Annotated in this window: 53 protein-coding genes (2 of these 53 only partly in view); 20 read left to right on the forward strand and 33 right to left on the reverse strand. The window is 69.7% G+C overall.

The genetic code is table 11. From position 1 onward, the window contains the following. The 4 genes from AB0E90_RS39750 to AB0E90_RS39765 form a co-directional block, all read right to left on the reverse strand. On the reverse strand, window positions 1-397 hold the 5' portion of the coding sequence (locus tag AB0E90_RS39750; protein ID WP_360417390.1) for a hypothetical protein. It extends 59 nt beyond the left edge of the window; 397 of the gene's 456 nt are visible here — the first part of the coding sequence; its start codon is at window positions 395-397; its stop codon lies beyond the left edge, outside the window. A gap of 26 nt (window positions 398-423) precedes the next feature. Continuing rightward, window positions 424-1,116: a hypothetical protein gene (locus tag AB0E90_RS39755; protein ID WP_360417392.1), complete on the reverse strand. Its 693-nt coding sequence runs from the start codon at window positions 1,114-1,116 to the stop codon at window positions 424-426. Between the two features lie 169 nt (window positions 1,117-1,285). Next, window positions 1,286-1,966, reverse strand: a complete 681-nt coding sequence (locus AB0E90_RS39760; RefSeq protein WP_360417394.1) for a hypothetical protein — start codon at window positions 1,964-1,966, stop codon at window positions 1,286-1,288. Between the two features lie 35 nt (window positions 1,967-2,001). Beyond that, entirely contained in the window at window positions 2,002-3,672 is a 1,671-nt protein-coding gene (locus tag AB0E90_RS39765; RefSeq protein ID WP_360417396.1) for a serine/threonine-protein kinase, read from the reverse strand. Window positions 3,673-3,863: 191 nt separating this feature from the next. Between AB0E90_RS39765 and AB0E90_RS39770 the strand changes: the two genes are divergently transcribed. Together AB0E90_RS39770 and AB0E90_RS39775 are read left to right on the forward strand one after the other, a co-directional pair. Beyond that, on the forward strand, window positions 3,864-4,241 hold the full coding sequence (locus AB0E90_RS39770; protein ID WP_360417398.1) for a nitroreductase family deazaflavin-dependent oxidoreductase: 378 nt from the start codon (window positions 3,864-3,866) through the stop codon (window positions 4,239-4,241). Between the two features lie 312 nt (window positions 4,242-4,553). After that, window positions 4,554-5,243, forward strand: a complete 690-nt coding sequence (locus tag AB0E90_RS39775; protein ID WP_360417400.1) for an RICIN domain-containing protein — start codon at window positions 4,554-4,556, stop codon at window positions 5,241-5,243. Between the two features lie 90 nt (window positions 5,244-5,333). Here AB0E90_RS39775 and AB0E90_RS39780 read toward each other — a convergent pair whose 3' ends face one another. From AB0E90_RS39780 to AB0E90_RS39790, 3 genes are all read right to left on the reverse strand, one after another. Next, window positions 5,334-6,461 (reverse strand): hypothetical protein, encoded by a 1,128-nt coding sequence (locus tag AB0E90_RS39780; RefSeq protein WP_360417401.1) that lies wholly within the window; start codon window positions 6,459-6,461, stop codon window positions 5,334-5,336. 135 nt (window positions 6,462-6,596) lie between these two features. Next, complete coding sequence (locus AB0E90_RS39785; protein ID WP_360417403.1) at window positions 6,597-9,071, reverse strand: tetratricopeptide repeat protein; 2,475 nt, start codon at window positions 9,069-9,071, stop codon at window positions 6,597-6,599. A gap of 9 nt (window positions 9,072-9,080) precedes the next feature. Next, the gene (locus AB0E90_RS39790) at window positions 9,081-10,604 is read right to left on the reverse strand and encodes a phospholipase D-like domain-containing protein (protein ID WP_360417405.1); all 1,524 of its coding nucleotides are present in this window, start codon (window positions 10,602-10,604) and stop codon (window positions 9,081-9,083) included. Between the two features lie 137 nt (window positions 10,605-10,741). On the opposite strand from AB0E90_RS39790, the gene AB0E90_RS39795 reads away from it, so the two are divergent. Further along, window positions 10,742-11,704 (forward strand): LuxR C-terminal-related transcriptional regulator, encoded by a 963-nt coding sequence (locus AB0E90_RS39795; protein WP_360417407.1) that lies wholly within the window; start codon window positions 10,742-10,744, stop codon window positions 11,702-11,704. After that, window positions 11,701-12,216, forward strand: coding sequence for a hypothetical protein (locus tag AB0E90_RS39800; protein ID WP_360417409.1), 516 nt, complete (start codon window positions 11,701-11,703; stop codon window positions 12,214-12,216). The genes AB0E90_RS39795 and AB0E90_RS39800 overlap by 4 nt, the downstream gene beginning before the upstream one ends. Here AB0E90_RS39800 and AB0E90_RS39805 read toward each other — a convergent pair. The 6 genes from AB0E90_RS39805 to AB0E90_RS39830 form a co-directional block, all read right to left on the reverse strand. Beyond that, window positions 12,183-14,735 (reverse strand): tetratricopeptide repeat protein, encoded by a 2,553-nt coding sequence (locus AB0E90_RS39805; RefSeq protein WP_360417411.1) that lies wholly within the window; start codon window positions 14,733-14,735, stop codon window positions 12,183-12,185. The two genes, AB0E90_RS39800 and AB0E90_RS39805, sit on opposite strands and share 34 nt — an antisense overlap. A 9-nt stretch (window positions 14,736-14,744) precedes the next feature. Continuing rightward, window positions 14,745-15,752 carry an oligopeptide/dipeptide ABC transporter ATP-binding protein gene (locus AB0E90_RS39810; RefSeq protein WP_360417413.1) on the reverse strand — a complete coding sequence of 336 codons (1,008 nt, stop codon included), beginning with the start codon at window positions 15,750-15,752 and terminating at the stop codon, window positions 14,745-14,747. Continuing rightward, on the reverse strand, window positions 15,749-16,780 hold the full coding sequence (locus AB0E90_RS39815) for an ABC transporter ATP-binding protein (protein WP_360417415.1): 1,032 nt from the start codon (window positions 16,778-16,780) through the stop codon (window positions 15,749-15,751). Before AB0E90_RS39815 ends, AB0E90_RS39810 begins: the two co-directional genes overlap by 4 nt. Further along, complete coding sequence (locus AB0E90_RS39820; RefSeq protein ID WP_360417417.1) at window positions 16,777-17,679, reverse strand: ABC transporter permease; 903 nt, start codon at window positions 17,677-17,679, stop codon at window positions 16,777-16,779. Before AB0E90_RS39820 ends, AB0E90_RS39815 begins: the two co-directional genes overlap by 4 nt. Further along, a complete protein-coding gene (locus AB0E90_RS39825; RefSeq protein ID WP_360417419.1) occupies window positions 17,672-18,655 on the reverse strand; it encodes an ABC transporter permease in 984 nt (327 codons plus the stop codon). The genes AB0E90_RS39820 and AB0E90_RS39825 overlap by 8 nt, the downstream gene beginning before the upstream one ends. Window positions 18,656-18,718: 63 nt before the next feature. Further along, window positions 18,719-20,458: an ABC transporter family substrate-binding protein gene (locus AB0E90_RS39830; RefSeq protein ID WP_360417421.1), complete on the reverse strand. Its 1,740-nt coding sequence runs from the start codon at window positions 20,456-20,458 to the stop codon at window positions 18,719-18,721. A 251-nt stretch (window positions 20,459-20,709) separates the two neighbouring features. Here AB0E90_RS39830 and AB0E90_RS39835 point away from each other — a divergent pair, with 251 nt between their 5' ends. Next, a complete protein-coding gene (locus AB0E90_RS39835) occupies window positions 20,710-22,212 on the forward strand; it encodes a serine/threonine-protein kinase (protein WP_360417423.1) in 1,503 nt (500 codons plus the stop codon). Here the strand turns inward: AB0E90_RS39835 and AB0E90_RS39840 are convergent. Continuing rightward, window positions 22,209-23,225, reverse strand: coding sequence for a hypothetical protein (locus AB0E90_RS39840; protein WP_360417425.1), 1,017 nt, complete (start codon window positions 23,223-23,225; stop codon window positions 22,209-22,211). The genes AB0E90_RS39835 and AB0E90_RS39840 overlap by 4 nt on opposite strands. Before the next feature lie 63 nt (window positions 23,226-23,288). Here AB0E90_RS39840 and AB0E90_RS39845 point away from each other — a divergent pair, with 63 nt between their 5' ends. Then, window positions 23,289-23,864, forward strand: a complete 576-nt coding sequence (locus AB0E90_RS39845) for a helix-turn-helix domain-containing protein (protein ID WP_360417427.1) — start codon at window positions 23,289-23,291, stop codon at window positions 23,862-23,864. A gap of 62 nt (window positions 23,865-23,926) precedes the next feature. Here the strand turns inward: AB0E90_RS39845 and AB0E90_RS39850 are convergent, their stop codons facing one another. Genes AB0E90_RS39850 through AB0E90_RS39860 form a run of 3 tightly spaced genes read right to left on the reverse strand, consistent with a single transcriptional unit; the run spans window position 23,927 to window position 26,144 of the window. Next, window positions 23,927-24,673: an alpha/beta hydrolase gene (locus AB0E90_RS39850; protein ID WP_360417429.1), complete on the reverse strand. Its 747-nt coding sequence runs from the start codon at window positions 24,671-24,673 to the stop codon at window positions 23,927-23,929. Window positions 24,674-24,707: 34 nt separating this feature from the next. Further along, a complete protein-coding gene (locus AB0E90_RS39855) occupies window positions 24,708-25,112 on the reverse strand; it encodes a cupin domain-containing protein (protein ID WP_360417431.1) in 405 nt (134 codons plus the stop codon). Between the two features lie 9 nt (window positions 25,113-25,121). Then, complete coding sequence (locus AB0E90_RS39860; protein WP_360417433.1) at window positions 25,122-26,144, reverse strand: zinc-dependent alcohol dehydrogenase family protein; 1,023 nt, start codon at window positions 26,142-26,144, stop codon at window positions 25,122-25,124. Between the two features lie 128 nt (window positions 26,145-26,272). Between AB0E90_RS39860 and AB0E90_RS39865 the strand changes: the two genes are divergently transcribed. Continuing rightward, entirely contained in the window at window positions 26,273-27,268 is a 996-nt protein-coding gene (locus AB0E90_RS39865; RefSeq protein WP_360417435.1) for an aldo/keto reductase, read from the forward strand. A gap of 55 nt (window positions 27,269-27,323) precedes the next feature. Here the strand turns inward: AB0E90_RS39865 and AB0E90_RS39870 are convergent, their stop codons facing one another. Then, on the reverse strand, window positions 27,324-28,346 hold the full coding sequence (locus AB0E90_RS39870; RefSeq protein WP_360417437.1) for an aldo/keto reductase: 1,023 nt from the start codon (window positions 28,344-28,346) through the stop codon (window positions 27,324-27,326). A 105-nt stretch (window positions 28,347-28,451) separates the two neighbouring features. Here AB0E90_RS39870 and AB0E90_RS39875 point away from each other — a divergent pair, with 105 nt between their 5' ends. After that, on the forward strand, window positions 28,452-29,207 hold the full coding sequence (locus tag AB0E90_RS39875; protein WP_360417439.1) for a carboxymuconolactone decarboxylase family protein: 756 nt from the start codon (window positions 28,452-28,454) through the stop codon (window positions 29,205-29,207). Window positions 29,208-29,481: 274 nt separating this feature from the next. Here the strand turns inward: AB0E90_RS39875 and AB0E90_RS39880 are convergent, their stop codons facing one another. The 4 genes from AB0E90_RS39880 to AB0E90_RS39895 form a co-directional block, all read right to left on the reverse strand. Further along, window positions 29,482-29,838 (reverse strand): rhodanese-like domain-containing protein, encoded by a 357-nt coding sequence (locus tag AB0E90_RS39880; RefSeq protein WP_360417540.1) that lies wholly within the window; start codon window positions 29,836-29,838, stop codon window positions 29,482-29,484. 106 nt (window positions 29,839-29,944) lie between these two features. Then, a complete protein-coding gene (locus AB0E90_RS39885; protein ID WP_360417441.1) occupies window positions 29,945-31,981 on the reverse strand; it encodes a glycosyl hydrolase in 2,037 nt (678 codons plus the stop codon). After that, window positions 31,978-32,607 carry an HlyD family secretion protein gene (locus AB0E90_RS39890; protein ID WP_360417443.1) on the reverse strand — a complete coding sequence of 210 codons (630 nt, stop codon included), beginning with the start codon at window positions 32,605-32,607 and terminating at the stop codon, window positions 31,978-31,980. The genes AB0E90_RS39885 and AB0E90_RS39890 overlap by 4 nt, the downstream gene beginning before the upstream one ends. A 263-nt stretch (window positions 32,608-32,870) precedes the next feature. Continuing rightward, window positions 32,871-34,463, reverse strand: a complete 1,593-nt coding sequence (locus AB0E90_RS39895; RefSeq protein ID WP_360417445.1) for a glycosyltransferase family 2 protein — start codon at window positions 34,461-34,463, stop codon at window positions 32,871-32,873. 63 nt (window positions 34,464-34,526) lie between these two features. Here AB0E90_RS39895 and AB0E90_RS39900 point away from each other — a divergent pair, with 63 nt between their 5' ends. Continuing rightward, window positions 34,527-34,700: a hypothetical protein gene (locus AB0E90_RS39900; RefSeq protein WP_360417447.1), complete on the forward strand. Its 174-nt coding sequence runs from the start codon at window positions 34,527-34,529 to the stop codon at window positions 34,698-34,700. A 45-nt stretch (window positions 34,701-34,745) separates the two neighbouring features. Here AB0E90_RS39900 and AB0E90_RS39905 read toward each other — a convergent pair whose 3' ends face one another. Genes AB0E90_RS39905 through AB0E90_RS39920 form a run of 4 tightly spaced genes read right to left on the reverse strand, consistent with a single transcriptional unit; the run spans window position 34,746 to window position 40,080 of the window. Then, window positions 34,746-36,878 (reverse strand): alpha-galactosidase, encoded by a 2,133-nt coding sequence (locus AB0E90_RS39905; RefSeq protein ID WP_360417449.1) that lies wholly within the window; start codon window positions 36,876-36,878, stop codon window positions 34,746-34,748. Further along, window positions 36,875-38,236, reverse strand: a complete 1,362-nt coding sequence (locus AB0E90_RS39910) for a sugar ABC transporter substrate-binding protein (protein WP_360417451.1) — start codon at window positions 38,234-38,236, stop codon at window positions 36,875-36,877. Before AB0E90_RS39910 ends, AB0E90_RS39905 begins: the two co-directional genes overlap by 4 nt. Beyond that, window positions 38,233-39,174, reverse strand: a complete 942-nt coding sequence (locus AB0E90_RS39915) for a carbohydrate ABC transporter permease (RefSeq protein ID WP_360417453.1) — start codon at window positions 39,172-39,174, stop codon at window positions 38,233-38,235. The genes AB0E90_RS39910 and AB0E90_RS39915 overlap by 4 nt, the downstream gene beginning before the upstream one ends. Window positions 39,175-39,186: 12 nt before the next feature. Then, complete coding sequence (locus tag AB0E90_RS39920) at window positions 39,187-40,080, reverse strand: sugar ABC transporter permease (protein ID WP_360417455.1); 894 nt, start codon at window positions 40,078-40,080, stop codon at window positions 39,187-39,189. Window positions 40,081-40,182: 102 nt separating this feature from the next. Here AB0E90_RS39920 and AB0E90_RS39925 point away from each other — a divergent pair, with 102 nt between their 5' ends. Both AB0E90_RS39925 and AB0E90_RS39930 read left to right on the forward strand, forming a co-directional pair. Beyond that, complete coding sequence (locus AB0E90_RS39925) at window positions 40,183-41,322, forward strand: ROK family protein (RefSeq protein ID WP_360417457.1); 1,140 nt, start codon at window positions 40,183-40,185, stop codon at window positions 41,320-41,322. Window positions 41,323-41,449: 127 nt separating this feature from the next. Next, entirely contained in the window at window positions 41,450-42,283 is an 834-nt protein-coding gene (locus AB0E90_RS39930) for an SAM-dependent methyltransferase (RefSeq protein WP_360417459.1), read from the forward strand. On the opposite strand, the gene AB0E90_RS39935 is transcribed toward AB0E90_RS39930, so the two are convergent. Continuing rightward, complete coding sequence (locus AB0E90_RS39935; RefSeq protein ID WP_360417461.1) at window positions 42,256-43,254, reverse strand: LysR substrate-binding domain-containing protein; 999 nt, start codon at window positions 43,252-43,254, stop codon at window positions 42,256-42,258. The genes AB0E90_RS39930 and AB0E90_RS39935 overlap by 28 nt on opposite strands. A 59-nt stretch (window positions 43,255-43,313) precedes the next feature. Here AB0E90_RS39935 and AB0E90_RS39940 point away from each other — a divergent pair, with 59 nt between their 5' ends. Continuing rightward, a complete protein-coding gene (locus tag AB0E90_RS39940) occupies window positions 43,314-43,769 on the forward strand; it encodes an ester cyclase (RefSeq protein WP_360417462.1) in 456 nt (151 codons plus the stop codon). Between the two features lie 10 nt (window positions 43,770-43,779). On the opposite strand, the gene AB0E90_RS39945 is transcribed toward AB0E90_RS39940, so the two are convergent. Next, window positions 43,780-44,160 carry a helix-turn-helix domain-containing protein gene (locus AB0E90_RS39945; RefSeq protein WP_360417464.1) on the reverse strand — a complete coding sequence of 127 codons (381 nt, stop codon included), beginning with the start codon at window positions 44,158-44,160 and terminating at the stop codon, window positions 43,780-43,782. Window positions 44,161-44,245: 85 nt separating this feature from the next. On the opposite strand from AB0E90_RS39945, the gene AB0E90_RS39950 reads away from it, so the two are divergent. Then, window positions 44,246-44,887, forward strand: coding sequence for an NAD(P)-binding domain-containing protein (locus tag AB0E90_RS39950; RefSeq protein ID WP_360417466.1), 642 nt, complete (start codon window positions 44,246-44,248; stop codon window positions 44,885-44,887). A 41-nt stretch (window positions 44,888-44,928) separates the two neighbouring features. Here the strand turns inward: AB0E90_RS39950 and AB0E90_RS39955 are convergent, their stop codons facing one another. Then, a complete protein-coding gene (locus AB0E90_RS39955) occupies window positions 44,929-45,525 on the reverse strand; it encodes a TetR family transcriptional regulator (protein ID WP_360417468.1) in 597 nt (198 codons plus the stop codon). Between the two features lie 85 nt (window positions 45,526-45,610). On the opposite strand from AB0E90_RS39955, the gene AB0E90_RS39960 reads away from it, so the two are divergent. Both AB0E90_RS39960 and AB0E90_RS39965 read left to right on the forward strand, forming a co-directional pair. Next, window positions 45,611-46,465, forward strand: a complete 855-nt coding sequence (locus AB0E90_RS39960; RefSeq protein ID WP_360417470.1) for an SDR family NAD(P)-dependent oxidoreductase — start codon at window positions 45,611-45,613, stop codon at window positions 46,463-46,465. A 125-nt stretch (window positions 46,466-46,590) separates the two neighbouring features. Then, entirely contained in the window at window positions 46,591-47,673 is a 1,083-nt protein-coding gene (locus AB0E90_RS39965) for a type III polyketide synthase (RefSeq protein WP_360417472.1), read from the forward strand. 145 nt (window positions 47,674-47,818) lie between these two features. Here AB0E90_RS39965 and AB0E90_RS39970 read toward each other — a convergent pair whose 3' ends face one another. Beyond that, the gene (locus tag AB0E90_RS39970; RefSeq protein ID WP_360417474.1) at window positions 47,819-48,040 is read right to left on the reverse strand and encodes a hypothetical protein; all 222 of its coding nucleotides are present in this window, start codon (window positions 48,038-48,040) and stop codon (window positions 47,819-47,821) included. Beyond that, window positions 48,037-48,282, reverse strand: a complete 246-nt coding sequence (locus tag AB0E90_RS39975) for a hypothetical protein (RefSeq protein WP_360417476.1) — start codon at window positions 48,280-48,282, stop codon at window positions 48,037-48,039. Before AB0E90_RS39975 ends, AB0E90_RS39970 begins: the two co-directional genes overlap by 4 nt. 181 nt (window positions 48,283-48,463) lie before the next feature. Here AB0E90_RS39975 and AB0E90_RS39980 point away from each other — a divergent pair, with 181 nt between their 5' ends. Together AB0E90_RS39980 and AB0E90_RS39985 are read left to right on the forward strand one after the other, a co-directional pair. Further along, window positions 48,464-48,832 carry a hypothetical protein gene (locus AB0E90_RS39980; RefSeq protein WP_360417477.1) on the forward strand — a complete coding sequence of 123 codons (369 nt, stop codon included), beginning with the start codon at window positions 48,464-48,466 and terminating at the stop codon, window positions 48,830-48,832. Between the two features lie 194 nt (window positions 48,833-49,026). After that, a complete protein-coding gene (locus AB0E90_RS39985; RefSeq protein WP_360417479.1) occupies window positions 49,027-50,388 on the forward strand; it encodes a DUF2786 domain-containing protein in 1,362 nt (453 codons plus the stop codon). Between the two features lie 109 nt (window positions 50,389-50,497). Here the strand turns inward: AB0E90_RS39985 and AB0E90_RS39990 are convergent, their stop codons facing one another. Next, entirely contained in the window at window positions 50,498-51,787 is a 1,290-nt protein-coding gene (locus AB0E90_RS39990) for a plasmid pRiA4b ORF-3 family protein (RefSeq protein WP_360417481.1), read from the reverse strand. A 164-nt stretch (window positions 51,788-51,951) separates the two neighbouring features. Here AB0E90_RS39990 and AB0E90_RS39995 point away from each other — a divergent pair, with 164 nt between their 5' ends. Further along, window positions 51,952-53,433 carry a hypothetical protein gene (locus AB0E90_RS39995; RefSeq protein WP_360417483.1) on the forward strand — a complete coding sequence of 494 codons (1,482 nt, stop codon included), beginning with the start codon at window positions 51,952-51,954 and terminating at the stop codon, window positions 53,431-53,433. On the opposite strand, the gene AB0E90_RS40000 is transcribed toward AB0E90_RS39995, so the two are convergent. Then, on the reverse strand, window positions 53,409-53,903 hold the full coding sequence (locus AB0E90_RS40000; protein ID WP_360417485.1) for a hypothetical protein: 495 nt from the start codon (window positions 53,901-53,903) through the stop codon (window positions 53,409-53,411). The two genes, AB0E90_RS39995 and AB0E90_RS40000, sit on opposite strands and share 25 nt — an antisense overlap. A 693-nt stretch (window positions 53,904-54,596) precedes the next feature. On the opposite strand from AB0E90_RS40000, the gene AB0E90_RS40005 reads away from it, so the two are divergent. Continuing rightward, window positions 54,597-54,866, forward strand: coding sequence for a type II toxin-antitoxin system Phd/YefM family antitoxin (locus tag AB0E90_RS40005; RefSeq protein ID WP_203728151.1), 270 nt, complete (start codon window positions 54,597-54,599; stop codon window positions 54,864-54,866). Beyond that, window positions 54,863-55,024, forward strand: the 5' portion of a protein-coding gene (locus tag AB0E90_RS40010) for a Txe/YoeB family addiction module toxin (RefSeq protein ID WP_360417487.1). 105 nt of this gene lie beyond the right edge of the window; only the first 162 of its 267 coding nucleotides appear in the window; the start codon lies at window positions 54,863-54,865; its stop codon lies beyond the right edge, outside the window. The genes AB0E90_RS40005 and AB0E90_RS40010 overlap by 4 nt, the downstream gene beginning before the upstream one ends.

Consider the following 55,024-nt stretch of genomic DNA (forward strand, 5'->3'; position numbering starts at 1 on the left):
GCATCTCGCCCGTGCCGACCATCCGCGAGCCGTCCTCGTCGATCACCAGCGTGCTGCGCTGCGCGAAACCGGCCTCGTCGCGGGCCCACGCCAGCCGGTTGCCGGTCAGCGTGACGGCGTAACTCCGGGACACGCCGCGCTCGTCGAAGTAGACCATGGTGAACGTCCCGGCGGCGTCGTCACTGCCGATGACCGCCACTCCGCTCGGGATCTCGCTCTGCTCCATCTCGGATCGCATGAGAAGGAACGCGCCGCCCTCGTGCCAGGCGACCGAGGTGCGCCCGCGGAACGTCGTGCCGGGCATCAACGGGTGCGTGCCGGTCGTGCGCCATTCACCGACCACCACCCCGAACGACCGGAGTGCGGGGTTGGGCATCTGAGCTGCGCTGCCGATCACACCCGAGATGCTATCCGGCCGGTCGCTCATGGCTCCGCGGTCTCGGACCAGATGACGACCTTGATCATGAAGGCGTTGTCCTGCTGGCTGACCACCTGGAACCAGCCGGGGTGGTTGTCGGAGCTGGTGAAGCAGTACTGCGCGGCCGGGTAGATGAGGGCGGTCGGCGTCGTCTTCCCGCCGGAAAGACGGTAGGTGCGGCACCGGTCGTACGCGCCGCTCTCGTCGCCGGCGCTGGTGTCCGAGAACATGGCGCTGTGCCGGGCGCTCGACGTCATCGAGTACGACGTCACCGACATGTCCGTGTCGGCGTCCGGCTTGTACTGCTTGCGCGCCGTCCCGCTGTCGAGGTCGTAGCCGGTGCCGAAGTCGGCGGTGACCACGTCGCTGAACACCGCCCCGGCCGCCGCCACCACCGGGGTTGTCCCGCCCGGCTGGCGGGTGACGGTCCTGGTCGGCGCCGGGGCGGCATCCGACTTGTCGTCCGCCGGGGTGTCCGGGTCCTTGAGCGCCACCCAGAACGCGGCCACCGTGAAGACGGTTCCGACCACGGTGGCGATGCCGACGATGGCCTTTCCGTGCCGCTCCCACCGCCCGGGGCGCGCCGGGGCCGCCGGGTCGTTGCGCCCACCCACCCCGTTGCTGTCGCCCACGATGAACGTGGCGTGGTCCCCGAACACCGGACCGTGGTGCGTGTTCCCGTTCTTCTGCGCCGTCACCGAGTCTCCCTCCAGGCGGTCCCGGCGAGTATGCGGTGACGCCCCCGGCCCCGGACGGGTGACGAACCGGAAAACCGCAGCTCAGAGCGGCTGGCCGGGCGGGCGGCGCGGGGGCCGGCGGAAAACCCGGCGTCAGGTTCACCCCGGTGGATTAGGTCGGACGGGCAGCTCAGCCGCGCCGGCAGCGGTAGGCGACCTTGGTGCCGGCCTGCAGCGGCGCCGGTTCGGTGATGTTGAGGGTGGCGGTCTCGGTGGTCGTGCCGACGCCGCTGAACGTCCATTTGAGGGTCAGGGTGGCGGTGCGCTGGCCGCGGCCGACCTGCTCGGTGAGCACGGCGCCCGGCGCCGCGTCCGAGCGGAACCACTGGTAGCGGAGCTCGCCGCTGCGGCCGTTGGTGCGCACCGTCGCGACCACGTCGACGGTGACGTCGCAGCGGTTCCCGGCCGGCCGGGGCACCGCCACGGTGGCGCTCTCCACCACGAGCGGACTGAGCCGCTGCCACACGTAGAGCCCGGCCACCACCAGCAGCGCGAGGGTCAGCAGGCTGGAGAGCACCGACACCAGCCGGCGCCAGACCGGGCGCCTGGCCGGGGCGGCGGCGGGCCAGCCGGGCGCGGCCACCGGGGTGGCCGGCACGCCGGGCCCGAAGCGCATCTCGTCGACGGCGCGCACGGTCGGCGCGGCGAACGGCGGAACGGGTGCGGCCGGGCTCCGGCCGGACGGGGCGGCGCGGACGGTCGTGTCCGGATCACCGAGGTAAACGGTGGGGACGGGACGGTCGATCGTCGCCCACGGATCGACCGCCGGCGGCATCGCCCGGTCGTCGAAGGGCTCCGGCGGGCGGCTCACGAGGCGTGGCTGTTCGCGGTAGGCACGGCGTACTCCTAGCCGGGGGTGCAGGTGTTGGCGAGAGTCACGTAGGTCGGTTTCGAGGACTGGCCCGCATTGCCGGCCGCGTCGACGGCGACGACCAGGACCGGGATGCGGGTGGCCGAGTTCTGCATCGGCAGCGGGCCGAGCGTCCCCTGGAAGACGCCCCGGCCCACCGACTTCATCGTGCCGGTCGAGGTGGTGCCGCCCAGGGCGTACCGGAAGGTGACCGTGAGCGCGGTCGCGGCGGTCCGGTCGTCGGTGGCGCCGGCCGCGATGGTGCTGGTGCGGGTGCCGTACCGGCAGCCCTCCGCCTCCAGCGACGTCGGGTTGGCGCTGACCGCGCCGACCGTGGGTGCGGTGGTGTCGGCCGGAGTGGTGCTGGTCGACGGACTCGGCGTGGGCGTGGTGGTGGTCGGCGCGCTGTTGGGCGGGGCCTTGGTGGTCGTGGTGCCCGGGTCGGCCGGCGTCACCGGCTTGGTCGTCGCGGTCGTCGTCCCCGACGTGCCCGGGGTCGGTGCGACCGACGGCGTCGCTGACGCCGGTGGCAGGGTCGCGGAGGTAGCCGGCGGAGTCGTGCTGGACGGCCCGGCCAGCACCGGATCGGCGACGATCGGGCTCGACTCGCCGCCCGCGGAGGCCGGGGACTCGGCGGCGGCGTAGCGGTATCCGGCCCCGCCGAGCAGCAGGGCCACCACCACGGCGCTGCCGGCCAGCGCGGTCCGCTTGCGACCGGTGCGGAAGCCGCCGCGGCGGCCGGCCGTGGCGCCGAGCGATGTCGTCGCGACGCTGGTGGCGCCGCCGGTGCGGTCGGGAAACGGCCACAGCAGGGCGAGCAGGGCGGCGCGGCGCGCGAGGTCCTGCAGCCCGCGCTGCTCCCAATCCGGCCCGTACGCCGTGCCGGCCACCCGCTCCATGACGTCGAGGAAGGCGAGGGCGTGCTGGGGCCGGTCGGCGGGCTGCTTGGCCATGCCGTGCCGGAGCAGATCGTGCACCGCCGCCGGAGCCGGGTCGGTCGGGATGGGCGCGTTGGCGTGCTGCTCGTGCAGGGCGAACAGGTTGGGTCCGTCGTACGGCGGCTTGCCGGTGAGGCACTCGAAGAAGGTGGCGGTGGCGGCGTAGATGTCGCAGGCGGGCGTTGCCGGAACACCCGTCCACTGCTCCGGGGCCATGTACCGTGGCGTGCCGGAGACGACGGTGTCGGCGCCCTGGCCGACCGCCACCGCGATGCCGAAGTCGGCGAGCTTGCTCCACCCGTCCCCGGTGACGAGCACATTCTCCGGCTTGTAGTCACGGTGCACGACGCCGTGGGCGTGCGCCGCGCCCAGCCCGGCGAGCGAGCCCTTCAGGACCACCAGCGCCGACTCGGGCGTGGTCGGTCCGTGCTCGCGCAGCATCTGCCGCAGCGACACCCCGTTGACCAGCTCCATCACGATCGCCGCGCCGTCGGCGGACTCGATGTATTCGTAGAGCCGGGAGATGTGCGGGTCGTCGATCTCCCCGAGCAGCCGCGCCTCCTGCCGGAAAGCCGCCCGGAACGAGGCGTCCTCGGCGAGGCTGCGCGCCAGATATTTGATCGCGACCGAGGTGCCACTCCGGTCATGGGTGGCAAGCACGACGCTGCCCGAGGCGCCGGCGCCGAGCGGACGAACAGGCGTGTAGCCGGACAGCTGCCAGCCGCTCATTCGGGGCACTCCACCCGTAAAGGGGCGGATGTCTGCCTCCGCCACGCCGAATCATTCTGGCCGGGCAGAGACCACCGTGGATCCCCGCAACGGCTGATTTCGCCGACCGGACGGGCGACCCCGAAATAGAGAGGCCCCCGCCCGAGGTTGCCGCCGAAGGACACTCCGACCGGACGAGGGAAGCAGCGAACATGAGCGACGACACCACCACCGCGCTGGCGCAGGACCGGATCATCGACATCACCACCATCGGCCGCCGCAGCGGCGAACCACGCCGGATCGAGATCTGGTTCCACCGGGTGGACGGCCGCTACTACATCACCGGCACCCCCGGCCGCCCCCGCGACTGGTACGCCAACCTCGTCGCCAACCCGGGTTTCACCTTCCACCTGAAGGAATCCGCCACCGCCGACCTGCCGGCCACCGCCCGCCCCATCACCGACCCGGCCGAGCGGGAGAAGGTCTTCACCGACCTGTTCACCCTGCTGGCCGCCTTCCTCGGCAAGCCCGGCCAGGAGCCCGAGGCCTGGCTGGCAACCAGCCCCCTGGTCGAGGTCACCTTCCCCTGACCTGCGCCGGCCCTGGCCCGTTCGCCTGCGGTCTCGGCAGACGTACGGCTCGACGTCCGGAACCCGTTTGAGTGACTGGATGTTGACCGTCCGTCGTACCGTCCCCGGAAAGCTCAACTTGGGGAGGGCGTTGTGAACACTGGTTTCTCGTTGAGCCGTCTACCCCGTTTGGCCGTCGTGGTCTTGGGCGCAATGCTCGCGACCGTTGTGTCAGTGGTCGCTGCCCCGAGTGCGGCGCATGCAGACGCGTCCGGGCAGACGCAGTGGGGCAAGATCTGTGTCCCGGGAGTGCAACAGTGCATCGCCGGCGGCATGTTGCGAATCGACGTCACCGGCCGCGGCGACCAGATCTACATGGTCAAGGCCTCCTTTGCGGCTGGCCTTGGCCTGCGGAACTGGCAGTTCAGCTACGAGCTTCGCGACACTACCGGAACAAGCGTCGACCGATACAAGCAGTTCCGTGGCACCTACCACGAATCGACGAACGTGTCCGGCGCAGAGATGTGGAAACCTGACGGTTACCCGGCCCGGACCGGGGAGGCGTGCGTCGGAGTGTGGAGCAATGCCAAACACCTTTCGACGGCGTGTGTAAGCGTCTACCCGGCGAACGTGGTGCTGCGCAGCCACGGCAACACCAGCAAGTGCCTGGACGTCGACATCAACGGCGGCGGCCGCGATGGCAGCAAGGTGCAGCTGTGGCGGTGCAACGGTACGGCGCAGCAGGGTTGGCGACTGGCCGCGAACGGCGAGATCCGCAGCGTGAAGTACTCGAGCATGTGCCTGGACGCCGATACAAACGGTAATGGCGGCGACGGTTCGAAGGTGCAGATCTACGGCTGTAACGGCCAGGGACAGCAGAAGTGGCGGGTCAGCTCCGGTGGTTGGATCACCAACGACCGGTACAGCAAGTGCCTGGACGCGGACGCAAACAATATCGGCAACGACGGCGTAAAGGTGCAGATCTGGGGCTGCAACAGCCAGCCGCAACAGAACTGGGGCTGACAAACCTGGAAGGCCGAGGCGACCGGGCGGCGCACGCGAACAGGCTGGCGCCGACCGGTCGCCGCGCCGGGATATCCGCGAGGCGTGCTTTCACTCCGATCGAGACGCCCAGGTCATGAGGCCCAGCATTTTCTGCGCTGGGCTGCGGCCAGGGAGCGGAATCGCGATTTCTTTGGTGGGCTGCAGAAGCGGCAAAGATGCTTGCAGCGCGAACCGGCTACGGCGGCGGACGTCAGCGCTCAGCCGGGTCGACAGCGCATCGGCGGCGGTCTGCAACTCCGACAGCACGTCGTCAACGCCGACCTTATCGCCGGCATCTACGAGAAGCTGGAGACTACGGAGTCCTTGCCTGAACTTTCGGACCTCGGGTTGGCTGCGCAACCACATGATGGAGCGGCCGATGCTCCAGCCCTTGTCGCGCGCTTGCGCGAAGACGAGCCGAGTCAACGGGGGTGCTGGCATCGATCGCGGCGCGGACCCGAGCCATCGGCTATACCGGCGTGCGTAGGCCGCCTGCACCTCGGCGTCGAAGGCAGCAATGAGATTGGAGCCGAAGTGATCCCATCGCAGGTTCTCCTGCGGGTCGCCGGCAATGCCGAAACCGAAGTCCTTTGCGGGATGGATCAGCAGCAAGGCACCGGTACGTTCCTGCAGTGCGAGGTAGTAGAACAACCGAAGAAGATTGGCGAGGCCCTCCGCAAGGAGGGCGGGATCCAGCCGAGGCGATTCCTGTACGCCGGCACCCGGATGCTCGAACGGACGGGTGAACACCTCAGCGACTGGTTGATCGATGCCATGACCACATAGGTGCTGGACCACACCGAGTGCCGGCGGCGGCCGCTCGGTCATCACGGGAGTGTATCGGGTCAATTCCGACGGCCCGCCGAGCGTTTCGCGTACCCGATGCAGATGTGATTGAAAGCGATCGGCCAGACCATTCGACCAGGGAATCGCTTCGAACATCGCAACCGCGCGCCGATACATATCTTGGACCGCTGTCCGATCGAGCGGCTCCGAAACTATTTCGTCGCGGTCGAGCTCCTCCAGCCAGCGCAGGTCGGGCGCGCGCATATCGACCGAAGGGCCGTCCAGCACAATCGTCTCGAAGAGGACGAGAGCCTCGACGGCGCCCGACAGACGTGCGCTGGAGACATGACCAAAGGCCGACACCTCGAGCAGTGTCGACGTGTCCACCAGCACCTTCTCGAAGTCGGCCATGTCGTCACCCATTCCGCCGCAACAGGTGCATCAACAGTAGCGGCAATGCCCAACCGCTACATCGAGCGGAAAGATCGCTGACGAGAAGGACGGACGGATCAGAGCTGATGACATCGGCTAGCGTCCATGGTTTGCCTAACTCGGGGGATTGAGCAGGGTGCGGATCTCCTCGGCCTCGGGGAGGCCCAGCTCGGTGTAGAGAGTCAGGGCCTGTTCGTAGTGCTTGCGGGACCCGGCGGCGTTGCCCAGTGCCCGGAGTGCGTGGCCCAGGCCGGCCTGGGCGGTGGCCTGCTGGCTTGTTATGCCCAGGGCGGTGGCTATGGCGTACGCCTCGGTGTGGTGGGTTTGGGCTTCGGCCGGGCGGCCGGCGGCCAGCAGGGCGGCGCCGAGGCCGTTGAGCACGTAGACCTCGCCGTCCTGGCCGCCCAGTTCGCGGACGATGGCCAGCGAGCGGGAGTGGTAGTCGACCGCTTCGTCGGGGCGGTTCAGGCCGGTGTGGAGCAGGCCCAGGGTGTCCAGCACCATCGCCTCGCCGAAGCGGACCCCGACCTCGCCGAAGAGGGCCAGGGCCGCGTTCAGGTGTTCGCCGGCCGGGGCGTAGTGGCCGGCTCGGGTCTCGGCCATGCCGAGGCTGTTCAGGGTGAAGGCCTCGCGGTGTTTGTTGCCGGTCTGCCGGGCCAGGGTCAGCGCCTGCTCGCAGTGGTCGATGGCCTCCTCGAAGCGGCCGGCCCGCTCGAAGGCGTCGCCCAGCACGGCCAGGGAGGTGGCCTCGCCGGTTCGGTCGCCGGCCTCGCGGCAGAGGGCCAGGGCCTCCCGCCAGTGGTCGATGGCCTCGGCCGCGCGGCCCTGTCGTTCCGCGGCGCCGCCCAGGTTGCGCAGGGCGAACGCCTGGCCGGTCCGGTCGCCGATCTGCCGGTAGACCTCGAGCGCCTGGCGGACGATGTGCACGCCGGTGTCGGTGCGGCCCATCTGCAGGTGGGCGACGCCGATGGCGGCCAGGGCGTTGGCCTCGGCTTCCCGGTCGGCGAGGGTGCGGGCGGCGGTCAGCGCGTGGCCGTGCACGGTGAGGGCCTCGGCGTTGTAGCCGCCCTGCAGGTGGCGGTACAGGGTGCGGGCCAGCCGGGTGGTGTGGCCGGGCCAGCCGTTGGCGGCGGTGTGTGCGGCCATCGCGACCAGGGTGAGCCGTTCGGTGTCCAGCCAGGCCGCGGCGGCGCCGGGGTCGGTCAGCTCGGGCATCGGTTCGCCGGCCGCGGGGGCCTCGGTGGGGTGCAGGGTGTGCATGGCGGTGGTCGCGGCGGTCAGGTAGTGGTCGAACAGGCGGGTCAGCGCGTCGCGGCGGTCGGCCGGGCGGTCCTCGTCCTGGGCGCGGGCGGCGGCGTAGGCGCGGACCAGGTCGTGGAAGGTATAGCGGCCCGGTCCGGGCTGTTGCAGCAGGTGGTCGGCGCAGAGGTCGTCGAGGCGCGGGGGAGTGCCGGCGCCGGCGAGGGCGGTCACGGCGTACACATCGAAGTCTTGGCCGGGGTGCAGGGCGACCAGGCGCAGCAGGCGCCGTTGTTCGTCGGGGAGATGCTGGTAGGAGAGGGCCAGGGCGAGTTCGACGCCACTGTCCAGGCGGCGGTCGCGGGCCCGTTCGTCGAGCCGGTCGGCGTGGTCGGCCAGGGTCCAGCCGGGGGTGCTGCGGATGTGGCCGGCGATGAGGCTCAGGGCCAGGGGCAGATTGCCGCAGCGCTGCGCGATGCGCGCGGCGGATTCCGGATCAGCCACACCGACCGAATGAGAGAGGAAGGCCAGCGCCTCGGCCGGGGTGAAGGCGTCGAGGGTGAGCTGGGTGGCCGGCTTCAGATCGGTGAGGCTGCGCCGGCTGGTGACCAGGGTGAGGCAGCCGGCCACGTCCGGCAGCAGCGGGCGCACCTGGTCGGCGGAGGCGGCGTTGTCCAGCACCACCAGCGTCCGGGTGCCGGCCAGTCGCTCCTGATAGGCGGCCGCACGGGCCTCCGGGTCGTGCGGGATCTGCTGGCCGGGCACGCCGAGCAGGCGGAGGAAACCGTCCAGCACGGCGGCCGGGTCGGCCGGTGGCTGGGTCGGGTCGGGGTGGAAGCCGCGCAGGTTGACGAACAGGACCCGGTCGGCGGCGCCGGCCCGGAGCAGCTCGTGTCCGGCGTGGACGGCCAGCTGGGTCTTGCCGACGCCGGCCATCCCCTCGATCACGGCGAGCGAATCGGCTTCACTGAGCTGAGCCAGCGCGCCGGCCCGGCCGGTGAAGCCGTCCAGCTCCGGCGGCAGCGCGTCCTGCACGCGGACCTGGGCCACCGCCTCGGTCTCCGCGCCGATCACCCGCAGGGCCTGGCGCCACCGGTCCACGTATTCCACGTCCGGGTGCAGCGCCGTGACCACGGCGAGGACGAGATCGTGGTTGAGCCGGCGCCGGCCGGGCTGGAAGCAGTTCGCCACGGTGGACCGGCGGGCCGCGTCGGCGGCGGGGCGGCCGGCGTTGACCCGGGCGGTGATCGCGTCGTACGAGAGGTCACCGGCCCAGATCTTCAGCAGCCGGAGCCGGTCGACGAGCTCATCGAGGGAGGTGGCGCGACCAGGATCGGGAAGTGTGTCCACAACGCCCCTTCAGGGTGGGCCGACCAGGGTCAGCACTGATTCGAGCGGGTCGAAACCGGCCGGCAGGCCGGGTGCGCGCCACGAGCCGGCCGGCGCCTCCGGTGGCAGCCACTCCGGCCGGAACATGCCGATGGCCAGGTCGAGGTCGGCCAGGTGCGGGCGCAGCTCGTCGGAGAGCGGCGTGCGCAGGTGCTCGGCCCAGAGCCGCATCCGCAGGTCGCGGACGGTGTCGCCGGTGGTCACCAGGGCCGCGGTCAGCTCGGTGTCGACCCCGGTCATCGAGCGGCTGAACAGGTTGGCCGAGCCGACCGCGGCGAACCGGTCGTCCACGATGACGACCTTGGCGTGCACGGTCAGGTGCTCGACCCGCCAGAGGCCGATGTTGCGGCGCAACTGCTGCGGCAGCGGGTCGATCACCTTGCGCTGCAGGTCGGCGTTGAGCGTGCCGTTGATCAGCGGCGAGCCGTCGGCCGGGTCGCGGGTGCCCGAGCCGACCAGGATCACCTTCACCCCGCGGGCCGCCGCCGCCCGCAGGTACGGGTACAGCTCGAAGCGGCGGTCGCCGCCCGGGTACTCGCGGAAGTATTGGTCCTCGATGTAGATATAGCGCTGCGCGGCGCCGATCGCCTGCACCAGGGTCAGGAAGATCTCGTGCACGCCGTCCGGCGAGACGTCGCTGTAGGGCCGGCGTTCCCACGGCAGCAGCGAATCGATGTACCACGGCCCGACCGACCGCAGGATCTGGCAGGCCGAACCGGGCGCCTCCCGGGCCGGCTGGGCCGGTGGCGGGTCGATCTCCGGTGGCAGACCCGGCGGGTTGAGCACCTGCAGGCCCTTGACGGCCGGCCAGAAGTAGCGCCGGCGGGGCAGGTTCACCGCGCCGATCCAGCGCATCCGCATGACCCGCCAGACGTCGGTGGTGGCCGGGCCGCTGATGATCGCGCCGGCGTCGTGCCAGCCCCAGCGGCCGCCGCGGACGGCGAGCCGGCGGTGCGGTGACTCGTCGAGCCGGCTGGACGCGTAGTCGATGCCGCCGACGCAGGCGGTCAGCTCGGTGCCCCGGCGAATCAGGGTGATCTTCTGGTGGTTGGAGCCGACCCCGGAGCCGGACCAGTCGAGCACGACCCGGTTGGCGAGCGGTTTGTCGCCCTCGTGCCGCCAGCGCCGCAGCCGGTGCGCGGTGGTCACGTTCTGGTGGAACGGCCCGATCGTGGGCCGGGTGAAGCTGCTGCTCACCACCGCCCCGGCCAGGATGACCCGGACGTCGACGCCGGCGAACGCCATCTCGGCCAGCAGCTCGCCGAACGCCTGGTAGCCGGGATCGCCCGGCCGCCGCCCGGCGAGGTCCATGTCGGGATCCAACTGCAAGCCGCAGATGTACGCCGCATCGCCCGGCCCGAGCGAGGTGAGCAGCTCCCGCATCCGCCGCATCCAGGCCCGCCCGTCGACGACGAACTCGACCGACGAGTTGTCGCAGTGCGGCGTCACCGCGGGCGACAGATAGCGGGTCACAAGATCGTCGAGCGCGGTCATGGTCAAGACCCTACAAGCCCGCCGGGTTGCAGGATTCCGCAATCTCGGGCGGGAGGGTTCCGCCGGCCGTCGATGGGTGGTGTTCTGATCGCGCCGGTCAACACGGGGGTGACCGGCCGGTTGGGCGGGGGAGAGATATGCCGGCGGATCCGGGGGCCATCCCGGCGCTCACGCGCTGGGGTTTGTCGGCCGATGCCGACCTGGTCTATCGGGCGCTGGCGCTGCTCGGCCCCGCCGATGGCCACCGACTGGCCCGTGAGCTCGGGCTGGCGCGCACCAGGACGAGGTCCGCGCTGGACGAGCTGGCCGCCGCCGGTGCCACGGTGGCCGCCGGAGGCGCTTGGGGTGCACGATCTCCGGCCGAGGTCGTGCATCGCTTCCGGCGGCGGCCGTTGCCACCGCCGCCCGAGGCCGAGCGGTGGAGGCAGCATTTCGCCACCATCGACGGCATCGCCGCGGCCTGCCGCCGCGGTCTGCCGACCCGGTTGTGGCCGAGCCGGGCGGTCGCCCGCCGGCGGGTGGCGCAGCTGGCCGCGGGGGAGCGCCACGAGCACCTGACGGTCAACAACGAGCCGGTGATCAGCGCCGAGTCGATGTCGGCCGCGCAACCGGTCGATCGGCGGCTGGCTGGCCGGGGGGTGCGCCTTCGGCTCATCGACACCGACCGCGGCGGTGTCCCGATGGCCGAGGTCCGGCACGTCGAGACACCCCCGCTGAAGCTGATGGTCTTCGACCGCCAGGTGGCGCTGTTCCCGGCCGATCCGCTCGACCTGGAGCGGGGTTATGTCGAGGTCGCCGACGACGAGTTCGTGGCGGCCCTGTGTGCATTGTTCGAGCGGCTCTGGGGACAGGGCCGCGATCCATCTCGCCAGGAGGTGATTCCGATCGACCTTTCGCCTCGGGAGAGCGCGCTGGTCGGTCTGCTCGCCCTGGGCCACACCGATCAGACAGCGGCCGAACAGCTCGGGCTCAGCCCGCGCACGGTCGCCTATACGCTGCGTGCCCTGATGGACCGCGTGGGCGTGCAGAACCGTTTCCAGCTCGCGCTGGCACTGGGCGCCGCCGGAGCGGTGTCGCTCGAGGAGAAGGAACCCGAATGATCAGAAAGACCATGGTGTGGATCGCCGCGTTGACCGCGACCCTGCTGCTGGGCGCGCCCGGGGTGGCCCGGGCGACCACCACGTGGGTGCCGGCGAGCTGCGCCACCGGGTCGTTCGATCCGGTCCGCGTCGACGAGCTGGGGCACTATCTGCTTCCGGTGCACATGACGCTCTGCGAGCCGAACAAAGGATTCACCTTCGCGGTGGTGCTCTTCCTGCCGGGCGGTTACCTCCCGATGGCCACCGGCGACAAGCTGCAGTCCTACCGGTCGGCCGAGGTGATCGCCGACGTGTTCCCGCAGACGCTGATGCCGGTCTTCGGGCTGTGCCTGATGCGTGACCTCGACACCCGGACCGCCTGCGTCCGGGTCGACACCGCCGCGGACGGCGTCGTGACCAGCACGCCGATCGAGGCGAGCGACGCGTTGGTGGCCGAGCAGGTGCTGTTCCTGCCGAAGCCGCCGGTGATCTGGCCCAACTACTGCTCGACCTGCGTGTCGATCAACGTCTGAAGACCGGCCCGGATCTGGTCGGCCTCCGGCAGGCCCAGCTCGGTGTAGACGGCCAGCGCCCGCCGGTAGTGCTCGCGGGCCAGGCCGGGGTCGCCGAGGGCGAGGTGGGTGTGGCCGAGACCGGCGTGCGCGGCCGCCTCCTGGTTGCGCACACCGATGCCGGTCGCGATGGCGCACGCCTCGGTGTGGTGGGCCAGCGCGTCGGCGGGGCGGCCGGCGGCCAGGGCGGCCTCGCCGAGCCCGTTGAGCACCCACGTCTCGACGTGCCGGTCGCCGACCTCGCGGAACAGGGCCAGGGCCTGCTGATAGAAGTCGGTGGCCCGGTCGAAGTCGCCGAGCCGGGCGTGCAGCGTGCCGAGGCCGTCGAGCACGTTGGCCTCGCCGGTGCGGTTGCCGAACTGCCGGTACAGCGTGAGAGCCTCCTGCAGGTGGGCGCGGGCCGCCTCGTACCGGCCGGATCGCACTTCGGTTTCGCCGAGGCCGTTGAGTGAGTAGGCCACGTTGCTCTCGACGCCGCTCTCCCGGGCGATGGCCAGCGAGCGTTGCAGATAGTCGATGGCCTCGTCGTGGCGGCCGGACTGCTGCAGGGCGACACCGAGGGCGGTCAGCGCGGTGGCCTCGCCGTACCGGTCGCCGGCCCGCAGGTATCGGCTCAACGCCTGCTGCAGGTGCTCGATGGCCGCCGGATAACGGCCGGACTGCTTGGCGGCCATGCTCAGGTTGATCAGGGCGCGGGCCTGCCCGACCAGGTCGCCGGTCTGCCCGCAGAGCTCGAAGGACCGCTCGAAGTGGTCGACCGCCACGTCGCGCAGACCCTGCAGGAGGTGGGCGACGCCGAGCGCCCGCAGCGTCTCGGCCTGCTCGGTGAGATCGTCGTTGAGACGGGCGGCGCGATAGGCGTGCTCATAGATCGTCCGGGAGTCGCCGTGGTGGCCGGTGCTGAGGTAGCGGCTCATGGTGATGGCCAGCCGGGTGGCGTGCCGTGGCCAGCCGTGGGTGGCGGTGTGCACGGTGACCGCGACCAGGGTGGGCCGCTCGGCGAGCAGCCAGGACAGCGCCTGCTCCGGATCGGCCAGGTCGGGAGCGGGGGTGGCGGCCGGCGGGATCGGCGGGCGGCGGCGTTGGGACTCGCCGGGGTAGATCGCGTCCATGGCCGCCGCGGCGGTGGTGAGGTAGTGGTCGAACAGCCGGGTCAGCGCGGCCCGGCGCCCCGATGGCGGCTCCTCGTCGTGGGCGCGGGTGATCGCGTGGGCGCGGACCAGGTCGTGGAACGTGTACCGGCCCGGGCCGGCCTGCATCAGCAGGTGGTCGGCACAGAGGTCGTCGAGCCACGCCTCGGCGTCGAAGGGATCGGATTCGGTGAGCGCGGCCGCGGCGTACGCGTCGAAGTCCGTTCCGGGGTGGAGGGCGGCCAGCCGCAGCAGCCGCTGGTGGCCGGCCGGGAGGCGCTGGTAGGACAGGTCGAGCGCGATCTCGACCTCGGAGTCCAGGCGCCGCTGCCGGTGGCGTTCGTCGAGCCGGTCGGCGTGGTCGGCCAGCGTCCATCCGGGAGTGTTGCGGATGTGCGCGGCGATCAGGTTGAGGGCCAGCGGGAGGTAGCCGCAGCGCTGGGCGATCCGGGCGGCGGCGTCCCGATCCACCGCACCGACCGCGAGGGTGAGGAAGTCCAGCGCCTCGGCCGGGGTGAAGACGTCGACGGTGAGCTGGGTGGCCGGCTTCAGCTCGGCCAGGCTCCGCCGGCTGGTGATCAGGGTGAGGCAGCCGGCGACGTCGGCCACCAGCGGGCGGACCTGCTCGGCGGTGGCCGCGTTGTCCAGGATCACCAGGGTCGGCGCGGTGGCCACGTGCTCGCGGAAGGCGTCGGCGCGGGCGGTCAGGTCGTGCGGGATCTGGTGGCCCGGCATGCCGAGCAGGCGGAGGAAACCGTCGAGCACGGCCGCCGGTTCGGCCGGTGGCTCGGCCGGGTCGAAGCCGCGCAGGTTGACGAACAGCACCCGCTCGGCGGCCTTCGCGGCCATCAGCCGGTGCCCGGCGTGGACGGCGAGCCGGGTCTTGCCCACCCCGCCCATGCCCTCGAGCGCGGAGAGCACCACCGTGTCGCCGGCCCGCATGGCCTCGTGAAGCCGATCGAGTTCGGCGCCGCGGCCGGCGAACCCGGCGAGGTCCGGCGGCAGGGTGTCCTGCACCCGCACCTGGGCGGTCGCCTCGCCCAGGGTCTGCCGCCACTGGTTCACATAACCGACGTCCGGGTGCAGCGCCTCGACCACCGCCACCACGAGATCGGTGTTGAAGCGCCGCCGCCCGGGCGTGAAACAACTGGCCACCGTGGACCGGCGGGCCAGCTCGCTCGCCGGCCGGCCGGCCGCGGTCCAGGCCGCGTTGACCCGGCCGGTGATCGTGTCGTACGACGGATCACCGGCCCACACCTTCAGCAGCCGGAGCCGCTCGACGAGATCGTCGAGCGACCCGGCCCCGGCCGGATCCGGCAGCGAAGCACCCGGTTGCTGTGACGACGGCATTGCCCGACGTTAGACCAGGGCGAGCGCCTCGGCGTAGTGGCAGGCGGTCTGGTGGCCCTGGCCGCGGTCGGTCAGCGCCGGGATCTCGGTGGTGCACTTGGTGCGCTCGTCGTCGGTCAGCAGGTTGGCGAACTTCGGGCACCGCGTGCGGAAGCGGCAGCCGCTGGGCGGGTCGACCGGGCTCGGCACGTCGCCGGTCAGCAGGACCCGCCGCCGGCTGCGTTCCTTGCGCGGGTCCGGCAGCGGAATGGCCGAGATCAAGGCCTGGGTGTACGGGTGGGCAGCGTTCCGGAAGAGGTCCTCGACCGGTGCCGTCTCGACGATCCGCCCGAGGTACATCACCGCTACCCGGTCGGCGATGTGCCGCACCACGGACAGGTCGTGCGAGATGAACAAATAGGACAGTCCGAGCTCGTCCTGCAGGTCCTCCAGCAGGTTCACGACGCCGGCCTGGATCGAGACGTCGAGCGCGGACACCGGCTCGTCGAGCACGAGCACCTTGGGCCGCAGCGCGAGCGCCCGGGCCACCCCGATGCGCTGACGCTGGCCGCCGGAGAACTCGTGTGCGTAACGGTTGCCGTGCTCGGGGCTCAACCCGACCATCTTGAGCAGGTCGCGGACCTTGTCCCGGGCGTACAGGCCGTGGATCCTCAGCGGCTCGGCGATGATCTCGTTGACCGTCATCCGCGGGTCGAGCGACGCGTACGGGTCCTGGAAGACGATCTGCATCTCGCGGCGCAGCGGCCGCATCTGGGAGCGGGACAGCGGCACGATGTCGCGACCCTGGAAGTTGATCGAGCCGGCGGTCGCCGGTTCGAGGTTGAGCAGCAGCCGGCCGGTGGTGGTCTTGCCGCAGCCGGACTCGCCGACCAGGCCGAGCGTCTCGTGCGAGAAGATGTCGAAGTCGACGCCGCAGACCGCGTGCACGTCGCCGACCCGCCGGCGGATGATCCCGCGCGACCGCACCGGGAAGTGCTTGACCAGCCCGCGGACGGAGATGATCGGCTCGGCGGTCATTGGGGTACCTCCAGGTCGGTGCCGGGGTCGGTGAAGATTTCCTCGGCGGTGGCCGACGCCAGCTCGGCGTGGAAGTGACACGCGGCGAGGTGCCGCTGGTTGATCGTCGGGGTCAGCTCCGGCTCGATCTGTTCGCACCGGTCCCGGGCCTTCGGGCAGCGCGGCATGAACGGGCAGCCCGACGGCAGGTTGAGCAGCGACGGCGGCGATCCGGTGATCGGCGTGAGCCGCGGCCGGCCGGACTCGTCGATCCGCGGCAGGCTGCCGAGCAGACCCAACGTGTACGGCATCCGCGGGTTGTAGAAGATGTCGTCCACGGTGCCGGTCTCGACGAGCTTGCCGGCATACATCACGTTGACCCGCTCGGTGTGGCCGGCGATCACCCCCAGGTCGTGGGTGATCAGCACCAGCGCCGCGCCGGTCTCCTTGCGGGCCGCCTCGAGCGCCTCCAGCACCTGAGCCTGCACGGTCACGTCGAGCGCGGTGGTCGGCTCGTCCGCGATGATCAGGTCGGGGTTGTTGGCCATCGCGATGGCGATCACGATCCGCTGCCGCATGCCGCCGGACATCTCGTGCGGGTAGCTGTCGACCCGCAGCGCCGGGTTCGGGATGCCGACCACCTCGAGCAGCTCGACCGCCCGTTTCATCGCCTTGCTCTTCGGCACGTCGTGGTGCGCCCGCACCGCCTCGGCGATCTGGTAGCCGACCGTGTAGACCGGGTTGAGCGAGGTCAGCGGGTCCTGGAAGATCATCGCGACCTTCTTGCCGCGGATCTCCGACATCGCGTTGTCCGACCGGCCGAGCAGCTCCTCGCCCATCAGTTTGATCGAGCCGGTGATCTGCGCGCTGCGGGGCAGCAGCCCCATCACGGCCATCGACGTCACCGACTTGCCGGAGCCGGACTCGCCGACGATGCCGACCGAGTCGCCCCGGTTGACCTGGTAGGACACGCCCCGGACGGCTTGGACGACGCCGTCCTCGGTGGGAAAGCCGACGGTGAGGTTGTCGACCTCGAGGAGCACTGTCATTGGCGTACCCTCGTCTGCTTCGGGTCGAAGGCGTCGCGCAAGCCGTCGCCGATGAAGTTGATGGTCAGGGCGATGAAGATGATGAACAGGCCGGGGAAGTAGAACAACCACGGCCGGGTGTTCACCGCGTCCCGGTTGAGCGAGACGAGCAGGCCGAGCGAGGTGTCCGGGGCCTGCACGCCGACGCCGAGGAACGACAGGGCCGCCTCGCCGAGGATGCCGGTGGCGATGGTCAGCGTGGCGACCACGATGATCGAGCCGAGCGCGTTGGGCAGCAGATGCCGCAGGATGATCCGGGCATTTCCCGCCCCGAGCGCCCGCGCCGCCTCGACGAACTCCTGCTCACGCAGGGAAAGAACCACACCCCTGACCACCCGGCTGACGTACGGCCAGGTCAGCGCGCCGAGGATGACCGCGATCGACCACCACTGGCTGCCCCCGACTCCCTGCGCGGCGACCGCGGCGGCAACCGCGATGGTGGGCAGCGTGAGCACGATGTCGACGATGCGCATCATCAGGAAGTCGAGCTTGCCGCGGTAGAGGCCGGCGATCGCGCCCCACAGCGCGCCGAGCACGGTGCCGATCAGGGCGATGGCGAGAGCGATCTTCAGCGACTGCTGGGTGCCCCGCATGACCTGGGCCATCGTGTCGTGCCCGATCAGGTCGGTGCCGAACGGGTGGCCGAACGACGGCGACTGCGACAGGTCGTCGGTGATGTCGGTGTAGTCGTACTTCCAGAGCAGCGGGCCGACGTAGGCGAACAGCACGACCACCACGAAGATCGCCAGGCTGGTCACCGCCGCCCGGTGCCGCAGGAAGCGGCGGACCACCAGCTGCGTCTGGGTGCGCTCGCGCACGGCGAAGGTCTCGGCCACCGGCCGGGCCGCGGTGTCACTCATGGCGGATCCTCGGGTCGAGCACGGCGTAGAGCGAGTCGGCGATGACGTTGAAGGCGATCACGACCAGACCGGCCAGCAGCAGCCAGGCGGCCACCGCGTTGGTATCGGCCCGGGCGACGCCGTTGAGCAGCATCCGGCCCAGGCCGTTCCAGTTGAAGACGGTCTCGGTGATCACGGCGCCGCCGAGGATGCCGGCGATGTCCAGGGCGGTGACCGTGACCAGCGGGATCAGCGCCGTCCGCAGCACGTGCCGCACCAGGACCTTGCGCCAGGTCAGGCCTTTCGCCCGGGCCAGCCGTACGTAGTCGGAGTTGAGCACCTCGAGCATGGCGGCCCGCTGGTAGCGGCTCCAGGCGGCGTAGGAGATCAGGGCGAGCGCGATCGTCGGCAGCACCAGGTGCCCGACGACGTCGCCGAACTTCCCGAAGGCCGACATGCTTTCGTAGTTCTGCGAGGTCTCGCCGATCGTGTAGAACACCGTGGTGCCGGAGGCCCGGTTGTAGCGGACCGCGAGGTCCTTGAGGACGATGGCGATCCAGAACGACGGCATGGCCAGGAAGACGAAGCCGGCGAACGTGGTGGCGTAGTCGAACCGCGAGTATTGCCGGACCGCGCTCAGCACGCCGGTGAGGATCGCGAGGACCAGGGCCAGCAGCATCGCGACCAGGACCAGTCGCAGGGTGACGGTGGCCGAGCGGCCCAGATTGGCGCCGATGTCGTAGTTGCTCTGCACCGACTGGCCGAAGTCGCCGTGCAGCACGCCCCAGAGCCAGTCCCAGTAGCGGACGAAGATGTTGTGGTCGAGGCCGAGGCGCTGCGTCTCCAGCTCGATGGTCCGCGGTGGCGCCGGCGGGTTGCGCAGCTTCAGCGGCTCGAGCGGGTCACCCGAGAGCGCCACCAGGGCGTACGCGAGGAATGACGCGACGATGAGGACGGGTATCGCGGCGGCCAGGCGCCGCACGACGTACGCGAACATGTTTTTTCTCTTTCGAGGAGGCTGCCCGGCGCGGTGATCCGCGCCGGGCAGCTCGGTACAGGCCTAGTTGGCGGTTGCCTTCAGGCCCCACTCCTCGGTGTTGAACGTCGGACCGGTCGAGGTGGAGTTCGGCCGGATGTTCAGGTAGTCGGCCTTGGACACCATGAAGTTGGGCCGCTGGAAGAGCGGCAGAACGTAGTAGTCCTTGGCCATCAGCGCGTCGGCCTGGTTGAGCAGGTCGGCGCCCTTCGCCTCGTCGAGACCCGCCTGAACGCCCTGGTTGAGGATCGTGTCGGCCTGCTCGTTGACCCAGTGGCCGTAGTTGCTGTCACTGGCCTTGCCCCACAGCTGCTGGGCGCCCTGGAAGAAGAACGGGGTGTTGACCCAGGCGTACACGATCAGGTCGAAGTCGCCGGAGTCGAGCGTCTTGCCGAGCGTGTTGGTGGTCTGGATCGTCATGTTGATGCCCAGCTGCTTGAGCGTCGCCTGCACCAGTTCCGCCGTGGCGGCCCGGTTGACGTTGCCCTCGGTGTGCCGGAACCGCAGCGTGACCGGCTCGCCGCCGGGGGTCTTGAGTGCGGTGCCGACGCCGGTGTAACCCGCGTCGGTGAGCGCCTTCTTCGCCCCTTCGAGGTCGGCCTTGCCGGCTCCGGTCTCGCTCACCACGTCCTTGTAATACGGGCTCTGCGGGATGAAGTTGTGGTTGCCGAGCGGCTTGGCGTCCTTCCAGAACGTGCCGACCGTGCGGTTGATGATGCCCTGCACGTCGATCGCCTTGAAGATCGCCTCGCGGAGCGCCTTGTCCTTGAGGAACTTGTTCTGCAGGTTGGCGTCGATGTGCTCCCACGAGAGGCCGCCGCTGAGCTTCTGGTTGAAGCCCTGGAGGTTTTGCACCTGGGTGACCATGTCGATGTTGGGCTGCGGGTCGCCGGCGTTGATCTCACCGTTCTGCAGCGCCGGGACGAACGACGACTGGTCCGTCACGATCTTGAAGATGATCTTGTCGAGCGACTGCTTCTTGCCCCACCACTTCGGGTTCGGCACCTCGACGAGCTGCTGGCCCTCCTGGTAGCTCTCGATCATGTACGGGCCGCCGGACCAGGTCGGCTGGGTCTTGCCGAAGGCATCCCACGACTTGAGCAGGCCGGCCGGCGTGCTGTTGTCGCCGGCCGCCTTCGCGATGTGCGCCGGGTAGAGCTCGCCGAACAGCGACTTCCAGTCGGGGTAGGTCTTGCCGGCTTGGAAGGTGGCGGTCACCGTCTTGCCGTTGTCGCTGCCGGTGACACTCTGCAGGACGTCGTAGCCGGAGCTGCTCGAGGTGCCGCAGTCCGGGCAGTCCTTCGTGTTGCGCGCCCGGAAGGCGTAGTTGAAGTCGTCCGCGGTGATCGGCGTGCCGTCGCTCCACACCGCTTCCGGCTTGATCTTGTAGACCACGGTCTGCGGGCTGGTGCTGGTGACCTTCGGTTCCTCGACCACCAGGTCGGAGTTGAGCCCGGCTTTGTAGTCCGGCGCGCCGTAGTAGACGTTGGGAATGAGGCCGCCCATCATCACCGAGGTGGCGTAGTGACCGCCGTCCGCGCCCACCGTGTTCCAGGTGGCGATGTCCTGCTCCTCGTAGTACACGATTGAGCCGCCGGCCTTGGTCTCGCCGGTGTTGCAGGTCAGCGGTGTCTTTGCGCAGGAATCGAAGCCGAGCAGCTCCTCGGTCGGGGTGGCGTCTCCACCACTGCAGGCGGTTATGGCAAGCATCGAGGCGGTCGCGATCGCGACCAGCCCCAGTGCCCTCCGTGGGCTGGTGATCATTATTTCCCTCCGGGCATGCCGGGGCGCCGTCGGTCTGAAGGTCGCCAGAAGCGGGACTGCGGTGTGAGCACATCTGACTGCACAGCGTGTAGTTGTGCCTAGGCCGCCCGATCGACTTGTGACTATCTCGTTATTTGATCTCTATCTATGCTGACCGTCCTAATGGCCTATGTTTCATCCGGATGAACCGGGCAACGTGTTCTACATTGGATCAATGCGTGAACGTCGGCCGCTCCGGGTAGAGACTGTTCATGACGGTGGCCCCGGTCTACGTCCATGACCGTTACCGCCTCGGCCGGACCCTCGGCGCGGGCGGCATGGGGCGTGTCTGGCAGGCCCGCGACGAACTGCTCGACCGCGACGTCGCGCTCAAGGAGATCCTGCTCCCGGACGCGCTGGTCGAGGCCGACCGCGAGGCGCTCAACCACTACATGCTGCGCGAGGGGCGGGCCGCGGCCCGGCTGTCGCATCCCGCGGTGGCCCGCATCTACGACACGTTCGAGTCGGACGGGCGCGCCTGGATCGTGATGGAATACGTGCCGTCCCGTTCGCTGCAGGAGGTGCTCGACACCGACGGCCCGCTGCCGCCGCGCCGGGTCGCCGAGATCGGGCTGGCCGTCCTGGCCGCGCTCATCTCCGCCCACGCGGCCGGGGTGCGGCACCGCGACGTCAAGCCGGCGAACGTGCTGCTCGCCACGGACGGGCGGGTCGTGCTCACCGACTTCGGCGTGGCCGCGGTCGACGGCGAGAGCCTGATCACCAGCTCCGGCCTGGTGATGGGCTCGCCGCAGTACATGGCGCCGGAGCGGGTGCGGGACGGCGACACCACCGCGGCCAGCGACCTGTGGTCGCTCGGGGCGACGCTCTACGCGGCGGTGGAGGGACATGCGCCCTACCTGGGGCACACGGTCATGGAGACGATCACCGCGGTGGTCAGCCAGCCGCCCGCCCCGGCGACGCGGGCCGGCGAGCTGGGGCCGGTGCTGGACGGCCTGCTGCGCAAGCTGCCGGCCGAGCGCGCCGACGCCGAACAGACAGAGGAGCTGCTGCTGGCCGCGCTCGAGGCGCCGTCGCCGCCCGCGGCCGCGCCCCGCCGGCGCCGGACCCCACTGATCGCCGCCGGGGTCGCGGTGCTGCTTCTCGCCGCCGCCGTGATCTCGTGGGTCCTGCTGCGGCCCGAAGTGGACCGAACGACCGCAACGCCGCAGCCTTCCACGCCGATCACGCCCTCCGCTGCCGTGCCGTCCGCTGCCGTGTCGTCCGCTCCGGCGTCGCCGGCCACCACCACTGCCGTGCCCGCCGACACCCGGCCGGTCCTTCCGGCGGGCTGGACTGATTATCGTGATCCTACCGGCTTCTCCGTTTATGTCCCTAAAGGGTGGACACGCTCCAAAGAGGGGAGCATCGTCTACTTCCGGACCGAGGGCCGGGTGCTCGGCATCGACCAGACCGACAGCCCGCAGTGGGACCCGGTTGCCGACTGGCGGGGCAAGGCTTCCTACCGGGTGTCGCACGGCGATTTCCCCGGCTACCGCGAGATCCGGATTCGCGAGGTGAAGTACTTCCTCAAGGCGGCCGACTGGGAATTCACCTTCAACCGCTCGGGCGTACGCCAGCACGTCAACAACCGCGGCGTGGTGACCTCGAAGCACCAGGCGTACGGCTTCTACTGGCAGACCACCGACGCCGCCTGGCCGTCCGCCCAGGGCGACCTGAAGCTGGTCTTCGACAGCTTCCGCCCGGCCGCCGACTAACCGGCGTATCGGGCCGCGACGGCGGCGAAGGCGGCTTTCGGCTCCCAGGGCATGTCCGGGTAGGTCTCGCCGGTGCGGCCCTCGAGGACCTTGACGATGCCGCCGCTGGCCAGGTCGAGGTCGTAGCGGGGATCGCCGTCCGGGCGGTGCGGCAGGTTGTACAGCGCGAAGAGGTGCACGAACGCGCTGTCCACGCCCTCGCTGTCGAAGATCTCCAGCAGCTCGTCCAGGTAGGCCGCCTGGCCGGCCTCGTCACGCTCGTAGACGCCGTCGAGGCGGATCGGCCAGCCGGTCTCCTCGTCGTACTCGATGATGTCCATGCTCTTCGGCGCGACGTCGCCGGCGCCGCGCCAGGTGGCCGTGCCGAAGCCGGTGATCGCGAGCGGTTTGGGCTGCGCCGCCAGGGTGCGCACCCCGTCGCGGAACAGGTGCGCGACCTCGGCCGAGCGGATCAGCTCCAGCGTGACGAAGTCGAACAGGTCCCAGTCGATGCCCTCGAACTGGATCGCCGAGTAGGTGACCTTGCCGCCGAAGACCTCGCGGATCGCCGGCACGACGCTGCCGAAGAACGCGCCGAGGCGGTCGCGGATCTCGGCGATCCGCTGCGGCCGGGCCGCCGGGTCGGCGAAGAGGTGGGTGAGCCGATCTTCGAGCCGGTCGCCGTCGATGAAGCCGCGGTTCATGACGCTCAGCTCCACCCCGGCCACGAACACCACCTCGCCCGGCACCGTCGCGGCCCGCCGGGCGCAGTCGAGGAACAGCGCGCGGATCTCGCCGGGATTCAGATCCAGCGGGTACGGCGTGAACCACACCTCCAGGCCCAGCCCGGTCGCGATGCGGGCCGCCGTCTCCAGCCGCTCCGGGTCGCCGCCGACGATCTGGACCGCGGTGCAGTGCAGGTCGTCGCGAATGATCGTTAACTCCCGCCGGACTATCTCCAGGTCAAGGTGGGGCACCGAGATCTCGCCGTCGCGAACCCAGCCCACGTCGTAGGTCATGCCTTTGGCTCTCATGCCGCCGACCGTAGAGCAGAAAAGTGCGTGCACGCAAGTTTGCGCGCACGCTAGAATTCCGCCGTGACATCCCTTCGGGAACGGAAGAAGCAGGCCACCCGGGTGGCCCTGCAGGCGGCGGCGTTGCGCCTGGCCTTGGCAAAAGGGCTTGATGAGGTACGGGTGGACGAGATCGCCGAGGCCGCGGGAGTGTCGCCACGCACCTACAACAACTACTTCCCGAGCCGGGAGCACGCGATCGTCGCCGCGGTCACCGCGTCGCGTGTGCCCACCGTCGACGCCGGCGGGCCGCTGGCCGGCGCGGTGACCGACGCCGTGGTGCGGTACTACACCGAGCCGGGCGACCGGGACGCGATGCTGATGATCACGACGAACCCGGCCCTGCGCGCCTGCTATGTGGAGGCGACGGCCGGGATCGAGGCGCCGGTCGCCGAGGCGATCGTCGGCCGTGGAGCCGACGCCCGGACGGCCGAGGTGCTGGCGGCGGCGGTCGGCGCGGCCGCCAAGGTCGCTCTCCGGCGGTGGTTGCAGCCGACCGGGACGGCCGGCCTCATGGTGGTCTCCGGCTCACTGCCGGACCTGATGCTGGCAGCCCTGGCCCCGCTGACCCCGGCCCTCGAAGCGGCCGAGCGGGGATAAGGCGCCCGCCGGCTCGCCGCCCGCGGCGGATCAGGGGTGGCGCTGGTCGGCCCGGCTGCCGGTCAGAGGTAGGCGGGCTCGGTCAGGAAGGCCAGGACCTCGGTGGCGAAGCGGTCCGGGGCGAGGCTGTGCACGCGGTGGCCGACCGGGATCGTGGTGAGGCGGGCGTCCGGCATCGCGGCGGTCACGTCGGCGAGCCGCTGCGGTGGGATGCAGCTGGCCGGGCCGCCGGACAGGATCAGGGTGGGCTGGCGGACCTCGCCGAGCCGGGCCCACCAGTCCAGGTCGGGGCGGGTCAGCTGGCGCAGGATCGAGGCGAGCGCGCGCAGGTGGTAATCGCGGCGCACGGTCAGGATGCCGGCCACCCCGGCCAGGAGCTGGAGCGGGTTGATGCCCTTCGCCGACACCGCCTGCCGCGGCGGGGCCGCCAGATCCTCCAGGACGAGGCGGGAGATCCGCTCGGGCGCGTGCCGGGCGGCAGCGAGGGCGGCATGGCCGCCGACCGAGTGCCCGATCAGGACGGCGTCACGCAGGTCCAGCGTCGTCAGCAGGCCGAGGACGTCGTCGCGGATGGCGGTCAGCGCGTAGTCGCCGGGGCGGGCGCTGGTGGCGTGCCCGCGCAGGTCGAGCGCGATCACCCGGTGGCCGGCCGCGCTCAGGCGCGGCGCGAACCGGTCCCAGGTGCGCGTGCTGCTGCCGCTGCCGTGCAGCAGGACCATCGGCGTGCCGGCCGGGTCGCCGGCTTCCCGGAAACCGAGGCGGACACCGCCGACCTCGAGGGTGCCGACCACCGGCCAGTCAAATGCCATCCACGTTGTTTACCAGAAGTTCGGCTGCTGACCGTTACTGATTTGCCGACTGGTAGAGCTCCTCGGCCACCGGCTCGAGCCAGATGGTCGGGTCGCCGCCGTCCGGCTTGGCCTCGAGCATCGCCAGGTGGCTCATGAACGTGTCCTCGGCCGCGCCGTGCCAGTGGTCCTCGCCGGGCGGGCAGACCACCGTGTCGCCGGCCCGGATGCGCAGCACGGTGCCGTCGCGGGTGCCGACCAGGCCGACGCCCTCGGTGACGTGCAGGGTCTGGCCGACGGCGTGCGAGTGCCAGTTGGTGCGGGCGCCCGGCGTGAAGCGCACCAGGGCGACGGTCATCCGTGACGGCCCGGCGCCGTTGTAGATCGGGGTCATATAGACGTCACCGGTGAACGCGGTGGCCGGCGTCTTCACGGTCGGGCGGACGGGTTTGAGCTCCATGGCGTACTCCTAAAGCTTGAGCAGGGTCTTGATGGCGCGGCGCTCGTCCATCGCCTGATACCCCGCGGCCGCGTCGTCGAGCGGCAGTTCGAGGTCGAAGACCTGGCCCGGGTCGATCTCACGCTGCAGGATCAACTCGATCAGGCCGGGCAGGAAACGGCGCACCGGCGCCGGACCACCATGCAGGTGTACGCCGGAGAAGAACAACTCCATCCCGGGCAGCTCCACGCCGTGCGAGACACCGACGTAGCCGACGTGACCGCCCGGACGGGTGGAGCGGATGGCCTGCATCATCGACTCCTGCGTGCCGACCGCCTCGATCACCGAATGGGCGCCGTACCCTCCGGTCAAGTCTTTGATCCTGGCGACGCCGTCGTCGCCGCGCTCGGTGACGATGTCGGTGGCGCCGAACTTGCGGGCCAGTTTCTGCCGCGACTCGTGCCGGCTCATCGCGATGATCCGCTCCGCGCCCAGTTGCCGGGCGGCCAGCACCCCGAGCAGGCCGACCGCGCCGTCACCGACGACCGCGACCGTCTTGCCCGGCCCGGCCTCGGCGGCGACCGCGCCGAACCAGCCGGTGCCGAGCACGTCGGAGGCGGCCAGCAGCGACGGGATCAGGTCCGCCGGCGGCAGTTCGGGCGTGGCCACCAGGGTGCCGTCGGCCCACGGGATGCGCAGGTACTCGGCCTGGGCGCCGAGGCCGCCGATCCCTTCGGCGTGGATGCAGCGGCTCTGGTAGCCGGCCTGGCAGATCTCGCAGGTGTTGTCGGAGGCGAAGAACGAGCCGACCACGAACTGGCCCGGCTTGATGTCACGGACCGCGCTGCCGACCTCCTCGACGACACCGACGTACTCGTGACCCATCGGCGACGGCTTCTTGACCTCCTGGATGCCGCGCCACGGCCACAGGTCGGAGCCGCACACGCAGGCGGCGGAGACCCGGATGATCGCATCGGTCGGTTCGACGATGGTGGGCTTGTCGCGCTGCTCGACCCGCACGTCGCCGGGGGCGTGCATGACTACCTGACGCATGTCGGTTCTCTCCTCGCTGCTGATTACCTCTCCATGAAAGCGGGCCGATCCGGCGGCAGGGAGTGCCTGGTGAAACAGGTAATGGCAGGACCCCTTTCGGCCCCGGCCGGGACCGTAACGTGGGTCACATGGACAACATGCGGAAGCGCGTTCTCGGCACCGGCCTCGAGGTCTCGGCCATCGGCTTCGGCGCGATGGGCATGAGCCAGAGCTACGGCCCCGGCCCCGGCCGGGAGGCCAACATCGCCCTGCTGCGGGCCGCGGTGGACCGCGGCGTCACGTTCTTCGACACCGCCGAGGTGTACGGGCCGTTCGTCAACGAGGAGCTCGTCGGCGAAGCCCTCCAGCCGGTACGCGATCAGGTCGTCATCGCCACCAAGTTCGGCTTCGCGTTCGGCGCCGACGGCAAGCAGACCGGCCTGTCGAGCCGCCCGGCGGATATCAAGAAGGTCGCCGAGGCCTCGCTCAAGCGGCTGCGCACCGACCGGATCGACCTGTTCTACCAGCACCGGGTCAACCCGGACGTGCCGATCGAGGACGTCGCCGGCGCGGTCAAGGAGCTGATCGAGGCCGGCCAGGTCAAGCACTTCGGCATGTCCGAGGCGGCCGCCGCGACCGTCCGCCGGGCGCACGCGGTGCAGCCGGTGACCGCCCTGCAGAACGAATATTCGCTGTGGTGGCGGCGCCCCGAGGACGAGATCCTGCCGCTGTGCGAAGAGCTCGGCATCGGCCTGGTGCCGTTCAGCCCGCTCGGCAAGGGCTTCCTCACCGGCAAGATCGACCAGAACACCACCTTCACCGCCGGCGACATCCGCGGCACCATCCCGCGCTTCGAGGCCGACGCCCGGGAGGCCAACCAGGCCCTGATCGACCTGCTCGGCACGGTCGCGGCGGGCAAGGGCGCGACGGTCGCGCAGATCGCGCTGGCCTGGCTGCTCGCCCAGAAGCCGTGGATCGTGCCGATCCCCGGCACCCGGCGGCTCGAACGCCTGGAGGAGAACATCGGGGCCGCCGGCGTCGAACTGACCGCCGGCGACCTGCGCGACCTCGACGCTGCCGCCGCCAAGATCGAAATTCAGGGCGGGCGCTACCCCGAGCACCTGGAACGCATGACCAACCTCTGAGCGGTCAGCGGCCCTGCCCGCTGCGGCCGGCCGCAGCGGCAGGCCTCTGCGGCCGTCAGCGGCGGCGGGCGGCCGGCTGCAGCGACGGGTTGACCCAGCCGTTGTCGGCCGGGTTGAGGGTCACGCCGGGCGCGACGATCTCGTCGATCCGGTCCAGCACCTCGGCTGACAGCGTGACGTCGGCCGCGGCCAGCTGCGACTCCAGGTGCTCCATGGTGCGCGGGCCGATGATCGCCGCGGTGATGCCGGGGTGGCGCAGGACGAACGCGATGGCCAGCTCGATCAGGCTCAGCCCGGCGTCGTCGGCCACCTTGCCCAGGGCGTCGGCCGCCGCCAGCTTGCGCTGATTTTCCGGCAGCGCCAGGTCGAAGCGGTTGGCCAGGCGCTTGCGGGCGATCGACTGCGGGCCCTCCTGCGAGTCACTGCGGTAGCGGCCGGACAGCCAGCCGCCGGCGAGCGGGCTGTAGGAGAGCACTCCCATGCCGTACCGCTGGGTCAGGGTCAGAATTTCGTTCTCGATGTTGCGGGTGAGAATCGAGTACGTCGGCTGCTCGGTGACGAACCGCTCGCGGCCCCGCTCCCGCGCCACATTCTGCGCGTCGACCAGCGCCGACGCCGGGAACGTCGAGTGGCCGAGGTAGCGCACCTTCCCGGCCCGGACGAGATCGGTGAGCGCGCCCAGCGACTCGTCGAGGTCGACCGCCGGGTCGTAGCGGTGCATCTGGTAGAGGTCGAGGTAGTCGGTGCCGAGCCGGCGCAGCGAATCCTCCACCGACCGCATGATCCAGCGCCGCGAGCCACCCCGGTGATTGGGGTCGTCATCGAAAGGCATGAAGAACTTCGTCGCGAGTACGACGTCGTCGCGCCGGCCCTTGAGCGCCTTCCCGACGATCTCCTCGGACTCGCCCTGCGAATAGACGTCGGCGGTGTCGACGAAGTTGACCCCGGCATCGAGCGCCCGATGGATGATCCGGATGCTCTCGTCGTGGTCCTTGGTGCCCCACTCGCCGAACATCATCGTGCCGAGACACAGCTTGCTGACCTGGACGCCGGTGCGCCCGAGCGGTCGTAGTTCCATGACGTGCTCCTTCCGCTGCCTTCGACGGTAGGCGCGTGCGAGAGCGTGAAGGAGGTTGAGTCAGAACCTCCCAGACCCACTCGCGGCCGCTTTACCGTGGGTGCCATGGCGATCAGTGAGGCAGCGCGCAAGAACCACGACGAACTGTTCCCCGGGCACGTGTCGACCCTGGCGGTCACCGACCCGGAGCTGATCGAGTATTTCGACAACTTCGCCTTCGACGAGGTGCTGCGGGACAACCCGCTCGACGCCCGCACCCGGCTGATGGTGCAGCTGGCGGCACTGATCGCCGGCCCGGCCCTGCGGGAGTATCGAGTGATGCTCGGGGCGGCCCTGACCGTGGGCGTCACCCCGGTGGAGGTCAAGGAGATCGTCTACCAGGCCGTGCCGTACACCGGGATGGGTCGGGTCTTCGATTTTCTGCACGTCACCAACGAGGTGCTCACCGAGCACGGGGTCACGCTGCCGCTGCCCGGCCAGTCGACGACGACGCCGGAGACCCGCGCCGCGAAGGGCCTGGCGGTGCAGAAGCAGGTCGCCGGCGCCGCCAACGTGGACGCGATGTATGCGAACGCGCCCGCCGACGAGCAGCACATCCAGCGCCTGCTCTCGGCGAACTGCTTCGGCGACCACCTCACCCGCACCGGCCTGGACCTGCGCACCCGCGAGCTGCTCACGCTGTCCATGCTGATCGCGCTGGGCGGCGCCGACCCGCAGGTGAAGGGCCACGTGGCCGGCAACCTGAACGTCGGCAACGACCGCGCAACCCTGCTCGCGGTCATCACCGTCCTGCTCCCGTTCGTCGGCTACCCCCGAACCCTCAACGCCCTGCGAGCCCTCGACGAGATCGCCCCGGCCTAGCCCCGGTCCGGGCGCATCGGCAGACCCCGATTTCAAGAATGTCGGCCCCTCCAACTGCTGATGAGAGCCCGACATTCTGGAAAATGAGGCGTTTGCGGCCCGGGGCGGCGGCTTTCGGTGGCGGTGGGTTCGCTTGGGCGGTGGACTCGCTTGGCGGTGGGCTCGTCTGGGCGGTGGGTTCGTCTGGGCGGTGGGTTCGTCTGGGCGGTGGGTTCGTCTGGGCGGTGGGCTCGTCTGGGCGGTGGGCTCGTCTGGGCGGTGGGCTCGTCTGGGCCTACTCCCGGATGTCGGCCGGGGCGGTCGTGGTCGGGAGGCCGGCGGCCAGCCAGGCCTCGACGCCGCCGGCCAGGTCGGTGGCCCGGTGCAGGCCGATCGCGCGCAGGCTCGCCGCCGCCAGGCTGGAGCTGAAGCCCTGGCGGCACACCACCACGATCTGGCGGTCGGGGTCGGTCGCCTCGGGGATGCGGCTGGCCGAGCCGGGGTCGAGCCGCCACTCCAGGACGGTGCGGTCGATGACGATCGCGCCGGGCAGCTCGCCCTGCACCGCCCGCTGCCGATCGGTGCGGGTGTCGACGAGCAGCGCGCCGGCCGCCACCGCCGCCCACGTCTCGTGCGGGTCGAGCCGCCGCATTCCGGTCCGGGCCTGTTCGAGAAGCGCGTCCACACCGATCGTCACTTGATCATGCTAGAACCGCACGGTGATCGGCATCGCGTAGGCGCTGCTGGTCGAGAACGGCTCACCCCTTGATCACGCCCGCACGGAAGCGGAGCGAGCCGATCGGGGCCGGTTTGCCGGTGGGTGGGCCGAGCACCGCCATCGCGGCGGTGAAGTAGCGGACCAGGCCTCGGCTGGTGCTCTCCTCGCGCGGCAGGCCCGGCGTGGCCAGCATGCGCTTGGCGGCGGCCGGGTCCGAGATCGCCAGGTCGGCCGCGAACAGGTCGCCCCAGGTGCGGGGCAAGCCGGGCAGTGCTCGGGCCTGCGGCGGCGCCGGTGCGCGGTAGAGCGCGCCGAACGTCAGCGGCAGCAACTGGATGCCGAGGATCGACTCCGGTTTGGCGTCGAACCAGGTCGCGAAGTCGATCTTCGCGTCCCAGACGATGCCGGCGCCGGTGTGCGTGTACCCCGGTGGGCGGGTCAGGCCCTGGCCGAGCCAGTAGATGCGCGCGGTGGCCGCCTCCATCGCGTAGTGCGTCACGCCGTACTCGATCATGGGTTTGTCCTTGCGGACCTGGCCCCAGCGGACGACCGCCTCCCAGGCGGCCACTGCCTCGCTGGACGACTCCTGGTTGTTGCCGTCGGCGAACGGCGCGAAGCCGGAGGCGGCCGAGCTGCCGAGGTACGCGTTGAACACCCGGAACGGCGGGAAGCCGGGCGCGCCGCCGGTGTAGTCGTGCACGATCGCGTCGACCACGTCGCCGTAGTCGCGGGCGAACGCCGGGTCGGCCGCGCCGAGCACGGCGGCGGCGCGCACCAGGTAGCCGTACTGGAAGTGGTGGTCGTTGTAGTCCTGGGCGCCGAATTCGGCCGGCACCCCGACCAGGCCGCCCCACTTGGTGTCGTAGCCGAAGTAGCGGCCGTCGGACGGCCCGGCGTAGGTGAGCCAGTCGATTAACTGCGGGCGCAGCCGGTCGAGCGCGGTCTTCTGCTGCCCGGCCGCGCCCACCGCGGCAGCGGTCTCGGCGATCGAGGAGAGCCGGCCGAGCTCCTTGAGCCCGAAATAGCTGCCGCCCGCGCCGGGCGGATCGGCGAGATCCTGCGTCAGGCCGGCCACGACCGCAGCGCGGTCAGCCGAATCGATATTAACTTTCGGTACGCCGGTGAGCAGGCCAGGCATCGGCACCGTGACGCTGACGGACGATGCGGCGTTCACTTCGAGGGTGCCGCGGGCGTCCGGGTAGGAGCCGATCGACTTGCCGGTGCGCTGGTGGGGGAGCAGGGCCCACACGCCGCTCCGGTGCGTCGTCAGCGTCTGGGTCACGGTCCCTTCGCCGGGATCGTATTCCATGGTGGAGTCGGTGGCCGTGACCGGCTTCGCCGCGGCCGTCGCCTTGTCCCACGCGCTCTGATCCACTCCGTCGGGCACCAGGGCGATCGCGAGGTCGTTTCCGGTCGCGGTGAGGCCGTCGGCCACCCGTAACCCTTCGCCGAGCACGTCCCAGCGCCGGTCGCCGACGGTCAGGCGGGCCCGGCCGTTGTCGCTGCCGGCCTCCTGGAACGTTCCGGCCAGGGCCGGGGCGGTGCCCTCGAAATGCAGCCACAGCACCGGGCTGCCCTGCACGATCGTGGCGTCGACGCGGCCGCCGCCGGCGAGCGCGACCCGCAGGACGACATGGAACGCGCCGTAGCCGGCGACCGTCACCGGGCCGGTCGCGCCGGGCACGGTCAGCGCCGGCGTGAACGCCGTGGTGATCGCGTTGGCCGCGGCGGTCACCGGACCGCCGCCGCCGATCTGCAGGCCGCCGTCGGCGGCCTTGACCACCAGCGGGTGGGCCCAGATGGGTTGGGTGCGCGGCCCGGTCAGGGCCGAGCTCCACCACTGGTTGGTCGGCAGCGCCTGCCCGGCGAGCGGTCCGGCCTGCGCCGGCGGATGGGTCGGCGCGGCCGCGGCCGGCAGGGCCGCGGCGATACTGCCGCGACCCTGCACAGCCGGGACTTCAATCTTCGGCGGAGGCGAAGGCGGCGCCTGGCCGGCCTCGGACGAGGGAGAGGGAGAGGTGGTGCAGGCGGCGACCAGCGTGGTGGCCGCCGCCGCGACTACGGTGCGACGCCTCATGCGCTGTTCACCGCCGGGGTGCCGTCCGGGGCGGTGGTGGTGTCGACGGTTACCGCGAAGGACAGGCCGGGGACCAGGGTGCGGACCGTGGCCAGCGCCGTTTCGTCGGGCTGGAGCACGACGGTGAGCCGGCCGCCGGCCGAACCGTCCACCTCGGGCTTGACCGCCGTGAGGGTGGCCGTGACCGGGACCGACAGGCCGGGCCCGCGGATCGCGGCGCGCATGCCGAGTCGCAGCTGGCGGAGCGTCTCGAGCGGCACCGGCACGGTGAACATCAGCTTGGCCGGGTCGTACATGACGGCCACCGGCTCACCGGCGCGGGCGACCGCGCCCGGGGTGAGGATCTGGGTGACCACACCGGCATGCGGCGCGCGGATCTCCTGCACCGGGGCCTTCTGGCCGCCGTTGGCGGTGAGCGTCACCTTGGCCAGCAGCGCGCCGGCCGTGACGCTGTCCCGCTCGGCGACCATCGCCTGGGTGACGACGCCGGCGTCGGCCGAGCCGACCAGGATCGGTTCGGCGCTCAGCACCGCGGTGCCGGCGTCGACCTGCGCCTGCTCGGCGACTCGGTGCTGGACTACCCAGCCGCCACCGGCCACGGCGGCGCCGAGCAACAACAAGACCACGGTTGCGGTACGGGTGATCCGAGCCGCCCGGCGCAGGCGCGCGCCTTTGGGTGGTCCCGCGGTGGGTTCCTGTTCCTGTTCGGCTTCGGCTGGGGCTTCGGAATCCACGGCGGGCAAAACGGCTGAAGTACTCATATCGTCCTCACTCAGGGAAGTCGTGCTCAGGGAAGTCGTGCTCAGGGAAGTCGGGCTCAGGGAAGGCGTGCTCAGGGAAGTCGGGCTCAGGCAAGGCGTACTCGGGAAAGGGGGATGGCCGGCGGAGATCAGGCCGGAACCGGCACGGGGGCGGCGGTGAGGGCCCGCGGCGCCTGCGGAGCGGGCGTGGCCGGCGGGCGACGGCGGCGGATTTGGCCGCCGGTCACCGATTCGAGGATCATCCGGCCGACGATCAGGACGATCAGCGAGGCCCAGCCGACCGACAACCACGTCGGTGCCGGGTCGTCCATCACCAGGATCCCGGCCACGATCGCCGTGACGTTCAGGATCAGCAGCGCCACCAGCGGCATGACCGCCCACAGCGACCGCGCCGAGTCGCCACCGGCGTTGGTGGCCTTCCACTTCGCCCGCCGCCCGACCAGCACGGCACCGAGCGCGCGCAGGTGGACCGGGGCCGCGCCGATGCTGGCCACGATTGCCGACAGCCGGAACCCGCCCGACTGCAACCAGGTCACGAGCAGCACGGCGGCCTGGAACGGCAGATAGTGGGTGGCCCAGGCGAACCCGTCGGCGCGGATCGGGCTGAGCCCGGCCAGCAGATAGAGCGCCGGGAACAGCATGAACGTGAGCATCGCGAGCGACAGCAGGTAGTGCGTGCCGCAGAAGAGGTACTGCAGCCGCTGGTCGATGGTCAGCCCGGTGCGGCGGCGGAACAGCCGGCCGCGCAGGATGACCTCGAAGCCGCCGCTGGCCCAGCGCAGTTGCTGCTTGAGATAGGACGGCACGTCCTCGGGCGCGAGCCCGCGCGCCAGCACCTGCGGCACGTAGATCGACTTCCAGCCGCGCTTGTGCAGCTCGAGAGACGTCCAGATGTCCTCGGAGTTGCTGTCGGTCCAGATGCCGCCGATCTCGTCGAGCGCGGCCCGCCGGAACATCACATTCGTGCCCACGCAGAACGCGGCGTTGAAGTGATTCTTACCCGGGCAGACGAGCTCGTAGAAAATGCGCTGTGCTTCCCCGGAACCGGTCGCGACAAGATTCACATCATTGACGTACGACTGGGGTGACTGCACGAACGCGACGTCCGGATCTTGGAAATGCGGAAGGATGCTGATCAAGAAAGTCCGGTCCGGCACGTGGTCGGCGTCGAGGACAACGATGTATTCGCCGTCGGTGCGGGCCAGCCCGGCATTGACGTTGCCGGCCTTGGCGTGCAAGCCGCCGGGGCGCCGGAAATAATCGATGCCTTTGGTCTCGGCGATCGCCTGGAGTTCATCGCTGTCGCCGTCATCCAGCAGGATCGTGCGGTGCGGAAGGTCCATCTCCCGGGCCGCGACGAGTGTGCGCCGCACCAGCGCGGGCTCCTCGCCGTACGCCGTGATGAAGACGTCGATGGCCGGCGCGGCCGCCCCGGCGCGCAGCCGGTTGCGCCACACCGTGGCGTCCACCGCCTCGGCCCGGTCGTCGTGCGCCAGGATCGTCCACCAGGTGCCGATCAGGTGCAGGGCGGTCAGGCCCTCGGCGGCCAGCATGGCGATCCACAGCCAGGCCGGCCCGCGATAGGCGGGATTGATCAGGAAAAGCTGGTAGAACAGCGTGGCTGCGAGCGCGCCGATGATCGCAACCCGGGTGGAGCGCTGCAGCGGGCGCCAGGCCAGGCGGGCGCCGGGCCGGGTCGCGGGTGCTGACGGTGCCGTCATGTGTCTGCTCCGAAAGATCAGTTTCCGTAAATGTGGCGGGCTGATCCAAGAGAAGCGGATTCCATGGGAAAGCGCGAGAGTTCGGAATCACATTTCGTCGGCATGACACGATGCAGCCGCGCCGATTATTTCGGCGAGACGAATTTTGCGAAGCGGGGCGGTTTCGCGTTTATCCGGGCGACGTCGGAAGGGCAGGTCAAACGCGTGGTGTTTCAACTCGTGCATCAACCGAAATAAATTCTGTAACTGCGATAGTGAGCAGCGTGACAGCAGGTTTGATGATCAAATTATCGAATTTGCAACACTGTGGACACGCGCGCGGATCAGGACCAGCCGTTCGGGGAAGAGAACCGGCGCCTGGACCCCGGCCACGGCCAGCGACCGGCCACTGAGGACAGCCCCGTCACGCCACCAGGACAACGGATTGCGGGCCGGGCCTTCCGGCCGGTCACCCGGAGGAAGCGGCGCGATCCGGTAGGCCGCCTCGGGGTCGAGGCCGGGCAGGCGCACCCGACCGGGCGGCGACCACACGCCGGTGGACATGGCGACCAGCGCGTAGACCGCCTCGGAGCGGTCCGCCGCGACCACGCCGTGCACCCACAGCGACTCGTCCGGGTGGTCCGAGCGCACCACCGTCCCGCTGTGCAGGAGACCGCGCAGCTCCTTGTAGAGGCGCACCCACTCGGCGAGACGGGCGCGGTCAGCACCGGAAGCCTCGGTCAGGTTCCACTCGATGCCGAAGTGGCCGAACAGCGCCGTGCCGGCCCGGAAGTCGAGGGTGTGCACCCGGCCGGTGGTGTGCGAGACGGCCGGCCCGACGTGCGCGCCGATCATCTCCGGTGGCAGCAGGGTGCCGGTCCACCGCTGAATGGCCTGCCGTTCGAGGGCGTCGTTGCAGTCGCTGGACCAGATCCGGTCGGCGCGTTCGAGCACGCCGAGGTCGACCCGGGAGCCGCCGGAGGAGCAGGACTCGATCTCGACGCCGGGGTGCCGGGCCTTCAGCTCGTCCATCAGCTGGTACAGCCGAAGGGTCTGCACGTGCACGCCGGCCTCCCCGCCGGGGGAGTGGCCGGCGTCGATCAGGTCCCGGTTGTGATCCCACTTGAGGTAGGCGATGTCGTACTCGGTCAGCAGCGCGTCGAGGCGGTCGAGCAGATAGGCGTACGCCCCGCCGTGCCCGAGGTCGAGGACCTGCTGGAAGCGGGCCAGGGGTGGCATCCGTCCGCCGGTCGACAGAATCCACTCGGGGTGGGCGCGGGCCAGGTCGGAGTCGGGGTTGACCATCTCCGGCTCGACCCAGAGCCCGAACTGCAGGCCGAGCCCGCGCACGTGGTCGACCAGTGGATGCAGGCCTTTCGGCCAGACCGTCTCGTCGACGTACCAGTCGCCGAGCCCGGCGTGGTCGTCGCGGCGGTGCCGGAACCAGCCGTCGTCGAGGACGAACCGCTCGGCCCCGACCTGCGCGGCGGCGTCTGCCAGCGCGGTGAGCTTGCCGAGGTCGTGGTCGAAGTAGACCGCTTCCCACGTGTTGACGATGACCGGCCGCGGCGTCCGCGGGTGCTGCGGCCGGGCCCGCAGGTAGGAGTGGAAGCGGGCGGAGAGCTCGTCCAGGCCGCGGCCGTAGGAACCGTAGAGCCAGGGACTGCGGTACGACTGGCCGGCCGCCAGTCGGACCTCCCCGGCCAGCAGCAGCTCACCGCCGCCGAGCAGCGACTCGCCGGTCGAGGTGCGCTCGGCGAGGGCGCGGTGGTTGCCGCTCCACGCCACGTGCACGCCCCACACCTCGCCGTCACGGAAGCCGAAACCGGTCGTCCCGGCGGCCAGCACGATCGAGGCGTCCGCGCCGGTGCGCCCGCGCCGGTTCTCCCGCAGCCGGGTGCCGACCGTGAACGGCTGCCGCTGCGGAATGCGTTCACGCAGGTGCCGCCCGGTGAAGTCGAGCACCTCCGCCGCTTCGGTCGGCACCGGCAAGGTCAAGAGCAGACCGCCGATGGTGTACGCCGGGGAAGCGTGCTCGTTGGTGACCGTCGCCCGTTGCCGCACCAGGCCGGACGCGGTCATCTCCAATTCCAGCAGCAGCGACAGGCCCGCCGCGGCATCCCGGGCGGCGATCCGGAGCTGGTGCGCGACCGGTTCGGTCACCTCGTACACCGTGAAGCTGGTGGAAAAGCCCGCGCCGTCGCGGTGGCCGGTGAGGCCGGGGGTGCCCACCCAGCCCGCCGCATGTTCGGGCAGCAGGCTGAGTGGCACCTCGTCGTCGATGCTGTTGGAGACCTGCTGCGGCCGCGCCGTGTCCAGCAGGCCGGCCACGGAAGGACCGAGATCGGCGCCCCAGTGCAGCACCCGGGGCAGCCGCGGCGGGGTGCAGTCGAGCACCAGGCTCACCCCGCCGGCCCGCCAGTGCAGCGGGTTCACTGCGCCACCTTGAACAGGTCGTTCAACTGGTCGTTGACCGAGGTCAGTGACGAGACCGGGGCGCTGCCGATGAAGACGGCGTCCATCCGCGGGTTCATCAGGGCCAGGATGTCGGCCGCGTTGGAGGTCACCGGGAACAGGAACGTGGTCTTCTCCTTGACCTGGTCGGTGAACGGGGTGACGTCGAGTTTGCGCTCGTCGCGGTTGTAGGCGATGGCCAGTTCGGTGCCCTCCGGGCGGGCCGGGAACACCACCCCGGACTTGCCGATGAGGTCCTGGCACTGGGCGCCGGCGAGGAACTTGACCCACTTGGCCGCGTTCGCCGGCTGCTTCGACAGGGTGGTGATCGAGTCGGCGAGGCCGTTGAACATCGACGCCCGTTTGCCGGTCGGCCCGATCGGGGTGGGCGCGAGTCCGATCTCCAGCTTCTGCCCGGCCGAGTCGGTGAGCTTGCTGAACGTCGAGATCATCCACGATCCGCTCAGTCCCATGGCCGCGATGCCGGACTGGATCTGCTTGTCGGTGCCGATCGCGTTGGCGCCGCCGATCTCCTGGTACGTCGGCATGAAGCCCTTGCGGGTCAGTCCGTAGTACCAGTTCAAGGTCTGCTGGAACGCCGGCGAGTCGAGGTTGAAGTGGGTGCCCCACGGGTTCTTGTCGGTGGCCTGCCAGCCGGCGCTGGCGGTGAACGCCGACCACTGGGTCTGCCCCCAGCCGGCCCCGCCGGAGCCCTCCGAGCTCAGCCCGTGCATCGCGACGTGGTTCTTGTCGAAGCCGGCCTGGTCGCCGCGGATGCCGTTGGCGTCGACCGTCAGATGCGCGACGAGCTTCTCGAACGTGCCGCCGTCGGTCGGGTTCCAGGTGAGGGTGTTCAGCGACGCCGGGTCGACGCCGGCCTTCTCGAGCACGGTCTTGTCGTAGAACAGGGCGATGGTGTCCCAGTCCTTCGGCGCGCCGTACCGCTTGCCGTCCTGGCCCTTCCACAGCTCGGCCAGACCGGGCTGATAGTCGGAGTCCTGCAGTCCGATGTCGTCGAGCGGGCGCAGCACCTTGAGGTCGACGAACTGCGCGTACTTGGCGAGGTGGTCGGTGAACACGTCGGGTGCGGTGTCGGCGATGAACCCGGCGGTCAGTTTGGACCAGTAGACATCCCACCCGTACTGGGAGATGTGCACGTGAAGTCCGGGGTTCTGCGCCGCGAATTCGTCGGCGCATTTCTGGTAGCCGGGCTGCTGACCGGAGTCCCACAGCCAGTACTCGATGGTGCCGCCGCCCGTTTGGGAAACCGTGTCGGCGCCGCTCCAGCCGCAACCGGCGAGCAGGGTGGTGGCCAGGAAGATCTTGAGGAGCTTCATCATTTGATCCCGCTGAAGCCGATGGAGTTGACGATGCGCTTGGCGAAGAACATGAAGAGCAGAAGCATCGGGAGCGCCGCGACGAGCGTGGCGGCCATCAGCCCGGCCCAGTCCGGACCGGTCTGCGGGGTCTGCGACTTGAACACCCCGAGCGCCACCGTGAGCACCCGCGACCGGTCGGTGTAGCTGACCATCAGCGGCCAGAAGTAGTCGTTCCACGAGGTGATGTAGGTCAGGATCGCCAGCGTGGCCAGCGGCGCCGACGACATCGGCAGGATCAGCCGGAAGAAGACCCGGACCTTGGAGGCGCCGTCGACCAGAGCGGCTTCCTCCACCTCGTGGGAGAGGCCGAGGAAGAACTGCCGCAGGAAGAAGACCGCGAACGGGGTCATCAGCATGGTCGGCAGCCCCACCCCGAGCAGGGTGTCGACCAGGCCGAGCTGCTTGATCAGCACGAAGTTGGGCAGCAGCGTGAAGATTGCCGGGATCATCAGGCCGGCCAGGAAGAACCCGAACACCTTCTCCCGGTGCCGCCACTGGAGGCGGGCGAAGGCGTACGCGGCCATCGCCGAGAAGAACACCTGCCCGCCGGTGACCAGAGTGGACACGATCACCGAGTTGGCCAGGTAATGCCAGAACTGGATCGGCTGCCCGGCGCCGCCCGCGTCGATCGCCTCCTGGCCGGTCTGCAGGCCGAAGACCCGCTCGAAGCCACCCCAGGAGAACTGCACCGGCAGCACGCTGTCCGAGCCGGCGTAGAGCGCGTTGTTGCTGGACAGCGCGGTGCGCAGCATCCAGTAGAACGGGAACAGGCTGGCCAGGATCACCAAAATCATGAAGACCCAGGCGAGGGTACGGCCGAGATTGAACCCAGGGCCCGGTGACGGAGCCGGTTCGGTACGGGTGACCGGCACAGCGGCCGGCGTGGCGATGGTGGTCATGTCGTCCCTCCCTCAGTTCAGGTCCGACGATTCGGCCCGGGTGAGCCGGTACTGCACGAACGTGACGATCACGAGAATGATCAGCAGGGCGACCGACATCGCCGAGGCGTAGCCGAACTGGAAGCGGCCGAACGCCATGTCGTAGATGTAGTACTGCAGCACCCGCGACGAGTCGACCGGCCCGCCGCGGGTGGTGATCGCGACGGTGTCGAAGACCTGGAACGAGCCGACCACCGTGATGATCAGGACCAGCGCGATGATCGGGCGCAGCAGCGGGACGGTGATCCGGCGGAACATGGCGATCTCGCTGGCGCCGTCGATCCGGCCCGCCTCGTACACCGTCTCGGGAATGGTCTGCAGCCCCGCGAAGATCAGCAGGGCGGTGTAGCCGACGTGCCGCCACACGTTGATCAGCGCGATGGTCGGGATCACCCAGGTGCTGCCGGACAGGAACGCGACGCGGTCCAGCCCGATCATCTCGATCACCTTGTTCCCGATGCCGAGCTGGTAGTCGAGGATCCACAGGAACACCATCGCGGCCACCACATTGGAGACCAGGTACGGCGTGAGAATGACGCCGCGCAGCCAGGTGCGTTTGGTGAGCCGCTGCATCATCACGGCGATGACCAGGGCGAACACGGTCTGGATCGCGATGTTGACGACCACGTAGTAGAGCGTCACCTTCAGCGAGTTCCAGAACACCGGGTCCTGGACCATGCGTACGTAATTGTCCAGGCCGTTGAATTCCGGTGGGGTGAGCAGGTTGAACTTGGTGAAGCTCAGGTAGATGCCGCGCAATGTCGGCCACACCATGAAGACCAGGAAACCGATCAGAGCGGGGGCGATGAACGCGATCGCCAGCCGGGTGTCGTCCCGGCGTCGGGGGGTGCTGGTGCTTATCGCCATGGGGTCTCCTGCCTCAGCGCAGTCGGGCGACTTATTTGCAACCAGATTGAAAATAAGCCTCCATCGATGCCTGTGACAAGGGTCACTCGTAGACTGATTCTCATGGTGATCCAGCGCGTGTTGTCCGCGGGCGAGCTCGCGGTCACCCGCCACCTGCTCGTTCACGGCCCGGCAACCAGGCAGGACCTCGGCGACCGGCTCAATTTGTCGTACGCGTCGACGTCCCGCCTCGCCCGCGCCCTCGTCGACGGCGGCATGGCCTCCGAGGCGCTCGAACCGGAAACCGCCGTCGGGCGCCCGCGCCAGGTGCTGGCCGCCGTCCCGAGCGCCCGCCACGTGGCCGGCTTCAAACTCACCGCCGACACCGTCCACGGCGTGGTCTGCGACATGTTCGGCGACGTGCGGGCCACCGCCCGGGCCGCGCTCCCGGCGCCGGACGCAACCGGCGCGGTGCCGGTCGCCGGCGCGGTGAAGGTGCTGGCCCAGCTCACCGCCCGGCTGGCCCGGCGGGTGCCGACGCTGGACGGCATCGGCGTGGCGGTCGGCGGCGTCGTCGCCGGCCGCGCGGTCGTGCGCGAGGGCACGTTCCTCGGCTGGCGCGAGGTCGACCTGGCCGCGCCCCTGGCTAAGCGCACCGGCCTGCCGGTGATCGTCACCAACGACGTCACCGCCCTGGCCCGCGAGCAGCTGTGGTTCGGCGCCGGCCGGGCGCACGCCACGTTCGGCGTGATCACCGTCGGCGCGGGCCTCGGCTTCGGCGTCGTCCGGGAGGGAGTGGTCGTCGATCAGCTGATCGACAACGGCCACCTGCTGGCGCACGCCCCGGTTGACACCCGCGGCCCACGCTGCACGCTCGGCCACGCCGGCTGTGCCGCGGCGTACCTCAACCGCGAAGATCTCTCCCGCCGAGCCGCCACCGATTTCGCCGAGCTGGATCGGGCGCGCAGCGCCGGAGATCAAGCCGCCGCCGAGCTGCTCGACGACGCCGCCCGCGCGCTCGGCCACCTGGTCGCGACGTTCGCCGGCGCGCTCCAGACCACCTGCATAGTGCTGGCCGGCGAGGACGTCGCCGTGCTCACCGCGTCACCGGCGCTGAACGAGACGATCGCCGACCGGCTGCGGCCCGGCGCTTTCGAGGTGCAGCGATGCGCCCTCGACGTCGTCACCACCCCACTGACCTTCACCGACTGGGCCCGCGGCGCGGCGGTGGCCGGCGTCCAGAACGTCCTCGGCGAGGCCTGACGCTGTCGACCAACTGGCCGCCGCCGCCCAGACGCACTATCGGGCCTCGACTCGGCTCTGGTCGATCCCTAAGATCTTGCGATAGTCGGTTCCGTCCCCGGGGACTCAGGCGAAGGAGATGTCACCGATGACCGAGCAACCGGAGCCGGATCTCGGAACCCGGGTGGACATGCGCACTGATCGCCCGCACCCCGCCCGGGTGTACGACTATCTCCTCGGCGGCAAGGACAACTTCGCAGCCGACCGCGAGGCTGCCCAGAAGGGCCTGCAGGCCAACCCGGACAGCCGGATTCCACCACGGGAGAACCGGCTGTTCCTGCGCCGGGCAGTGCGTTACCTGGCCGAGCAGGGCATCGATCAGTTCCTCGACATCGGCACCGGGATCCCGAGCGCACCGAACGTGCACCACGTCGCCCAGGGGATCAATCCACGATCACGGATCGTCTATGTGGACAACGACCCCATCGTGCTTGCTCACGCCCGCGCGCTGCTGACCAGTCATCCCGAGGGCAGGACCGACTACATCGACGCGGACCTGCGCGACGTCGACACCATTCTGCGCTCGGCCGCTCTGCGCAACACTCTCGATCTGAACCGCCCGGTCGGGTTGCTGTTGATCGCGATCCTGCACTTCGTCGGTGACGAGCACGACCCGTGGAGCCTCGTCGAGCGGCTCCTGGCCGTGCTGCCGGCGGGCAGCTACCTGGCGTTGTCGCACCTGACCGGCGACTTCCGGCCGGAGGCGTGGGAGCAGGTGGCCGAGGTCTACCGCAGGCAGGGCGTCACCATGAAGGTCCGCTCCAAAGAGCGGATCGAACGATTCTTCACCGGTCTGGAACTGGTGGACCCCGGACTGCAGATCCTGCCCGCGTGGCGGCCCGATCTCGGTGAAGCCGCTGACCGATCGTCACCGTCGGATGCGCAAGTCTCGGTCTACGGCGCAGTGGCCCGCAAACCGTGACCGTCGTGGGACTCGGCCGAGGCGCCGTTGAGCCGGACGGCTTGGGTTTGCAGAGCTGCCACCAACGTCTGTGCCTGCGCGGATGGGCGGGCTACGGTCACGGCGACCGTGGCACGGCCGGGCCAGTGGCTGTCCCGCACGGGGACCGCGCGTACGTCGGCCGGGATCGCGGGCAAGATGAGTTCCGGGATGACGGTGATGCCAAGACCGGCCGCAACCAGGCCAAGGCGGGTCGACCAGGTGCGTACCGTGTGGGCGATGCGCGGCTCCGGCACCGTGGGCCATGCTCCGAACTGGGGTTCGCCGGGCGCGCCTTCGCTCACGACCCACTGCTCATGGAATAGGTCCGGCACGGCCACGTCCGCCTGGCCGGCGAATCGATGGGCCTTCGGCACGGCCACCAGAAGCCGGCCGTGTGCCAGGAGGTGCTGTGCCAACTCGCCCAGGTCGTAGTCCGGTAGGCCGTGCCCGACCGCGATAACCGCCACGTCGAGCCGCCCGGCACGCAATTGCCGAAGAAGTGTGGGGGTTGCCGCCTCCTTCACGATCACGGCCAGGCCCGGATGCCCGGCGGTCACCTGCGCGACCGCCCGCGGCACCAACGCCATGTTGGCGGTGGGGAATGCGCCGACCGTCATGCGACCCGCGAGCCGGTCGCGCATGCCGGCCAGCTCGAGCTCGGCCGCGCTCACGCCGGCTGACACCTGCGCCGCGTGCCGCAGGAGCACCTGGCCGGCCGGCGTGGGTGTCGCCCCCCGTCGATCGCGCTCGAAGATCAGCGCTCCGGCCGCGGCCTCCATCGCGGCCACCTGACGGGAGACCGCCGACTGGGTATAGCCCAGCGCCTCAGCAGCCCGAGTGAATGATCCCGCGGCGGCCACTTCCTGGACGACACGAAGGCCCACCAGTGTGAACTCCGACATGACGTCATTCTGCCATGCGTTCTGCTCATGGAAAGCGTGCCAGATCATCGTTGGCACGCATGACTGATCAGAGGCATGCTGATCGCCTGCCTTAAGGAGAGATACTGATGCCCGAAGACCTGATCCGCGACGAACTGATCGCTCGCCTGGTGCGCGCCGGCGAACTTGAGGTGTCCGGCGAGAATCAAGACGAGGCCGACACGTACTTCGACACGGAGATGTTCCGGTTCCACGGACCGGACGGCTTCGAGTCGGACTACCGCGGTCTCACGGACTACTTCGCGTCGGTCCGCGCGGCCTTCGACAACCGATCGATCCGCCGCGGCATCGTGCTCGTCGACGGTAGTTACCTTGCCTGCCAGACCTGGATCGAGGGCACCTTCGTCCGCCCTTTCACGCAGTCGCCGGCCGGCGTGCTGCCGCCCAACGGGCGACGCGTCGTGTTCGACTTGATCAACATATTTCGTGTCGACGATCGAGGCCGCCTCATCGAGGAGTGGGTGCGCACCGACAACCGCAGCCTTCTGTCCCAGCTTCAGCGCACTGCGGGGAGCAATGCCTGATGTGCTCCGGTCAGGTGTACGCCAAACGCATCCGTTCCTGCGCCTCGAAAAGTTCGCCGCCGTAACGGGTGATCCATTCACCGAGTGCGCGCATGGGCCCGTCGGTGAAGGTGCGTCCGAGGGCGGTCAACGCGTAGTCGACACGCGGGGGCGCCTCGGCGTACGACCTTCGTTCGAGCAGGCCATTCGTGATCAGCCGATGAAGTGCCTCGGTGAGAGCCTTGTCGCTGATGCCGCCGATACTCGCCCGAAGCGCGCGGCGGCGTTGCGGACCGTCGGTAAGCGCTGCCAGAACCACCGGATCCCACACGTGCGTGAAGAGGTCGGTTGCCATCCGTAACCGGCAGTCCGCTACGAAGTGCTCGCTGCCGCCGTCCGTATCGCGAGACATTCGGTCATCGTGTCATGGTTGACGCACACCTGATGGTGCGTAACGATCCGATCGGTTCGCACCGGACTTTCTAGAGTCTGACGCCATGCGTATCGGAATCCTCGGCACCGGAGCCCTCGCCGCGGCGCTCGCCACCGGCTGGACCCGGGCCGGACATGACATCAGCATCGGCGGCCGTTCGCCCGAACGTGCGGAAGCTGCGGCAAAGGCGTCCGGAGCCCGCTCCCGGCCTCTACGCGAGGTCGCTGTCGGCGTCGACGCCGTTTTGCTCGCCGTACATTGGCGGGGCGTCGCCGACATCCTCAGGGCCGCCGGTGCGCCCACCGGGTCACTTGCCGGGAAACCGCTGATTGATCCGACGAACGCGGTCGAGCACGGCATTGGCGTGCCGCAGCCGGAATCCGGGCGCGCGATGGCACACCACGTCGCCGAACTCGCCCCCGGCGCCCACGTGGTCAAGGCGTTTCATCTGTTTCCGTCGACGCGGTGGACGACGCCCGCCTCGTCACCGGTAACGGTCGCGATGTGCGGAGACGACCCCCGAGCATTGGACGTCGTCGGTTCCCTCGCACGCGACGTCGGTGGTGTTCCTGGCGTAATCGGCGGCCTGGATCGGGCGCGCCAATTGGAGGAGGTCGCCGGGTTCGTCATCGCGCTCGCGTTCGCCGGCCTCGACGCACAGTCGGCGATTCCGGCGACCGGCACTCCTGCTCCCGCACAGCCCTGAGCCGAGACATCCGCTCATCGGCGCGAGTCGCGCTCGCCGGGTCAGCCGACGGCGGCCATGGCACGGTCGAGCAGCTCGGGCAGTTCCGGCGGCTGTTCACTGGCGGTCCAGGCAATCAGCGCCGCGTCGAGACAGCCGAGCGCGGCAGCGATCATGGCATCGGCACGAGGATCGGAGGTGGCCGCCGGGTTGACGCCGAGACGGCGGGCAACCTCCGGCCGCAGCACCTGATGCCACTCGGCTTCCTTCTCACGGTGACGTGCTGCCAAACCCGGAGTGTTCTGAATGAGGCGCACCAGACGCCCGGCCTGCACACCCCCGGCAGCGATCTCCTCAAGACGCGGATCGAGTGCCCGCCGCAGAGCGGTCCACGGTGTCTCGCCGGAGGGCCGAGCAGCTAGCGCGGCAAGCAGCCGCTCGCCGGTGTCGCTGGAGAGGCCGAACAGGGCGTCCTCTTTGGTCGGGAAGTACCGGAAGAACGTGCTGCGTGAGATGTCGGCGGCGGTGCAGATGTCCTCCACCGTCGTCTCGTCGTAGCCCTGCTGAAGGAACAGGCCCACCGCAATTGCGCTCACCTGCACGCGCATCGCCCGGCGGGCCCGCGCGCGAGCCCCGTTCGGAGCCCCGCTGACATCCACAGGCAGATGGTACTACAACTCATGTATGACACTGAGTTTCACTAATGAGATAGTGTCTCACGTACTCGATGGAGGGAAGATCTGGGTGAACATCAAGAAGGTCATCGTCATCACCGGTGCGAGCAGCGGAATCGGGGCCGCCGCCGCACGCCGGTTGCACGCCGACGGGCACACCGTGGTGGTCGCCGGGCGCTCGCCCGAGAAGACCCGCGCCATCTCCACCGAGCTCGGCGTCGACGGCTACGTCGCCGATTTCACCCGACTCGACGACGTCGCCCGGCTCGCGGCGGAGCTCACCAGCGCCTACCCCCGCATAGATGTTCTGGCGAACAACGCCGGCGGCATGTTCGGCCCGCAGACCAGGACCGTCGACGGCTTCGAGAAGACGTTCCAGATCAACCACCTCGCACCGTTCCTTCTCACGCACCTTCTCCTGGACATCCTTATCGCCTCGCGCGCTTCGGTGATCCAGACCTCGAGCACGGTGCGTTTCACGAAGAAAATCGATCTGACAGACCTCGACCACGACCGTCATTTCGACGCAGTCCACGCCTACGGCGCGGCCAAACTCGAGAACATCCTGTTCACCCAGGAACTGCACCGGCGCTACCACGCCCAGGGCATCTCGGCGGCCTCCTTCAACCCCGGCAACGTCATAACCAACTTCGGGGTGGAGTCCACCAAGCCGATCATCCGTCTGGTCCGCCGAGTCGCGGCCAACCCGATCGGCCGCCGCCTGTTCTCCACCCCTGAGCAGGGCGCCGATCAACTGGTGTGGCTAGCGCAGGGCAGACCCGGCGTCGACTGGGAATCCGGTGCGTACTACTACCGGCGCAACATCACCAGGCCGAGCAACGCACAAGCCCTCGACGAAACGCTCGCCCGCGGCCTCTGGGAGCGCTCGCAGCACCTCACCTCCGGCAAGCGCCCAGCGCCATAACGCTCGGTCACCGCCGCGCGAGCCAGCGCCTCCGCAGGCGCCCAGCGCCGCCCGTAGCTCCTCGCGCCTTGTCTGTGCTGTCTCCGCACGCCGATGAAGAGCGAGGTTGAGAGGACCATGAATAGATGTCACGCATCGTTGCTGCCCGCGCCGTCTTCCCGGCGAATGTGTACCGGCAGGACGAGATAACCGAAGTCCTGGCCGATGCCATCCTCGGTGACGGACCGGAGGCTGCGCCCCGTCGCGAGCTGATGCGGCGTCTGCATGGCGCGGCCGAGGTTCGCACCCGGCACCTGGCTCTCCCGCTGGAGCGATACCACGATCTCGGTGGCTTCCAAGCCGCCAACGACGTGTGGATCGAGGTCGGCCGCCGGCTCGGTGTGGAAGCCGTGTCCGCTGCGCTGGCCGCCGCCGGACTGGGCCCGTCCGACGTCGACCTCATCGCGACGACTTCCGTGACCGGGCTGGCAGTGCCCAGCTTGGACGCGCGCATCGCCGGCCCGCTCGGACTGCGCGACGACGTGAAGCGGATGCCACTGTTCGGCCTGGGCTGTGTGGCGGGGGTCGCGGGCATCGCGCGGATCCACGACTATCTGCGGGGCCACCCGGACGACGTAGCGGTGCTGCTGTCGGTGGAGTTGTGCTCGCTCACGTTCCAGCGCGACGACAGCTCGACGGCGAACCTCGTCGGCTCCGGCCTGTTCGGGGACGGCGCGGCCGCGGTGGTCCTGGTGGGGGAGCGGCGCGCGACCGAGATCGGCCACGGGCGTGCGGCCCAGGTGCGGGCGACACGGAGCCGGCTCTACCCGGGCTCCGAGCGGGTGATGGGCTGGGACGTCGGCGGCTCCGGGTTTCGGCTCGTGCTCGCGGCCACGGTCCCCGACATCGTGGACACATACCTGCGGGACGACGTGGAGGCCTTCCTGGCCGGGCACGGGCTGACCGTGGCAGACGTCGACACGTGGATCGCTCACCCCGGTGGCCCCAAGGTCATCGAAGCGATCCTCCGAGCCCTCGACCTGAAGCCGTATGCGCTCGACGTGACGCGACGGAGCCTGGCGTCGGTGGGGAACCTGTCGTCGTCGTCCGTTCTGCATGTCCTGCAGGCGACGCTGGCGGACCGGGATCCCGGCGCACCGAGCCGACCGGCCGTGATGCTGGCCATGGGGCCTGGGTTCTGCTCGGAGCTGGTCCTGGTCGACCTGTGATCTGAATCGGGTCTGCATAGCGACGCCACGGCTGAGTGAGCGGTGATGTGGTCAGGTCGCGCGTCGGCGTACGGCGGGTAGCGTCACGGCCGTCCCCTGAGCTGCGGAAATGCGGTTTCTATGCTGCCAGGTGTGGTCCGCCAGTTCAGAGGCCATGTCCGATCGATGGCATGGCCTCGTCTGGCTGCTGGTAGCCGTCGACGCTGGCCCTGGCGCGATGATCGTTCCTCGACACGGAAGAGGTCACTGGTTCGATCCCAGTATCGCCCACCAAAGCCCCTGACCAGGGAAAACGTGAATCGATTGTTGGCAGTTTAAGAACCGCCTCGGTCGACAGCGCGTTGAGCTGCAAATATTGGCTGCTCACGCGAATGTGAGCAGTAGCCTCGGCGTACTCGGGGTAGACGCCGAGGCGATCCAGGCGCTTTCGAGCGTGGCCCGCTTGACCCGGTACATCGCCTCCCTGAGGGGCACGCCGTTGCTGCGGTCGATGGTGGCGTAGTAGTCGATCAAACCCATGCCGTGGTTGGTCCGGCACGCGCGCAAATGCGGCGTCTGCAGCTCGTCGGTGCGATTGGTCTCCAGCCGGCCCGCAGGCCGGTGACGCACCCGAAGGCGATCACCACGTCGCTCTGACCCAAGCCGTGACACCTCCGATTGTCTCGAGGACTGATGAGGTAAAGCCTCGTGCGAGTCGAAACCGCAGCAGCGGCGCGCCCACTGGGCTGCGGCCGTGGCTAGATACGGTGCCGATACGCTCGGGCGCATACCGGATCGGTTGGACCTGGCCATGCTGGAGATCGACAAGTTTGATCTTGACGAGATCGCGTTCGCGTTGTCGGATCAGAACGTCTACGACGAGCACCTGCACCTGGTCGACCCGGAGACCGGGGAGATCGTGCTGTGGACCTGGGACGGCGGCATCGACGGCAAGACCCCGGTCGACCTGGACGACCTGGACCGGGACCTCGTCGCGATCCGTCCGCTGCCCTCGTACGTCTGGCATGAAGACATGGCCGACTTCACCGAGTTGGTCAGCGACGACCAGGCGGCCCGCAGGCTCGCCCGCGCGATCAACGGCCGCGGCGCGTTCCGTCGGTTCAAGGACGAACTACGAGGAGTACCCGCACCTGTTACCGGCCTGGTATGCGTTCCGTGACGCCCGAGCCGCCCGCCGGGCGGTCGACTGGCTGTTCGACGCCTCGCTGATCAGCCACGACGCCGCGGACCGCTTCCGGGCAGAGCATCCCGAACCGGCTGTGCCCTGAGGCCGATCCACCTTAACGGGTGCGTCCGCGAGGTTGTCGGGTTGGTAGCGTTGGCGGCTTGCCGGATCAGATCGGGCGGAGATCAGTGGGTAGGAACAGTCGCGAACGGCACAAGGCCAAGCGGAAGACGGCGGACGCGGCGCAACGCCGAAAGTCCGAGCGGGCGGCGGGTGGTGCCGATGATCCGTTGGGCCTGTTCGGTACACCGCGTGTTCCCTCGCAGCTGGAGCTCGCGGAGCAGATCATCGAGCAGGCGATCCACGCCCAGCATGGCGAACACGGCGCCGAGCTGGACCGTTGTCATGCTCTGTTGATCGCGGGGCCGGGTGGTGCAGTCGGGATCCAGGTCGTCAACCGTGCCCTGCTGGCGCGGTTGCTGCACGATGTGGAGCAGGCGTGGCGGCGCGGCTGGCAGCCGGCCGAACTGGTCCGGGTGGCGCGCCGCGAATGCGGCGCACGTCATGGCCGGCTGATGGTCGATGCCATCGCGGCGCGGATGCGCGGCTATCCCATGGCCACCGTCGACCCGCGATGGCAGTCACAGCTGGCGATCCTCGAAGCACGGGTCTGGTGGGACCACGATGACCATTACGTGACGATCTGGGGTGGCCGGCAGGGTCTGGACCGCGCCACCGTGATCGCCGCGCTGATTGACGTGCTTCATCTGCTCGCGACGCTGCCGGCGATCGAGGTGGTCGGCCCGGCTCCCGGCGATGCCCGGCCGGCCACGGCGCCCGCGCCGGCGGACGTCGACCAGCGGATGCTGGACCGGGTCCGGGCACTGCTGGCCAAGGCGGAGTCCACCGACTTCCCGGAGGAGGCCGATGCGTTCACGGCCAAGGCGCAGGAATTGATGGCCCGGCACCGGATCGACCACGCCCTGCTGGTGGCCGCGACCGGTGAACGCGACCAGCCGGTCACACGCCGGATCGCCGTCGACAATCCGTATGAGGCGCCGAAGTCGTTGCTGCTCCAGGTCGTCGCGGAGGCGAACAGTTGCCGGGCGGTGTGGGCGAAGCGCTTCGGTTTCACCACCGTCGTCGGCTTCCCGGCGGATCTGGATGCCACCGAACTGCTGTTCACGTCGCTGCTGGTGCAGGCGACCAGGGCGATGACTCAGGCCAAGCCCACCACCGACGAGTACGGGCGTAACACCACCCGCTCGTTTCGGCAGTCGTTCCTGACGGCGTACGCGTCGCGGATCGGCGAACGGCTCAGCGCCGCGGCCGACGAGGTCGGCCAGGAAGCGGCCGGCTCGGCCAGCGGCGCCCAGCTGCTACCGGTGCTCGCGGCCCGTGACGACGCGGTACGCGACGCGTTCGAGAAACAGTTCCCTCAGCTGACGCACCATACGACGAACATCAACAATCGGCAGGGCTGGGCGTCGGGCCGGGCCGCCGCCCACCGGGCAGCACTGCACGGCCGGCACGCGGTCGCCCACGAGTGAACCCCACCGACAGCCCCGGCAGCGGCCGGTTTCGCTCTTCGCGGTGTCCGCTGTCGGCCGTACGGAGTGTCGCCCGCATGCGTGGCCGACGCCCGGGGCGCTTCCCTGGTCAGGCGGTGCGGGTCGCGGCAAGGATGACGGCGTCGAGTCGGCGGTTGGCGTCGGCGGTTGCGAAGTGCGCTGGGTCGAAGTCGCTGCCTTTCTCGATGCCGAGCCATTCCAGCAGGTGCTGGCGTTCGGGGTGGGTGGGATCGGCGAGTGTGTCGATGAGGTCGGCGTAGCCGTGAACACCGCCGCAGTCTTCCGGTGGGCAGGCGCTTGCACCGGCCGTGCAGGTGGGGTACCGGCCGCCGCGCTCAGCGGTCAGCAACTGTTCCAGCACAATTTCGTGTTCCCAGTCGTCGCCGAAGTCGTACTCGTACCTGACGGTTTCGCCTTCTCGATCGGCCAGATCGCGCAGGGTCGTGCGGCGTTCGTCCTGCAGCGGGAAGTCGAGGTCGGGCACGCCGTAGCGGCCGCTGGGATGGATGAACATGTGCCGGTGTGAGTTGGTCCAGCCCATGGTGGCTTGAATCACCCGGTCCAGCCGGTCGAGGCGGATCGTCGCGGGTACGAGCAGGCGGCGCCACACCGGCGGTTCGGTATCCAGCAGGGTGATCTTGAGCTGGGCGATCTGGTCGCCGGGCGCGACGGCGCCGTACCGGGAGCGCAGAGCCCACTCGGCCAACGGCGTCAGCCGTAGCATCCCGGACGCGGTTTCCTCTTCGGCGAGCGCGCCGAGGGTCACCAGACCGGCCACGGCGCGGCGTACGTCATTGTCTGTGGTCTTGCGCAGGCGAGTCAGTTGCTCGGTCGTGGCGTCGTCCAGGTAATAGCGCGCGCTGAGCGCAGACCAGACCTCCTCCTGCACCGCGCCGGTGGGCGCGGCACCGCCGCCGTCCGCGATGCCGCCGAAAAGGACGGCGATGCCGTCGGCAAAGTTGTCGCCAAGCAGCGACTGGAACCAACCGGCGGAGCAGATTGCCGGTCCGAGCTGGTCGAAAGCAGCGAACATGAGGTTCCACAGCTGGGCCGGCCGATCGATCAGCCGCTGGTTCTTCTTCACCGGGACCAGCCGGCCGTGGACGATGCGGACGAGTCCCGCGGCCTTGGCCCACGCCACCACGATCGCGAGGACAGGCAGCTCAGCGCTGCTGCGGGTACGGAACACCCGCTCGCCGATGACCGGATCGATTTCGTCGCCGGTATCCAGCAGACCGACCAGATGGCGGGCGTCGGCCATGGTCAGCTGTCCGGTCTGAGTTAGCTTGCGGCCCTGTCCGACCCACCGCGTCAAAGCGGTGACCTGCCTCAGCGCAGGTGTGAAAGCTGCCACGGCGGCGAGATCGTCTTCAGGCATGGGCAGTAGACCTCTCGAGCGTCATCGTCATCATCGACAGCTGCGACAACAACCGTACGGCGACGCGCACGCGGGGCTGTCCTCGGAGAGCGGTCCTGGCGTGCCGCTGCGGGCGGGCGAGGCGACGGCGGTAGGGTCGCTCGGTGCCCCGCTTGCAGCAGACGGTGATCGACGAGTTCGCGGAGTGGGCTTCGGCGGCTGGGCTCGCCCCGGGCGGCCAAGCTGGCACACGGTGGCGGGAACGGATCACAATCCTGCTTCACGGACGCGCGCAGTACCTTGACCGGCCGGATCCGACCCGCTGGCGCAGCGGTGACGTCCACGACCTGTTCATGGCATATGTCGTGCCTCGACAGGTCGACAACTGGGATCTCACCGAGTACGGCCTGGACACCATCCGCGACTTTCTGCGTTTCCTCGACGCCACCGACCGGCTGCACCCAGCCAGCACCCGCGTGCCGGCCTTGCTCAAGGAACTGGACCGGCTCGCGCCCAGGTTTCCCAGCGCGATGGCCGACACAACCCGGTGGCGGCTCGCGAAACGCGTATTCCACGCGATCCTCGCCGACGGGATACCGTTGGACGCCGAACCCGCGGCTCTTGACGCCTGGGCGCAGCGATTCAACGCCCGAGACTTCGAGGGCCGCCGCGCGGTCCTGGGCGAGTTGATGGACGAGCGCCCCGGCTACGCCACCGGGCAACTGCTCATCCACGACGGTCAGGTCGCGATCCTCGGGCACGCCGCGCCAGCAGCGAAGCACCTGGTCTGGCCGGACCTGGGCTGTGACTGCGGGTGCGAGCGGCAGGCGCAGTTCCCGCCCGTCGCGCTGCCCGAGCCAGCCGACCTGGCCAGGATGGTGGCCACTGACGGGGCTGGCTGGCTCACCCAGCTCGCGGTATTAGCCGGGTGGACCGGCGGGGGCAAGACCGTCGACGATCGCGGCGAGCCCCGCAAGGCCGACGTGCCGATGCTGCTCGCCGCGCTCGATCTGCCGGCCACCAGCGACCGAACAGGCGGGACGCCGGCTCTCACCCGAATATGGCGGCTGGCGATCGAGTTCGACGTCATTCAGCTCCGCCGCACCCGAGTCCTCGCCGGCTCAGGCGCGAGTCTCATCGCGAACACACTGGCGGGTGCCGCAGAGCCGGAACAGGTCCTCGATTTTTGGTCCGATCTGGCCGACGAGTTGCTGGATCCTCCAGCGCCGGCGATCGCGCCGAAGAACGGCGAGCACCTACGTGACTGGCTGAGGCCCTGGATGCCCCGGTTCCTCGGCATCTTGTACACCGCTACAGCAAGCAGCGAACTCGCCGTCCTGGACACCATGATCGACCAATTGCTCGACGAGTACGAGCGCCGCCTCCCGCCGGGCGATCCCGCGCTGTTTGCCGGACTGGCCGCCGCGGTCGTCCGCAACACCCTTTCCGACCTCGCCGACCATGGCGCCGTGGCCGTTGCCGGCATCGGCGACCACGTCAACGACCAACGCGCCGCTGCGATCGGCGTCGCGCCATGGGCCTTGAACCCCCAGCCCGGCCTGACCGTCGGCCTCACCGATCTTGGCCGCTACTTGGTCCGCCAACGCCTTCTCGCTGAAGGGGCACATGCGCCCGTGGCCGGTCAGCCGGACGATGCGACGCCGTAGACGGCGGCCACCTCGTATCCGCAGGCGTCCACATCCCACAGGTACCACCGGCCCGAGCCGTTCGCTGAGGCGAAGGGGGCGACCACAGCCCAGTGGCTGCCGTAGCTGTCTCTCGCCCACAAGGCCGAGCCGGTCACGGCACGCCCACGAATGGCCCGCTGCGCCGCGTCGTCGTCCAAATGCTCGGCGACCAGGTCCTGCGCAGACACGCTCAGCGGCGCCGGCAGCACACCGGCGAGAACGGCCAGCAGCCGCTGCACCACAGCCAGGCCAATGCCGGACTCCTCGGCTTCGTGCAGCCGCTCGTCGAGCACGGAGAGCACGGCGCGGACGAAGTCGTCCGGGTTGACCCTGTCCTCCAGCGGGCCGCGCTCGTACTGGAGCATCGCCGCGCCGAAGCGCGCACAGAAATCGTCCTCGAGATCGTCGTCGGACCACCCAGGAGCGGCCGCGACCAACGCGTTGACCATCGGCCCGGCGGACTCCGTAGCCAGTGCGGTGCGATGCTAGTCGAGCAGACGACGGTACTCGAACACCTCCCGCAACGGGTTTGCCTGCGCCATTCTGCTCGGGGCCGGCGCCCCGGGGCGGCGACCGGACTGCGACTTCTTTTGCACTTACGAGACGCCGGCACGGCCCCGGATCGTGCCCCGGGGCACAGGGCAGTCACCGGCCCCGGGCATACCCTTCGGACCCTGGAGCCGCTCGGTCAACATGCTGCAGGTGAGCCTGCTGGCGAGCGCGGACAAGGATGTCACGGCCAGCAGCGCGGCTCGTGGCATGGACGGATGCGGTTGTCGCCACCCGAGTGCGCAGTCATTCGGCCGAGGGATACCGAGGGCTTCTTTCCGGGGCCACCCTCGAGGAGGGGCCGAAGGGCTAGGAGGCGGAGATGGTGAACCGGCGGCGTGTAGCGACGAACGTCAGAGTCCTGGCGCCTGAGGTCGTCCCCATAAGTCCCGAGGACTATCAGCAGGCCGTCACGGCACTGGCCCAGATGATCGAGCAAGGATGGCGCAACCACCGCTACAACGAGCCCTCTGATCCTGGCCGGCCGGCTGGTCTGGCCCCACTCGCCTCTGGTCGGCCGACCTGGGCAAACTTGAATCGAGGGTTTGATCTCCAAGGTGTTGTACAATATGACGTACAATACTGGAGGGGTCATGAAGGTCATCACTGCTTCGGACTTGCGGGCGAACCTCGCGAATGAGTTCGACGCCATCGAGAACGACGCCGAAGATCTTGTAGTTACCCGCAGTGGGCACGAGCCGCTGGTCGTCATGCTGAAGAGCGACTATGACGCGTGGCGCGAAACTGAGTACCTGTCTCGTGGCGCCAACGGCCGCGAGTTGCGCCGTCGGCGGGCGGAGATGGAAGCCGGTGGGCTGGTCCAGCATGAGCTCATCGAGCCGGACGCGGAGGGCTCCGTGTGAAGCTCGTCTGGCACCCGGATGCGTGGGACGAGTACGTGGGCTGGCAGTCGGGTGATCGCAAGACCCTTAAGCGGATCAATGCTCTCATCAAGGACATTCAGCGAGGCGAAGAAGGCGGCATCGGTAAGCCGGAACTCCTCAAGGGCGACCTCTCGGGC

The sequence above is a fragment of the Actinoplanes sp. NPDC026619 genome (assembly GCF_040638295.1).
Lineage (GTDB): Bacteria > Actinomycetota > Actinomycetes > Mycobacteriales > Micromonosporaceae > Actinoplanes.

What these genes read in the sequence shown, in the direction of transcription:
- AB0E90_RS39840 (WP_360417425.1), bottom strand. Translation starts at nt 23,225, where the DNA reads ATGAGAGCCAAAGGCATGACCTACGACGTGGGCTGGGTTCGCGACGGC.
- AB0E90_RS39920 (WP_360417455.1), bottom strand. Translation starts at nt 40,080, where the DNA reads ATGGCGATAAGCACCAGCACCCCCCGACGCCGGGACGACACCCGGCTG.
- AB0E90_RS39885 (WP_360417441.1), bottom strand. Translation starts at nt 31,981, where the DNA reads ATGAGGCGTCGCACCGTAGTCGCGGCGGCGGCCACCACGCTGGTCGCC.
- AB0E90_RS39805 (WP_360417411.1), bottom strand. Translation starts at nt 14,735, where the DNA reads ATGCCGTCGTCACAGCAACCGGGTGCTTCGCTGCCGGATCCGGCCGGG.
- AB0E90_RS39830 (WP_360417421.1), bottom strand. Translation starts at nt 20,458, where the DNA reads ATGATCACCAGCCCACGGAGGGCACTGGGGCTGGTCGCGATCGCGACC.
- AB0E90_RS39900 (WP_360417447.1), top strand. Translation starts at nt 34,527, where the DNA reads ATGGGAAAGCGCGAGAGTTCGGAATCACATTTCGTCGGCATGACACGA.
- AB0E90_RS39790 (WP_360417405.1), bottom strand. Translation starts at nt 10,604, where the DNA reads ATGACCGCGCTCGACGATCTTGTGACCCGCTATCTGTCGCCCGCGGTG.
- AB0E90_RS39965 (WP_360417472.1), top strand. Translation starts at nt 46,591, where the DNA reads ATGTCACGCATCGTTGCTGCCCGCGCCGTCTTCCCGGCGAATGTGTAC.
- AB0E90_RS39930 (WP_360417459.1), top strand. Translation starts at nt 41,450, where the DNA reads ATGACCGAGCAACCGGAGCCGGATCTCGGAACCCGGGTGGACATGCGC.
- AB0E90_RS39855 (WP_360417431.1), bottom strand. Translation starts at nt 25,112, where the DNA reads ATGGAGCTCAAACCCGTCCGCCCGACCGTGAAGACGCCGGCCACCGCG.
- AB0E90_RS39910 (WP_360417451.1), bottom strand. Translation starts at nt 38,236, where the DNA reads ATGATGAAGCTCCTCAAGATCTTCCTGGCCACCACCCTGCTCGCCGGT.
- AB0E90_RS39850 (WP_360417429.1), bottom strand. Translation starts at nt 24,673, where the DNA reads ATGGCATTTGACTGGCCGGTGGTCGGCACCCTCGAGGTCGGCGGTGTC.
- AB0E90_RS39810 (WP_360417413.1), bottom strand. Translation starts at nt 15,752, where the DNA reads ATGACCGCCGAGCCGATCATCTCCGTCCGCGGGCTGGTCAAGCACTTC.
- AB0E90_RS39835 (WP_360417423.1), top strand. Translation starts at nt 20,710, where the DNA reads ATGACGGTGGCCCCGGTCTACGTCCATGACCGTTACCGCCTCGGCCGG.
- AB0E90_RS39980 (WP_360417477.1), top strand. Translation starts at nt 48,464, where the DNA reads ATGCTGGAGATCGACAAGTTTGATCTTGACGAGATCGCGTTCGCGTTG.
- AB0E90_RS40005 (WP_203728151.1), top strand. Translation starts at nt 54,597, where the DNA reads ATGAAGGTCATCACTGCTTCGGACTTGCGGGCGAACCTCGCGAATGAG.
- AB0E90_RS39795 (WP_360417407.1), top strand. Translation starts at nt 10,742, where the DNA reads ATGCCGGCGGATCCGGGGGCCATCCCGGCGCTCACGCGCTGGGGTTTG.
- AB0E90_RS39895 (WP_360417445.1), bottom strand. Translation starts at nt 34,463, where the DNA reads ATGACGGCACCGTCAGCACCCGCGACCCGGCCCGGCGCCCGCCTGGCC.
- AB0E90_RS39780 (WP_360417401.1), bottom strand. Translation starts at nt 6,461, where the DNA reads ATGGCCGACTTCGAGAAGGTGCTGGTGGACACGTCGACACTGCTCGAG.
- AB0E90_RS39815 (WP_360417415.1), bottom strand. Translation starts at nt 16,780, where the DNA reads ATGACAGTGCTCCTCGAGGTCGACAACCTCACCGTCGGCTTTCCCACC.
- AB0E90_RS39770 (WP_360417398.1), top strand. Translation starts at nt 3,864, where the DNA reads ATGAGCGACGACACCACCACCGCGCTGGCGCAGGACCGGATCATCGAC.
- AB0E90_RS39870 (WP_360417437.1), bottom strand. Translation starts at nt 28,346, where the DNA reads ATGGAACTACGACCGCTCGGGCGCACCGGCGTCCAGGTCAGCAAGCTG.
- AB0E90_RS39800 (WP_360417409.1), top strand. Translation starts at nt 11,701, where the DNA reads ATGATCAGAAAGACCATGGTGTGGATCGCCGCGTTGACCGCGACCCTG.
- AB0E90_RS39990 (WP_360417481.1), bottom strand. Translation starts at nt 51,787, where the DNA reads ATGCCTGAAGACGATCTCGCCGCCGTGGCAGCTTTCACACCTGCGCTG.
- AB0E90_RS39925 (WP_360417457.1), top strand. Translation starts at nt 40,183, where the DNA reads ATGGTGATCCAGCGCGTGTTGTCCGCGGGCGAGCTCGCGGTCACCCGC.
- AB0E90_RS39935 (WP_360417461.1), bottom strand. Translation starts at nt 43,254, where the DNA reads ATGATCTGGCACGCTTTCCATGAGCAGAACGCATGGCAGAATGACGTC.
- AB0E90_RS39915 (WP_360417453.1), bottom strand. Translation starts at nt 39,174, where the DNA reads ATGACCACCATCGCCACGCCGGCCGCTGTGCCGGTCACCCGTACCGAA.
- AB0E90_RS40000 (WP_360417485.1), bottom strand. Translation starts at nt 53,903, where the DNA reads ATGGTCAACGCGTTGGTCGCGGCCGCTCCTGGGTGGTCCGACGACGAT.
- AB0E90_RS39775 (WP_360417400.1), top strand. Translation starts at nt 4,554, where the DNA reads ATGTTGCGAATCGACGTCACCGGCCGCGGCGACCAGATCTACATGGTC.
- AB0E90_RS39865 (WP_360417435.1), top strand. Translation starts at nt 26,273, where the DNA reads ATGGACAACATGCGGAAGCGCGTTCTCGGCACCGGCCTCGAGGTCTCG.
- AB0E90_RS39945 (WP_360417464.1), bottom strand. Translation starts at nt 44,160, where the DNA reads ATGTCTCGCGATACGGACGGCGGCAGCGAGCACTTCGTAGCGGACTGC.
- AB0E90_RS39825 (WP_360417419.1), bottom strand. Translation starts at nt 18,655, where the DNA reads ATGTTCGCGTACGTCGTGCGGCGCCTGGCCGCCGCGATACCCGTCCTC.
- AB0E90_RS39875 (WP_360417439.1), top strand. Translation starts at nt 28,452, where the DNA reads ATGGCGATCAGTGAGGCAGCGCGCAAGAACCACGACGAACTGTTCCCC.
- AB0E90_RS39950 (WP_360417466.1), top strand. Translation starts at nt 44,246, where the DNA reads ATGCGTATCGGAATCCTCGGCACCGGAGCCCTCGCCGCGGCGCTCGCC.
- AB0E90_RS39880 (WP_360417540.1), bottom strand. Translation starts at nt 29,838, where the DNA reads ATGCGGCGGCTCGACCCGCACGAGACGTGGGCGGCGGTGGCGGCCGGC.
- AB0E90_RS39820 (WP_360417417.1), bottom strand. Translation starts at nt 17,679, where the DNA reads ATGAGTGACACCGCGGCCCGGCCGGTGGCCGAGACCTTCGCCGTGCGC.
- AB0E90_RS39940 (WP_360417462.1), top strand. Translation starts at nt 43,314, where the DNA reads ATGCCCGAAGACCTGATCCGCGACGAACTGATCGCTCGCCTGGTGCGC.
- AB0E90_RS39765 (WP_360417396.1), bottom strand. Translation starts at nt 3,672, where the DNA reads ATGAGCGGCTGGCAGCTGTCCGGCTACACGCCTGTTCGTCCGCTCGGC.
- AB0E90_RS39860 (WP_360417433.1), bottom strand. Translation starts at nt 26,144, where the DNA reads ATGCGTCAGGTAGTCATGCACGCCCCCGGCGACGTGCGGGTCGAGCAG.